This is a genomic window from Bacteroides sp. MSK.20.82 (assembly GCF_019052485.1).
Classification (GTDB): Bacteria; Bacteroidota; Bacteroidia; order Bacteroidales; family Bacteroidaceae; genus Bacteroides; species Bacteroides thetaiotaomicron.
In genome coordinates this window covers 57,672-115,342 of sequence record NZ_JAHQUN010000013.1, presented here as the reverse complement: position 1 = coordinate 115,342, position 57,671 = coordinate 57,672, and the positions used below count along the sequence as shown (strand labels likewise).

At 46.2% G+C, this 57,671-nt stretch carries 49 protein-coding genes and 1 riboswitch (2 of these 50 cut by a window edge); of the genes, 29 read left to right on the top strand and 20 right to left on the bottom strand.

The window, feature by feature from the left end:
* The 3 genes in view from KTR07_RS13950 to KTR07_RS13940 are tightly spaced (at most 19 nt apart) and all read right to left on the bottom strand, a layout consistent with a single transcriptional unit that may run on beyond the window.
* Positions 1 to 565 carry the beginning of a TolC family protein gene (locus KTR07_RS13950; RefSeq protein WP_054960338.1) on the bottom strand. Its footprint begins 803 nt before the window's first position, so only the first 565 of its 1,368 coding nucleotides appear in the window; it begins with the start codon at positions 563 to 565; its stop codon lies off the left edge, out of view.
* 6 nt (positions 566 to 571) lie between these two features.
* Entirely contained in the window at positions 572 to 3,769 is a 3,198-nt protein-coding gene (locus KTR07_RS13945; protein ID WP_217315442.1) for an efflux RND transporter permease subunit, read from the bottom strand.
* Between the two features lie 19 nt (positions 3,770 to 3,788).
* Positions 3,789 to 4,931: an efflux RND transporter periplasmic adaptor subunit gene (locus KTR07_RS13940; RefSeq protein WP_081109807.1), complete on the bottom strand. Its 1,143-nt coding sequence runs from the start codon at positions 4,929 to 4,931 to the stop codon at positions 3,789 to 3,791.
* A 154-nt stretch (positions 4,932 to 5,085) separates the two neighbouring features.
* On the opposite strand from KTR07_RS13940, the gene KTR07_RS13935 reads away from it, so the two are divergent.
* From KTR07_RS13935 to KTR07_RS13915, 5 genes are all read left to right on the top strand, one after another.
* Positions 5,086 to 5,934: a helix-turn-helix domain-containing protein gene (locus KTR07_RS13935; protein WP_008766292.1), complete on the top strand. Its 849-nt coding sequence runs from the start codon at positions 5,086 to 5,088 to the stop codon at positions 5,932 to 5,934.
* Positions 5,935 to 6,123: 189 nt separating this feature from the next.
* Entirely contained in the window at positions 6,124 to 8,415 is a 2,292-nt protein-coding gene (locus KTR07_RS13930) for an NADP-dependent malic enzyme (RefSeq protein WP_008766293.1), read from the top strand.
* Positions 8,412 to 8,588, top strand: coding sequence for a hypothetical protein (locus tag KTR07_RS13925; protein WP_008766294.1), 177 nt, complete (start codon positions 8,412 to 8,414; stop codon positions 8,586 to 8,588). The genes KTR07_RS13930 and KTR07_RS13925 overlap by 4 nt, the downstream gene beginning before the upstream one ends.
* Positions 8,589 to 8,752: 164 nt before the next feature.
* The gene (locus KTR07_RS13920) at positions 8,753 to 10,087 is read left to right on the top strand and encodes an NADP-specific glutamate dehydrogenase (RefSeq protein ID WP_008766295.1); all 1,335 of its coding nucleotides are present in this window, start codon (positions 8,753 to 8,755) and stop codon (positions 10,085 to 10,087) included.
* A gap of 404 nt (positions 10,088 to 10,491) precedes the next feature.
* Entirely contained in the window at positions 10,492 to 11,958 is a 1,467-nt protein-coding gene (locus tag KTR07_RS13915) for a catalase (protein ID WP_117981407.1), read from the top strand.
* A gap of 274 nt (positions 11,959 to 12,232) precedes the next feature.
* Here the strand turns inward: KTR07_RS13915 and KTR07_RS13910 are convergent, their stop codons facing one another.
* A complete protein-coding gene (locus KTR07_RS13910) occupies positions 12,233 to 15,205 on the bottom strand; it encodes a PEP/pyruvate-binding domain-containing protein (RefSeq protein ID WP_113748210.1) in 2,973 nt (990 codons plus the stop codon).
* A 330-nt stretch (positions 15,206 to 15,535) separates the two neighbouring features.
* On the opposite strand from KTR07_RS13910, the gene gdhA reads away from it, so the two are divergent.
* Entirely contained in the window at positions 15,536 to 16,873 is a 1,338-nt protein-coding gene (gene gdhA / locus KTR07_RS13905; RefSeq protein WP_113748882.1) for an NADP-specific glutamate dehydrogenase, read from the top strand.
* 152 nt (positions 16,874 to 17,025) lie between these two features.
* Positions 17,026 to 18,189 (top strand): Xaa-Pro peptidase family protein, encoded by a 1,164-nt coding sequence (locus KTR07_RS13900; protein WP_008766347.1) that lies wholly within the window; start codon positions 17,026 to 17,028, stop codon positions 18,187 to 18,189.
* Between the two features lie 223 nt (positions 18,190 to 18,412).
* On the opposite strand, the gene KTR07_RS13895 is transcribed toward KTR07_RS13900, so the two are convergent.
* Positions 18,413 to 19,846: a CCA tRNA nucleotidyltransferase gene (locus KTR07_RS13895; protein WP_162303110.1), complete on the bottom strand. Its 1,434-nt coding sequence runs from the start codon at positions 19,844 to 19,846 to the stop codon at positions 18,413 to 18,415.
* Positions 19,847 to 20,146: 300 nt separating this feature from the next.
* Here KTR07_RS13895 and KTR07_RS13890 point away from each other — a divergent pair, with 300 nt between their 5' ends.
* The gene (locus KTR07_RS13890; protein WP_008761132.1) at positions 20,147 to 20,986 is read left to right on the top strand and encodes a hypothetical protein; all 840 of its coding nucleotides are present in this window, start codon (positions 20,147 to 20,149) and stop codon (positions 20,984 to 20,986) included.
* A gap of 369 nt (positions 20,987 to 21,355) precedes the next feature.
* Here KTR07_RS13890 and KTR07_RS13885 read toward each other — a convergent pair whose 3' ends face one another.
* From KTR07_RS13885 to ruvA, 3 genes are all read right to left on the bottom strand, one after another.
* Positions 21,356 to 21,493 (bottom strand): hypothetical protein, encoded by a 138-nt coding sequence (locus KTR07_RS13885; protein WP_008766350.1) that lies wholly within the window; start codon positions 21,491 to 21,493, stop codon positions 21,356 to 21,358.
* 14 nt (positions 21,494 to 21,507) lie between these two features.
* Positions 21,508 to 22,497, bottom strand: a complete 990-nt coding sequence (locus KTR07_RS13880; RefSeq protein ID WP_008761131.1) for a DUF3843 family protein — start codon at positions 22,495 to 22,497, stop codon at positions 21,508 to 21,510.
* Between the two features lie 61 nt (positions 22,498 to 22,558).
* Positions 22,559 to 23,164: a Holliday junction branch migration protein RuvA gene (gene ruvA / locus KTR07_RS13875; RefSeq protein WP_008766351.1), complete on the bottom strand. Its 606-nt coding sequence runs from the start codon at positions 23,162 to 23,164 to the stop codon at positions 22,559 to 22,561.
* A 178-nt stretch (positions 23,165 to 23,342) separates the two neighbouring features.
* On the opposite strand from ruvA, the gene KTR07_RS13870 reads away from it, so the two are divergent.
* The 4 genes from KTR07_RS13870 to KTR07_RS13855 all read left to right on the top strand — a co-directional run bounded on the left by KTR07_RS13870 (position 23,343) and on the right by KTR07_RS13855 (position 25,661).
* On the top strand, positions 23,343 to 24,242 hold the full coding sequence (locus tag KTR07_RS13870; RefSeq protein WP_008761129.1) for a diaminopimelate dehydrogenase: 900 nt from the start codon (positions 23,343 to 23,345) through the stop codon (positions 24,240 to 24,242).
* Positions 24,243 to 24,337: 95 nt separating this feature from the next.
* On the top strand, positions 24,338 to 24,643 hold the full coding sequence (locus KTR07_RS13865) for a hypothetical protein (protein WP_008766352.1): 306 nt from the start codon (positions 24,338 to 24,340) through the stop codon (positions 24,641 to 24,643).
* The gene (locus KTR07_RS13860) at positions 24,640 to 24,969 is read left to right on the top strand and encodes a hypothetical protein (protein WP_070750105.1); all 330 of its coding nucleotides are present in this window, start codon (positions 24,640 to 24,642) and stop codon (positions 24,967 to 24,969) included. The genes KTR07_RS13865 and KTR07_RS13860 overlap by 4 nt, the downstream gene beginning before the upstream one ends.
* A gap of 41 nt (positions 24,970 to 25,010) precedes the next feature.
* Positions 25,011 to 25,661, top strand: coding sequence for a hemolysin III family protein (locus KTR07_RS13855; protein ID WP_070750109.1), 651 nt, complete (start codon positions 25,011 to 25,013; stop codon positions 25,659 to 25,661).
* Between the two features lie 33 nt (positions 25,662 to 25,694).
* Here KTR07_RS13855 and KTR07_RS13850 read toward each other — a convergent pair whose 3' ends face one another.
* Together KTR07_RS13850 and KTR07_RS13845 are read right to left on the bottom strand one after the other, a co-directional pair.
* Complete coding sequence (locus KTR07_RS13850; protein ID WP_008766354.1) at positions 25,695 to 25,916, bottom strand: helix-turn-helix transcriptional regulator; 222 nt, start codon at positions 25,914 to 25,916, stop codon at positions 25,695 to 25,697.
* A complete protein-coding gene (locus tag KTR07_RS13845) occupies positions 25,906 to 26,364 on the bottom strand; it encodes a hypothetical protein (protein ID WP_008766355.1) in 459 nt (152 codons plus the stop codon). The genes KTR07_RS13850 and KTR07_RS13845 overlap by 11 nt, the downstream gene beginning before the upstream one ends.
* A gap of 200 nt (positions 26,365 to 26,564) precedes the next feature.
* Here KTR07_RS13845 and rpiA point away from each other — a divergent pair, with 200 nt between their 5' ends.
* Both rpiA and KTR07_RS13835 read left to right on the top strand, forming a co-directional pair.
* Complete coding sequence (rpiA, locus tag KTR07_RS13840) at positions 26,565 to 27,266, top strand: ribose 5-phosphate isomerase A (protein WP_008761124.1); 702 nt, start codon at positions 26,565 to 26,567, stop codon at positions 27,264 to 27,266.
* 180 nt (positions 27,267 to 27,446) lie between these two features.
* Positions 27,447 to 29,888: a DUF3987 domain-containing protein gene (locus tag KTR07_RS13835; RefSeq protein WP_217315441.1), complete on the top strand. Its 2,442-nt coding sequence runs from the start codon at positions 27,447 to 27,449 to the stop codon at positions 29,886 to 29,888.
* A gap of 325 nt (positions 29,889 to 30,213) precedes the next feature.
* Here KTR07_RS13835 and KTR07_RS13830 read toward each other — a convergent pair whose 3' ends face one another.
* Positions 30,214 to 30,450, bottom strand: coding sequence for a DUF4248 domain-containing protein (locus KTR07_RS13830; protein WP_008761123.1), 237 nt, complete (start codon positions 30,448 to 30,450; stop codon positions 30,214 to 30,216).
* A gap of 225 nt (positions 30,451 to 30,675) precedes the next feature.
* On the opposite strand from KTR07_RS13830, the gene KTR07_RS13825 reads away from it, so the two are divergent.
* From KTR07_RS13825 to KTR07_RS13790, 8 genes are all read left to right on the top strand, one after another.
* Positions 30,676 to 31,758, top strand: coding sequence for a YhcG family protein (locus KTR07_RS13825; RefSeq protein WP_055298659.1), 1,083 nt, complete (start codon positions 30,676 to 30,678; stop codon positions 31,756 to 31,758).
* A 301-nt stretch (positions 31,759 to 32,059) separates the two neighbouring features.
* Entirely contained in the window at positions 32,060 to 32,545 is a 486-nt protein-coding gene (locus KTR07_RS13820; RefSeq protein WP_008766358.1) for an HU family DNA-binding protein, read from the top strand.
* A 39-nt stretch (positions 32,546 to 32,584) separates the two neighbouring features.
* On the top strand, positions 32,585 to 33,025 hold the full coding sequence (locus KTR07_RS13815) for an N-acetylmuramoyl-L-alanine amidase (RefSeq protein ID WP_048692391.1): 441 nt from the start codon (positions 32,585 to 32,587) through the stop codon (positions 33,023 to 33,025).
* A 90-nt stretch (positions 33,026 to 33,115) separates the two neighbouring features.
* Positions 33,116 to 33,211, top strand: coding sequence for a smalltalk protein (locus KTR07_RS13810; protein ID WP_008766360.1), 96 nt, complete (start codon positions 33,116 to 33,118; stop codon positions 33,209 to 33,211).
* 112 nt (positions 33,212 to 33,323) lie between these two features.
* Positions 33,324 to 36,455: a hypothetical protein gene (locus tag KTR07_RS13805; protein ID WP_211479129.1), complete on the top strand. Its 3,132-nt coding sequence runs from the start codon at positions 33,324 to 33,326 to the stop codon at positions 36,453 to 36,455.
* Between the two features lie 12 nt (positions 36,456 to 36,467).
* On the top strand, positions 36,468 to 40,418 hold the full coding sequence (locus KTR07_RS13800; protein ID WP_011108080.1) for a DUF6443 domain-containing protein: 3,951 nt from the start codon (positions 36,468 to 36,470) through the stop codon (positions 40,416 to 40,418).
* Positions 40,375 to 40,707 carry a hypothetical protein gene (locus KTR07_RS13795; RefSeq protein ID WP_008766363.1) on the top strand — a complete coding sequence of 111 codons (333 nt, stop codon included), beginning with the start codon at positions 40,375 to 40,377 and terminating at the stop codon, positions 40,705 to 40,707. Before KTR07_RS13800 ends, KTR07_RS13795 begins: the two co-directional genes overlap by 44 nt.
* A gap of 69 nt (positions 40,708 to 40,776) precedes the next feature.
* The gene (locus KTR07_RS13790; protein WP_008766364.1) at positions 40,777 to 41,418 is read left to right on the top strand and encodes a hypothetical protein; all 642 of its coding nucleotides are present in this window, start codon (positions 40,777 to 40,779) and stop codon (positions 41,416 to 41,418) included.
* 206 nt (positions 41,419 to 41,624) lie between these two features.
* Here the strand turns inward: KTR07_RS13790 and KTR07_RS13785 are convergent, their stop codons facing one another.
* A complete protein-coding gene (locus KTR07_RS13785; RefSeq protein ID WP_008766365.1) occupies positions 41,625 to 42,029 on the bottom strand; it encodes a hypothetical protein in 405 nt (134 codons plus the stop codon).
* Positions 42,030 to 42,270: 241 nt separating this feature from the next.
* Positions 42,271 to 42,456, top strand: a riboswitch (cobalamin riboswitch).
* A gap of 27 nt (positions 42,457 to 42,483) precedes the next feature.
* On the opposite strand from KTR07_RS13785, the gene KTR07_RS13780 reads away from it, so the two are divergent.
* From KTR07_RS13780 to KTR07_RS13770, 3 genes are all read left to right on the top strand, one after another.
* A complete protein-coding gene (locus tag KTR07_RS13780; protein ID WP_217315440.1) occupies positions 42,484 to 44,877 on the top strand; it encodes an anaerobic ribonucleoside triphosphate reductase in 2,394 nt (797 codons plus the stop codon).
* A gap of 112 nt (positions 44,878 to 44,989) precedes the next feature.
* Complete coding sequence (gene nrdG / locus KTR07_RS13775) at positions 44,990 to 45,484, top strand: anaerobic ribonucleoside-triphosphate reductase activating protein (RefSeq protein ID WP_008766367.1); 495 nt, start codon at positions 44,990 to 44,992, stop codon at positions 45,482 to 45,484.
* A gap of 213 nt (positions 45,485 to 45,697) precedes the next feature.
* Entirely contained in the window at positions 45,698 to 47,110 is a 1,413-nt protein-coding gene (locus KTR07_RS13770; RefSeq protein ID WP_008766368.1) for an MFS transporter, read from the top strand.
* 712 nt (positions 47,111 to 47,822) lie between these two features.
* On the opposite strand, the gene rseP is transcribed toward KTR07_RS13770, so the two are convergent.
* The 7 genes from rseP to tsaB form a co-directional block, all read right to left on the bottom strand.
* Positions 47,823 to 49,178 (bottom strand): RIP metalloprotease RseP, encoded by a 1,356-nt coding sequence (gene rseP, locus KTR07_RS13765; RefSeq protein WP_008766369.1) that lies wholly within the window; start codon positions 49,176 to 49,178, stop codon positions 47,823 to 47,825.
* A gap of 124 nt (positions 49,179 to 49,302) precedes the next feature.
* Positions 49,303 to 50,475, bottom strand: coding sequence for a 1-deoxy-D-xylulose-5-phosphate reductoisomerase (locus KTR07_RS13760; protein ID WP_008766370.1), 1,173 nt, complete (start codon positions 50,473 to 50,475; stop codon positions 49,303 to 49,305).
* 63 nt (positions 50,476 to 50,538) lie between these two features.
* Positions 50,539 to 51,396 carry a M23 family metallopeptidase gene (locus KTR07_RS13755; RefSeq protein ID WP_008766371.1) on the bottom strand — a complete coding sequence of 286 codons (858 nt, stop codon included), beginning with the start codon at positions 51,394 to 51,396 and terminating at the stop codon, positions 50,539 to 50,541.
* 12 nt (positions 51,397 to 51,408) lie between these two features.
* Entirely contained in the window at positions 51,409 to 51,948 is a 540-nt protein-coding gene (gene rimM / locus KTR07_RS13750) for a ribosome maturation factor RimM (protein ID WP_048695840.1), read from the bottom strand.
* On the bottom strand, positions 51,945 to 53,249 hold the full coding sequence (murA, locus tag KTR07_RS13745; RefSeq protein ID WP_055229676.1) for a UDP-N-acetylglucosamine 1-carboxyvinyltransferase: 1,305 nt from the start codon (positions 53,247 to 53,249) through the stop codon (positions 51,945 to 51,947). Before murA ends, rimM begins: the two co-directional genes overlap by 4 nt.
* 149 nt (positions 53,250 to 53,398) lie before the next feature.
* A complete protein-coding gene (locus KTR07_RS13740; RefSeq protein WP_117981392.1) occupies positions 53,399 to 54,013 on the bottom strand; it encodes a DUF4290 domain-containing protein in 615 nt (204 codons plus the stop codon).
* A gap of 121 nt (positions 54,014 to 54,134) precedes the next feature.
* Positions 54,135 to 54,830: a tRNA (adenosine(37)-N6)-threonylcarbamoyltransferase complex dimerization subunit type 1 TsaB gene (gene tsaB, locus KTR07_RS13735; RefSeq protein ID WP_008766373.1), complete on the bottom strand. Its 696-nt coding sequence runs from the start codon at positions 54,828 to 54,830 to the stop codon at positions 54,135 to 54,137.
* An 89-nt stretch (positions 54,831 to 54,919) separates the two neighbouring features.
* Between tsaB and KTR07_RS13730 the strand changes: the two genes are divergently transcribed.
* The 4 genes from KTR07_RS13730 (at position 54,920) to nadD (ending at position 57,415) form a co-directional block, all read left to right on the top strand.
* Complete coding sequence (locus tag KTR07_RS13730) at positions 54,920 to 55,801, top strand: YicC/YloC family endoribonuclease (protein WP_117981391.1); 882 nt, start codon at positions 54,920 to 54,922, stop codon at positions 55,799 to 55,801.
* 89 nt (positions 55,802 to 55,890) lie between these two features.
* Entirely contained in the window at positions 55,891 to 56,460 is a 570-nt protein-coding gene (gene gmk, locus KTR07_RS13725) for a guanylate kinase (RefSeq protein ID WP_117981390.1), read from the top strand.
* Positions 56,457 to 56,711 (top strand): hypothetical protein, encoded by a 255-nt coding sequence (locus tag KTR07_RS13720; protein WP_117981389.1) that lies wholly within the window; start codon positions 56,457 to 56,459, stop codon positions 56,709 to 56,711. The genes gmk and KTR07_RS13720 overlap by 4 nt, the downstream gene beginning before the upstream one ends.
* A gap of 95 nt (positions 56,712 to 56,806) precedes the next feature.
* Positions 56,807 to 57,415, top strand: coding sequence for a nicotinate (nicotinamide) nucleotide adenylyltransferase (nadD, locus tag KTR07_RS13715; RefSeq protein ID WP_117981388.1), 609 nt, complete (start codon positions 56,807 to 56,809; stop codon positions 57,413 to 57,415).
* On the opposite strand, the gene KTR07_RS13710 is transcribed toward nadD, so the two are convergent.
* Positions 57,378 to 57,671 carry the final stretch of an ATP-binding protein gene (locus KTR07_RS13710; protein ID WP_011108087.1) on the bottom strand. 996 nt of this gene lie beyond the right edge of the window, so the window shows 294 of its 1,290 coding nt (coding positions 997-1,290); the start codon falls outside the window, past its right edge — the gene reads right to left on this strand; its stop codon occupies positions 57,378 to 57,380. The two genes, nadD and KTR07_RS13710, sit on opposite strands and share 38 nt — an antisense overlap.

Sequence of the window (57,671 nt, the reverse complement as noted above, 5' to 3'; positions counted from 1 at the left end):
ATGCCGCTTCGGTGGACACGGAAATCTCATATTGAGCGTCGAGCATCAACAAGGTATAATAAGTATTTGCCACGGCAGACACCAATTGCGTCTTCACCGCCTGTTCATACTCCTTGCTCTGCTCATAGGCCGCTTTTGCCCGACGTTTGGCCGTGGTCACCTTTCCGAAGATATCCAGTTCCCACGAGGCAGTCACCGGCAATGAGTAGGTCTGAGTCGCTTTGCCACGGTCGAAGCTGCTCACAGCTCCTTCCGGTGCGAGAAACAAAGAGGGCAGATAAGAAAGCTTGGACGTCAGCAACGAAGCCTCCGCTTCTTTCACACGGAGATGCGCTGTCTGCATATCCGTATTCCGTACCAAAGCCGAATCGATCAAATTCTGCAAATACGAGTCAGTAAAGACCTCTCTCCACGAGAGATTACCGAAGTTCGCCGTATCGGCGGAAGCGACGGTTTCGCTTCCATAAAGTCCTTCGGGGACCTCCGATACAGGTTTGTATTTATTGTAGATACCGCAACTGCTCAACACGAGCGTTGCTGCGGATAAGATTAATATTTTCTTCATCATCAATTATTTTTTTCCTGCTTTAGATTTTTCTTCTTCACTCACCTTGATTTCTTCCTCGATCTGCCAGTCTTCCGTAGGTCTGCTCTGCACCGGGCGTAAGCGTTCCTGCAACCACTGGAAAGCGATAAACAAAGTAGGCACGATGAAAAGTAATGCCAGCGTACCGATCGTCATACCACCGACTACACCCGTACCCAGCGAACGGTTACCATTGGCTCCTACACCACTGGACAACATCAATGGGAACAGACCGAAGATCATCGTCAATGCTGTCATCAGAATCGGACGCAGACGGGCTTTGGCTGCACTTACCGCAGAAGCGATCAGTCCCATGCCTGCCTTACGGCGTTCGGCAGCGTATTCGGTCAACAGGATGGCTGTCTTTGCCAACAGACCGATCAACATAATCAAACCTGTCTGCAAGTAAATGTTATTCTCCAGTCCGAACATCCATGCGAAGAGGAAACTTCCCATCAATCCGCAAGGCACACTCAGAAGCACGGCGAACGGAATGATAAAGCTCTCGTACAATGCACTCAGAATCAGATAAATCATCAGGAAGCAGATACCAAAGATGATCATAGTCGTACCGCTTTGCTGATTTTCCTCACGGGTGATGCCTCCGTAATCATAGCCATATCCCTTGGGAAGAGCCTGTACGGCTGTTTCCTGTACGGCCTTGATAGCATCTCCCGTACTATATCCGTCTGCCGGCATCGCATTCACGGCGATGGAATTGTACATATTGAAACGGCTCAGCGACTCTGCGCCGTAGCTGCGTGTCAACGTTACGAACTGGCTCAGCGGAGCCATCTCTCCGTTCGACATACGTACGAAAGCATTGTCCAGTGAAGTTTCGTCCAGACGGAATTTCGGGTCTGCCTGAATCATGACTCTGTATACTTTAGAGAAACGGTTGAAGTTGGACACATACTGACCGCCATAATAACCGGACAGTGTGCTCAATACCGCATCCGGTGTAATGCCTGCGCGTTTACACTTGGCTGCATCCACCTCTACCGTCCACTGCGGATAGCGCACGTCGAACGTAGAATATGCCATCGCAATTTCCGGACGCTGGTTCAATGCTCCCAGATATTGCTGGGTAGTGGTAAAGAATTCGTTGATATCACCGCCCATCTTATCCTGCATATGGAGTTCCAGCGCATTACCCATACCGTAACCCGGAATCATACCCGGCGAAATAGCGAAGACACTGGCATCCTTGATATCGGCCGTACGACCGTACACCTGACCGATGACTGCCTGTACATTATCTTCGTCATTCGGACGTTCGTCCCACGGTTTCAGCTTCAGAATCAACATACCGAACGAGCTTCCCTGTCCTGCCAGCAATCCGTAGCCGGCCACTTTCTGCACGTGCTTAATCTGCGGAATATCCATCAGACGCTTTTCGATGCGTTCCATCACTTCGTCGGTCGTAGTCAGCGAACTACCGGCCGCCGTACTTACATTGACGAATACCACACCCTGGTCTTCGTCCGGCACCAGACTGGTCTTTGTCGTATTCATCAGGAATACAAGCAACACTACGGAGCAAACGAGCAGCGACCATGCCAGCCATCTGCGTTTGATAAAGATCAGCACCACATTCTTGTATTTCTCTATCAGAATATCGAAAGCCAAATTGAATGCTTTACGGAAACGTGCCGCAAAGTTATTCTTCTGCGTACCGTCTTCATTGATATAGGGTTTCAGCAGCAAGGCACACAATGCCGGACTCAGTGTCAACGCATTAATAGCGGAAATACCAACGGCAACCGCCATCGTCAGACCAAACTGGGTATAGAACGTACCGGAAGTACCGCCCATGAAGGATACCGGAATAAATACTGCCATAAACACCAGCGAAGAGGTGATAACAGCATTACTGATACCTTTCATTGCATCGATACTTGCCATATAGGACGACCTGTATCCCACGTCGAAGCGTGCCTGCACCGCCTCGACGACAATAATGGCGTCGTCCACCACCGTACCGATGACGAGCACGAGCGCAAACAGCGTGAGCAGATTGATACTGAATCCTGCCACCGCCATGAAAGCAAACGTACCGATGAGCGAAACAATGACTCCCACCAAAGGAATCAGCGTAGAACGAAAGTCCTGCAAGAACACATATACCACCAGAATCACCAGGATAATCGCCTCGATCAACGTCTTCACCACCTCATGGATAGAAGCGAACAGAAAGTCGTTCGAGCTCATCATCTGTGTCAGTTCCACTCCTTTCGGGAGGTCTTTACGGGCTTCTTCAAGGAATTTATCAATGTTCTGGTTTACTTCGGTCGCATTGGAGCCCGCCGTCTGAAACACCATGCACGAAACGCCCGGATGACCGTCCATTCCACCGTGATAAGCATAGCTATCCTGTCCCAACTGTATCTCGGCGATGTCTTTCAACTTCAGGACCTCACCATTGTCCGTAGAACGAATGACAATATCTCCAAATTCTTCCGGAGTGATCAGACGTCCTTTATATTTCATTGTATACTGATAGGTTTCGTTCGAGTTTTCACCGAATGAACCGGTGGCCGATTCGATATTCTGTTCGGCAAGCACACCGGTGATATCCGATGGAATCAGTTTGTACTGGGCCATCACGTCCGGCTTCATCCATACACGCATGCTATATTCACCTCCCATAATCATCAGGTCGCCTACACCCGAGATACGCAGAATCTCCGGTTTCAGATTGATACTGATATAGTTGGAAAGGAAGTTTTCATCGTAGCTATCGTCCGGACTGGAAAGCGAGAACATCTGCAGGATACTTGTCTGACGTTTGGAAGTAGTCACACCGACCTGCGTTACTTCTGCCGGAAGCTGTCCCGTCGCTCTCGACACGCGGTTCTGTACGTTGACCGCTGCCATGTCCGGGTCTGTTCCCTGCTTGAAGTACACGGTGATACTCACTGTACCGGCATTGGTGGCGCTGGAAGTCATGTAAGTCATGTCTTCCACACCATTGATCGCTTCTTCCAAAGGAGCAATCACACTCTTCTGCAAAGTTTCCGCACTGGCGCCATAATAGGTGGTACTCACCATAATGGTCGGCGGAGCAATATCGGGATATTGTTCGACGGGCAGACTGAACAGCCCGATGATACCCACAACGACAATCGTAATAGAGATGACTGCCGATAATACGGGGCGTTCAATAAAGGTTCTTAAATTCATGGATCGATTCCTCCTTTGTTTAATTTTCAGTAGTTGTCGTAGATGCCTGAGCAGTCTTTGCCTTAATCGGAGTACCTTCACGAAGCAATCCTACGCCTTCCGCCACAATCACATCGCCCGGAGCCAGTCCTTCATCCACGATAAATTCGCGGCCGCCGTTCACACGGGTCACCTGCACCAAGGCAGATTGCGCTTTACCGTCTACTACCTTATATACATATCTCTTATCCTGTATTTCGAACGTAGCTCCCTGCGGAATCACCAAAGCTCCCGTTTTCTGTACCGGAATCACTACGTTACCCGCACCGCCGCTGTGCAGCAGTCCGTCCTTATTAGGGAAAACGGCACGCAGGCTGACAGTACCCGTCGAACGGTCAATGACTCCGCTGATAGACTCGATCTGTCCCTGTTCGGGATAAGCCGATTTATCGTTCAGCTGCAAGTCGATGGCGGGCATACTTTTCAGCGCCTCGTCTTTAGAGCCATACTGGCGAATCAGCCCCAGCAACTGGTTTTCCGTCATTGAGAAGTAGACGTACATGTCCGAATTGTCGGAAACGGTGGTCAGCGGTTCGGGAATGCTGGAACTCACCAACGCACCTACGCGATAAGGCAATGTACCTACCACTCCGTCTGCCGGACTCTTCACTACCGTATAAGAAAGGTTATTACGGGCGCTCACTTCTTGTGCCTTGGCCTGTGCCAGTTGGGCTTTGGCAGCCAGAAGAGAATTTTTTGCCGTACTCAGATCGAAAGCGGAAACTACATTCTCCTTATACAGTTCCTCTTTGCTGTCGTAAGTCAGCTGTGCCGTTGCCAGAGACGCTTTGGCTGACTCTACATTCGCCACTGCCGTCTGCAGGGCTGCCTCATACGGCACTTGGTCGATGATGAACAGCGTCTGTCCGCTCTTCACCCGCTGTCCTTCGGTGACACTGACTTTTGTCAGCGTACCGCCTACCTGTGGATAAATATCGATGTCCTGACGTCCGCGGATGGTCGCCGAATAGGCACTCGAAATCATCCGGTCGGTCGGAGAAACGGTCATTACTTCATATCCTGTTTCCATTTGTGTGGGTGGAGCTTGCTTACAACCTACAGCAGCAACCAGACAACCGAGCAACAATAGCCCTTGCTTCATTTTACATACCTTTTTACTCATTGTGTTACCTATTAAAATTTTTGATCGCGGCAAAGGTAGACTCTTTTCACCACAGAAAACTGGTCATAGTGTTTAGAGTTTTGTTCATTTTCGGAACAATATGAGCGATATTTAGTGAAAAAGTCCTATTTTTGCCCACTAAATAAGAATAGTTATGATACAGAGAAACTCTACCCTTGCCGTTCTCCGGGAATCATTTGTTGCCGGAAGCGATGAGAATTTGTCACCTATCATGCATCACCTCTGGAAAATGGAAGGGGGTGCCATCTATTTCTGCCGCAGTGGATGGGCACACGTCACCATCGATCTGAAAGAGTACGAAATCGTCAAAAACACTCAGGTGGTACTGCTGCCGGGAAGCATTATCCGTATCAATGGCAGCAGCAGTGACTTCACAGCCTCCTTTTTCGGATTTCCCAAAGATATGTTTCGGGAAGCCTGCCTGCGGTTAGAACCGACCTTTTTCCGCTTTATGAAGGAAAGACCGTGCTATGTGCTTCCCGATAAGGATACCGGAGCAATCAACGGATTGATACAGGCGGCAACTGCTATTTATAATGACCGCGAGAACCGCTTCCGCAACCAGATAGCCAAGAATCATCTCCAATCCTTCATGCTGGATATTTACGATAAATGCTACCGCTACTTCGACAAACAGGAAATAGAAGGGGGAAGCCGGCAGGACGAAATCTTCAAGAAGTTTGTCGCATTGGTGCACGAAAACTGCATTTCACAACGGGAAGTTAACTTCTACGCCAACGAGCTTTGTATTTCGACCAAATACCTGACAGGCATCTGCCGCAGTGTGACCGGAGATTCTGCCAAAAAGATCATTGATGATTTCGCCATTCTAGAGATCAAAGTACTGCTCCAGTCTACGGAGCTGACAATGCAGGATATAGCCGACCGGCTCGGTTTCCCGGACCAGTCGTATTTAGGAAGATATTTCAAACGGCATGAAGGAATGTCGCCTAGAGAATATCAAAACAGATATGTTATATAGCAATCAGAAAAAAGAAATAACCATTATACATTAAGGAGTACAGAGACCCGGATAGCAACCATAAGTTTGTGCAAAATCAGTCATTTTGCTATAAAATTAATAGAAATTATCATCTAAAGACAACAATGTATAACTTTTATTCCTACATTTGCAGCCAAATGATAACTTATTAATAAAAATACCAATACCATGGCTAAAATAACCAAAGAAGCCGCTTTGCTCTACCATTCACAGGGCAAACCCGGTAAGATCGAGGTAGTTCCTACCAAACCTTACAGTACACAAACTGATTTATCACTTGCATACTCTCCCGGCGTGGCAGAGCCTTGCCTCGAAATAGAGAAGAATCCGCAGGACGCTTACAAATACACAGCCAAAGGCAACCTGGTAGCTGTTATTTCTAACGGTACAGCCGTACTCGGACTGGGTGACATAGGCGCACTGAGCGGCAAACCGGTGATGGAAGGCAAAGGTCTGCTTTTCAAAATCTACGCAGGAATCGACGTGTTCGATATCGAAGTGGACGAAAAAGACCCGGAGAAATTCATCGCTGCCGTAAAAGCAATCGCTCCTACTTTCGGCGGTATCAATCTGGAAGACATCAAAGCTCCCGAATGTTTCGAAATCGAACGCCGTCTGAAAGAAGAACTTGACATCCCTGTGATGCACGACGACCAGCACGGAACCGCTATCATCTCCAGCGCCGGACTGGTAAATGCCCTGCAAGTGGCCGGAAAGAAAATAGAGGATGTGAAAATCGTCGTAAACGGTGCCGGAGCATCTGCCGTATCCTGTACCAAATTATATGTATCACTGGGGGCACGCCTCGAAAATATCGTCATGCTGGACAGCAAAGGCGTTATCAGCAAGACACGTACCGACCTCAACGAACAGAAGAGATATTTTGCCACCGACCGCACGGATATCCACACACTGGAAGAAGCGATCAAAGGCGCCGATGTATTCCTCGGCTTGTCCAAAGGTAACGTACTGAGTCAGGACATGGTGCGCAGCATGGCTCCCATGCCGATCGTATTCGCACTGGCAAACCCGACACCGGAAATCTCTTACGAAGATGCAATGAGCGCCCGCCCCGACGTACTGATGGCAACCGGACGTTCCGACTATCCGAACCAGATCAACAACGTAATCGGCTTCCCGTACATCTTCCGCGGCGCACTCGATACACAGGCCAAAGCGATCAACGAAGAAATGAAAATCGCAGCAGTACACGCTATCGCCAATCTGGCAAAACAGCCTGTACCTGATGTAGTGAACACAGCATACCACGTCAACAACCTCTCTTTCGGTCCGGAATACTTCATCCCGAAACCGGTAGACCCGCGCCTCATCACCGAAGTTTCCTGTGCCGTAGCCAAAGCAGCCATGGAAAGCGGAGTGGCACGCACGGAAATCAAAGACTGGGACGCTTACTGCGTGCATCTGCGCGAACTGATGGGATACGAATCCAAACTGACCCGCCAGCTTTATGACACCGCCCGCCGCAACCCGCAACGTGTCGTATTTGCCGAAGGCATCCATCCCAACATGCTGAAAGCCGCCGTCGAAGCAAAAGCCGAAGGCATCTGCCATCCTATCTTATTAGGAAACGACGAAGCAATCGGCAAACTGGCCGAAGAACTCGACCTGAGCCTGGAAGGCATCGAAATCGTCAATCTCCGCCATCCGGACGAGTCGGAACGCCGCGAACGCTACTCACGCATCCTTGCCGAAAAACGTGCCCGCGAAGGCTTTACATACGAAGAAGCCAACGACAAGATGTTCGAACGCAACTACTTCGGTATGATGATGGTAGAAACCGGAGATGCAGACGCATTTATCACCGGACTCTATACCAGATACAGCAACACCATCAAAGTTGCCAAAGAAGTGATCGGCATCCAGCCCGGATTCAACCATTTCGGAACAATGCACATTCTTAATTCGAAGAAGGGTACTTACTTCCTGGCAGATACGCTGATCAACCGTCATCCGGATACGGAAACTCTGATTGACATCGCCAAACTGGCTGACAAGACAGTCCGTTTCTTCAACCATACACCGGTCATCTCGATGCTGTCGTACTCCAACTTCGGTGCCGATACCTCCGGCAGCCCTGTCAAAGTGCACGGAGCAGTGAACTATATGCAGAAGGAATATCCGGAACTCGCCATCGATGGTGAAATGCAGGTGAACTTTGCCATGAACCGCGAACTGCGTGACGCCAAGTATCCGTTCACCCGCCTGAAAGGTAAAGACGTGAATACGCTGATCTTCCCGAACCTGAGCTCCGCCAACGCAGGATACAAACTGCTGCAGGCAATGGACCCCGATACGGAATTCATCGGCCCTATCCAGATGGGACTGAACAAGCCTATCCATTTCACTGACTTTGAAAGTTCTGTCCGCGACATCGTGAACATCACAGCCGTAGCCGTGATCGACGCCATCGTAGTGAAGAAGAAAAACGAAAGCCGATGAGAAGACCGTTATCAAAATCACAAATAGTTTGCGTCAGCCTGCTTTGGCTGGCGCTTTGCTATTTAGTTCTCACAAAAGCCGAACGTATTGACGGTATGACGATAGTAATGCTTATCATTTCGGCAGCGTTAGTCTTTATTCCTGTCTATAAGTCGATGAAAAAGAATAAATAAATATCTTTTTTCTGAGTTTTAATGCAATAAAATATCAAATTTGATGTTTTATTGCATTTTTCTTTATAAAATGTTTGCTAGTTCAATTTTTATCTTTACTTTTGCAACCGCATAAAAGAAATAGGTAATCGAAATTTAATCAACCAATAAAAGAAAAAAAGATTATGAATGCAGCAAAGGTATTAGACGATCTGAAAAGACGGTTCCCCAACGAACCGGAGTATCATCAGGCAGTAGAAGAAGTACTTTCTACTATTGAAGAAGAATACAACAAACACCCGGAGTTTGACAAAGCAAACTTAATCGAACGCTTGTGTATTCCTGATAGAGTATTTCAGTTCCGTGTAACTTGGATGGACGACAAAGGTAATATTCAGACAAACATGGGTTACCGTGTTCAGCACAACAACGCTATCGGCCCGTACAAAGGCGGTATCCGTTTCCACGCATCTGTAAACCTTTCCATCCTGAAATTCCTTGCCTTTGAGCAGACATTCAAAAACTCACTGACTACGCTGCCTATGGGTGGTGGTAAGGGTGGTTCCGACTTCTCTCCACGTGGTAAGTCAAACGCTGAAGTAATGCGTTTCGTACAGGCATTCATGCTGGAACTGTGGCGTCACATCGGTCCCGAAACTGACGTACCTGCAGGTGATATCGGTGTAGGTGGCCGCGAAGTAGGTTTCATGTTCGGTATGTACAAGAAGCTGGCTCACGAATTTACCGGCACATTCACTGGTAAAGGCCGCGAATTCGGTGGTTCACTGATTCGTCCGGAAGCTACCGGTTACGGTAACATCTACTTCCTGATGGAAATGCTGAAAACCAAAGGTACTGACCTGAAAGGTAAAGTTTGTCTTGTTTCCGGTTCGGGTAACGTAGCTCAATATACAATCGAAAAAGTAATCGAACTGGGTGGTAAAGTAGTTACTTGCTCCGACTCTGACGGTTACATCTACGATCCGGACGGTATCGACCGCGAAAAGCTGGATTACATCATGGAACTGAAGAACCTGTACCGTGGTCGTATCCGCGAATACGCAGAGAAATATGGTTGCAAATATGTAGAAGGAGCTAAGCCTTGGGGTGAAAAATGCGATATCGCACTGCCTTCTGCCACTCAGAACGAATTGAACGGCGACCACGCCCGTCAGTTGGTAGCAAACGGCTGTATAGCTGTATCTGAGGGAGCAAACATGCCTTCTACTCCGGAAGCTATCAAAGTATTCCAGGACGCTAAGATTCTGTACGCTCCGGGTAAAGCAGCTAATGCGGGTGGTGTATCAGTATCAGGTCTTGAAATGACTCAGAACTCCATCAAGTTGAGTTGGAGCGCTGAAGAAGTAGACGAAAAGCTGAAGAGCATCATGAAGAATATCCACGAAGCCTGCGTTCAGTATGGTACTGAAGCCGACGGATATGTAAACTATGTGAAAGGTGCTAACGTAGCCGGATTCATGAAGGTTGCCAAAGCTATGATGGCTCAGGGTATCGTATAATCAGCAAGATATAAGAAAGCTATAGTCATTTTTAAGATAAAGGCTCCCGCCTTCCGAAAGGAAGGACGGGAGTTTTTTTTATATTGTACCGCAGTGGTGAAAAACAAGTAAAAGAGTGCAGGCAAACATGTAAAAGAGTGAGTGACAGGAAGTACTTCATTCTGGCAAATGATGTAGAAGAAAAAGGTAAAAGAAGTACATGACTTGGATGAAAGATGTACTTGAAATAAAAAATATCGGAGGTTTTAAAGATTGTTCATAGTTATTCTCTATCTTTAGATAGAAATTATCAGTTTGACAAGCAAGCAAAATCGGTCTATCTTTGTTACATATTATAAACCCGGACAGAAGAATAAAAAAGACTTCGGTTTATTTAAACTTTGCCTCCGACTAACATCTATTTTATGGAAGAAAAAAAACTAACTGCCGCGAACGGTCGTCCCATTGCCGACAATCAGAATTCGCAAACCGCAGGTCAACGCGGACCTGTCATGTTACAAGACCCATGGCTTATTGAAAAGCTTGCTCATTTTGATCGTGAAGTGATTCCGGAAAGACGTATGCACGCCAAAGGTTCGGGAGCTTTCGGTACATTTACCGTCACTCATGACATTACGAAGTACACCCGTGCAGCTATTTTCAGCGAAGTCGGAAAGCAAACTGAATGTTTCGTCCGTTTCTCTACCGTAGCCGGAGAGCGTGGGGCGGCAGATGCCGAACGTGATATCCGCGGTTTTGCCATGAAATTCTACACCGAAGAGGGCAACTGGGATTTAGTCGGAAACAACACTCCTGTCTTTTTCTTACGTGATCCGCTTAAATTTCCGGATTTGAATCATGCCATCAAGCGCGACCCGAAAACGAACATGCGCAGCCCTAACAGCAACTGGGACTTCTGGACACTTCTGCCCGAAGCGCTTCATCAGGTGACAATCACTATGAGCCCTCGCGGCATCCCCTACTCCTATCGCCACATGCACGGATTCGGAAGCCACACCTATAGTTTTATCAATGCGGACAACCAGCGTATCTGGGTGAAATTCCACCTGCGCACCTTGCAGGGAATCAAAAACCTGACAGATCAGGAAGCGGAAGCGATCATCGCCAAAGACCGCGAATCTCATCAACGCGACCTTTTTGAAAGCATCGAAAAGGGAGATTACCCAAAATGGTTATTCCAGATTCAGTTAATGACGGAAGAGGAAGCAGACCATTACCGCATCAATCCGTTCGACCTGACCAAAGTATGGCCGCACAAAGACTTCCCGCTACAAGACGTCGGAATCCTTGAACTGAACCGTAATCCGGAAAACTATTTCGCAGAAGTAGAACAAGCAGCTTTCAACCCGATCAATACCGTAGACGGCATCGGATTCTCACCGGATAAGATGTTACAGGGACGTCTGTTCTCTTACGGCGATGCACAGCGTTATCGTCTCGGAGTGAACTCCGAACAGATTCCGGTGAATAAACCCCGTTGCCCGTTCCATGCTTACCACCGTGACGGAGCCATGCGTGTAGACGGCAACTATGGTGCAACCAAAGGCTACGAACCCAACAGCTACGGAGAATGGAAAGACTCTCCTCACCTGAAAGAACCGCCTCTCAAAGCATCCGACAACGGAGAGATATACAATTATAATGAACGCGAATATGATGATGATTACTACAGCCAGCCGGGCGATCTGTTCCGACTGATGCCGGCGGACGAGCAGCAACTTCTGTTTGAAAACACGGCACGTGCTATGGGAGACTCCGAATTATTCATCAAACAGCGTCACACCCGCAACTGCTACAAAGCAGACCCCGCATACGGTGCCGGAGTCGCCAAAGCATTGGGCATTGATCTGCAAGAAGCATTGAAAGAATAAAAGAACAACCAACCATTTGTAAAAGAAAGAGCATATTTCCCGACGGATTTATGCTTTTTTTTCGGCAGAATAGTAACCAACTGTATATCAGCAGAATAAAATTCCTTTTTTATTCCTTTAAAAGGAACGCCCCGTTGGTTTTAAAGAAACAGGCCGTTGGTTTTAAACCAAGACCCCGTTCCTTTAAAACCAACGGGACTATTTTAAAAAAAGTTCTGCTTTCATTGGAAAAACAGAACTTTTTTGTTTCATTTATTTATCAACCGGAAAGAGATCAGTCAATCCCCGGCATCAGAACAACGCCGAGCTTCTTCTTACCATCCATCTTGACTACCATCGGCTTTTCAAAGCGGACATGACGCAGGAATTTCGTTTCTTCCACCGCAGGTTGGGCATTGAGGAAATCCTGATTGTAGACTCCGTCATTCATAAAGGCATTGATCGTAAAATAGCCTACGCCGAACGAAGTGAGGTTCTGGAAGAAGTGAGTTCCCTGACTCGGGTCTACACGATAATTGGTCAGACCGGCCTCCACTATCACACGGGCAGCGGAGATATGCGGCCACTTCACCGGAATGCCCAGCCATGTGTCACTGCTGCCCCAACGTCCCGGACCTACAAGCACATAATTTCTTCCTGCATTGAGGAATTGCAGGTTCATCTTCTCTATTTCCCAGGCAATGGCCTGATTGTTCGAAGCACTGTATCCATCCGTCTTGACGTAGACGATATCATAAATATCGTTCATGACGCCATGCCCCAATGAATTATTAGAACGGAGCACCACGTCTTCATCCGGTATCAGCGTCAAGTCTTCGTCCAGCATTTCTTTGCTGTCCACAATCGGGCGGATTTGCAACAGGTAGAATGTACCCGTCTTATCTTGTTCACGGCTCAAGGTCGCGGCAAACTCAATCTCCACCGGGCGCCGCATTTCCTGTTCACCATATTTCAAAACCAGCTGCAGGATGCGTGCCAACGGGAATACATCATGTTGCAGGATATTGGCAAACGTGATCACCTTGCGTCCACCGGGATACAAACCGTCACGGATCACCTGGTCATACGGATCGTAAGTAGAAGCGATATAGCGTAACGAACCGTCACTTTCGGCTTCCTTCACATGAAGTTTCAACAGGTTAAAGCCGTCGTCGATAGAGAAATCATGCCCTGCGTTTTTCAAGTCCAATGCATAGAAACGGGTCTGTGTTTCTTTCAGGGCTATTTCCATTTCACTGGTTTGCAACACTTGATTCGGGTGATAAGGAGAGAAACGAAGTGTCATACCTCCGTCTACAATATATTTTCCCAATCCAAGAGCCAAGTTCACTGTGCCTTCTTCGGCTTTTTCATCTCCCAAGGGATAATAATTGAGCGAACGTGCCACACCGGACATAGACGGGTAGTAACGGTCTCCGTATTGATTTCCCACAACTTCCTGCAAGATGACTGCCATCTTTTCCTGGTCGATCACGTTCGATGTAGCCTGCATATAGGCTTTACTGTCTCTGAAGTAAACCGACGCATAGACTCCTTTGATCGCATCGGAAAGCATACGGAGCATTTCGTAACGGTCGTCCAGATAAGGAATCATATACGTATTGTATATTCCGGCAAACGGCTGATAATGAGAATCTTCCAACAAGGAAGAAGAACGGATGGCAATCGGGGACTTCACCACATCGAAGAAGGTGAAAAAGTCCTCTACCAACCGGTCGGGCAGTTTCGCCTTCAGGAAATATCGTAGAATCGTATCATCGTCGGCATCCGAAAGAGCGATTTGATAGAGATTATTGGTCTCCATAAACTCGTCGAAGACATCGGTACACAGCACCACTGTCTTAGGAATTGCCACCCGCGCATTTTCGAACTCTTCAAATTCGGGATAACGCTTCACCATATTATCAATGAAGGCAAGGCCACGTCCTTTTCCTCCCAGCGAACCGTCGCCGATACGGGCAAAGTTGGAGTAACGGTCGAAACGGTCACGTTTGAAGACGGCAACCACTCCCTGATTTTTCATCTTCCGGTACTTCACGATCGCCTCGAAGATAATCCGGCGGTGTGCATCTACGTCCTGAAGACTTGTCCACGTGATCGGCTTCAGAAACTCGGCTACCGGAAACATGGCACGCGAATAGAGCCAGCGCGAAACGTGATTCCGGCTGATATGGTACAAGAAAGACTCGGCAGGCACGGCAAACAGGATATTCTGCAACTCTTTCAGGTTCCGCACACGGGCAATCTCCTCTCCTGTCTCCGGATTGCGGAACACAAAGTCACCGAACCCGAAGTTATCGGAAACGATGCGCCGCAGGTCAACGTCCATCTTTTTAGAATTTTTATCGATAAAGCTGGCACCGTATTTGGCGGCATACGAAGAGTTTTCCGATTCGGAGGACTGGATAATCAACGGTACAAACGGATCGTTCTTGCGTATGGCGGCACAAAGCTTGATACCTGCCAGACCGTCTTTCTCGCCCCGTTCCACTTTCGGAAAACGGACGTCGGTAATGACTCCTAATATATTATTCTGGTATTTGCGATAGATTTCCATCGCTTCCTGATACGTACGCGCCAAAACGATTTTAGGACGCCCACGCATACGAAGCGTGCGCTGGTGCGCATTCAGAGCTTCGGTAGAAAATTCCTGGCTCTGCTTCAACACGAATTTATACAGGTTGGGAAGAATGGAAGAATAGAACCGGATGCCGTCTTCCACCAAAAGTATCATCTGCACGCCTACTTCCTGCACATCGTGTTCGAGGTTCATCTTATCTTCCATCAATTTGATAATAGAAACCAACAGGTCGGTATTGCCCAGCCAGCAGAATACGTATTCAAATGCGCTCAGGTCTTCGTTGATAATCCGCTTCGTAATACCGTGACTGAAAGGAGTCAGGATAACGATCGGAATATGTTCGTATTTCTCTTTAATATGCCGCCCGATATCAAAACTGTCATTGTCTCCCGTACTCGGCATACAGATCACCAGATCGAATGACATATTCTCCAACTGCGTCAATGCCTCCTCTTCCGTAGAAACCTGTGAGAAACGAGGCGGATAACGAAGTGACAAGGATGTATATTCATTAAATATCTTTTCGTCAATGCGTCCGTCATCTTCCAGCATGAAGGCGTCATACGGGTTGGCAATCAACAGAACATTGAAAATCCGCCGTGTCATCAAATTGGCGAATTGCGTATCTTTGAAGTAAAGCTGGTTTAATTTATACTTGCTGAGCATAGTCTCTTTCTATTTTTTATTCCATAATGAAATGATTCATAGTACAGTCTACTTGACGTTTACTCTGCAAAGTTAATTTTTTAAATCTCATTTGCTATCATCTTCTTTATAAAGTTGTAATAAGTATTAAGTATTAGGTATTAAGTATTAACCTGACGGTTCACAGCGCAGCCTAATACCTAATACTTAATACCTAATACTTACCACTATCATTTTATCATTATTTAATCAAAATATCACCATAAAATCAATCGCATTTGAAAAATTTTCCTATATTTGCAGTGTGAGCAGTTTACATTTTATCAGAACAACCTTTTAAAATATGATATCATGAACATCCAGAAAATCATGTCCTCTTTGGAGGCAAAGCACCCCGGTGAATTAGAGTATCTTCAAGCAGTAAAAGAAGTTCTTCTTTCGATCGAAGATATATACAATCAGCATCCCGAATTTGAAAAGGCCAAGATCATAGAAAGACTGGTAGAACCTGATCGTATCTTCACTTTCCGTGTCACTTGGGTAGACGATAAAGGGGAAGTTCAGACCAATCTCGGTTATCGTGTACAGTTCAACAATGCAATCGGCCCGTACAAAGGCGGTATCCGTTTCCATGCTTCCGTCAACCTCTCCATTTTGAAATTCCTCGGCTTCGAGCAGACATTCAAGAATGCGCTGACTACCCTTCCGATGGGTGGCGGCAAAGGCGGTTCGGACTTCTCACCCCGTGGCAAGAGCGATGCTGAAATCATGCGTTTCTGTCAGGCGTTTATGCTTGAATTGTGGCGCCATCTGGGACCGGACATGGATGTACCAGCCGGTGATATCGGTGTAGGCGGACGCGAAGTAGGTTATATGTTCGGTATGTACAAGAAGCTGACCCGCGAATTTACGGGAACCTTTACCGGAAAAGGACTGGAGTTCGGCGGTTCGCTGATTCGTCCGGAAGCTACCGGATTCGGCGGTTTGTACTTCGTTCATCAGATGTTGCAGGCAAAAAATATAGATATCAAAGGCAAGACAGTCGCTATCTCCGGCTTCGGTAACGTAGCTTGGGGCGCTGCCACCAAGGCGACCGAATTGGGTGCCAAAGTAATTACGATCTCCGGACCGGACGGATATATCTACGATCCGGACGGCATCAGCGGAGAAAAGATAGATTATATGCTCGAACTTCGGGCTTCGGGCAATGACATCGTTGCTCCTTACGCCGAGAAATATCCGGGTGCAACCTTCGTAGAGGGCAAGCGTCCGTGGGAAGTAAAAGCAGATATTGCACTTCCTTGCGCTACTCAGAACGAATTAAATGGAGAAGATGCACAAAATCTCATAAAAAATAACGTTCTTTGCATTGGAGAAATTTCCAACATGGGATGTACGCCGGAAGCAATCGACTTATTTATCGAAAAGAAAATAATGTATGCTCCGGGTAAGGCAGTCAACGCCGGTGGTGTTGCCACTTCCGGACTGGAAATGTCTCAGAACGCCATGCACCTGAGCTGGAGCGCTGCTGAAGTGGACGAAAAACTCCACGCCATCATGCACGGTATCCATGCACAATGCGTGAAATACGGCACAGAACCCGACGGATATATCAATTATGTGAAGGGAGCTAACATTGCCGGATTCATGAAAGTAGCTCACGCTATGATGGGACAAGGCGTTATTTAAAAGAGACTTTGTTTAGTTGTATTTGTATTTGTGGTTTGCGCTGCTCGCCTCCTGTGACAGGACGCGGGTAGCGCTATTTTTTTGAGATTAACATTATTTTCTTCAATGGAATTAATTATCTTTGTAGCATTATACAGTAATAACAATAAAAAATGCTACAACCCGAATTAAAACTCCGCCGCGACAAGATTCGCAGTCTGATGGTGTCACAGGGCATTGATGCCGCCCTCATTACTTGTAATGCAAATTTAATCTACACCTATGGCTGTGTAGTCAGCGGCTATCTTTATCTCCCTCTTCATTCACCGGCACTGCTGTTTTTCAAGCGGCCCAACAATATCACAGGCGAACACTCGTTCCCCATCCGCAAGCCGGAACAGATCGTCGATATTCTGAAAGAAAAAGGTCTGCCTTTGCCCACTAAACTGATGCTGGAAGGCGACGAACTTCCTTACACCGAATATGTTCGTCTGGCAGGTTTGTTCCCGGACGCTGAAGTCGTAAACGGGACACCGCTGATCCGTCAGGCACGCAGCGTGAAGACAGCTATCGAAATCGAAATGTTCCGTCGTTCGGGCATGGCACATGCCAAGGCATACGAACAGATTCCGTTCGCATATTACCCCGGAATGACAGATATCGAGTTCTCGATAGAAATCGAACGTCTGATGCGCCTTCAAGGTTGCCTCGGCATCTTCCGCGTGTTTGGACGCAGCATGGAAATCTTCATGGGAAGTGTGCTGACCGGAGATAATGCCGGTTATCCTTCTCCCTACGATTTTGCTTTAGGGGGTCGCGGACTCGATCCTGCCCTGCCCGGAGGCGCTGACAAGACTCCGCTGAAAGAAGGACAAAGTGTTATGGTCGATCTGGGAGGCAACTTCAACGGATATATGGGCGATATGAGCCGTGTGTTCTCTATCGGCAAATTGTCGGAAGAAGCATATACCGCTCACCAAGTTTGTCTGGATATCCAGGAAAAGATCGCTTCGATAGCCAGACCCGGCATTCCCTGCGAAATGCTGTATAACACTGCAATCGAAATGGTTACCCAAGCAGGTTTTGCCGATAAGTTTATGGGAACGGGACAACAAGCCAAGTTCATTGGTCACGGCATCGGACTTGAAATCAACGAAGCGCCTGTACTTGCTCCGCGCATCAAGCAGGAGCTGGAACCGGGCATGGTCTTTGCTCTCGAACCGAAAATCGTTCTTCCCGGTGTAGGCCCCGTAGGTATCGAAAACTCTTGGGTAGTGACAAACGAAGGAGTTGAGAAACTGACTAACTGCAACGAAGAAATTATAGAATTGTCATAAGGGACTGACTAAAAAGTCAATAGTATCTTAAATCTCCTCCTTCGGGAAGGAGGAGTACCCGTAGGGGGAGGTGGTAGGTGAATACATAACCCTATCATTTACAAAGTAATAGGAACAAACATTATTTCTCCTACCACCTCGGTCTGCGACCACTCCTCCTTCCCGAAGGAGGAGATTTGAGATAGAATCGACTTGTTAGTCACCCCAATTTGAACAAGAAAAGCTATTTTACAGGCTTCAGTCCCATCTTCGCCGCCCGTTCCAGCATAAAAGCATGGGCTGCCTCATACTCATTGGGGATAACTCCATCCAGAATAGCATCCTTTATCGCACTTTTCAAAGCACCGACTTCACGACAGGGCTGTAAGCCGAAAGTTTCCATGATCTCTTCTCCACTCACCGGAGGCTGGAAATTACGGACACGGTCCTTTTCTTCAAGGTCTTTCAACTTTTGGCGAACCAGCTGGAAGTTATTCAGAAAACGCTGCTTGCGCTCCATGTTTTTCGAAGTGATATCCGCTTCGCAAAGTGTCATCAAGTCGTCGATATCATCCCCCGCCTCAAAAAGCAGACGGCGTACGGCAGAATCCGTCACTACATCATCCGCTATCACAATGGGACGCATGTGCAAGCTGACCATTTTCTGCACATACTTCATCTTTTCATTCATCGGCAACTTCATCTTCCGGAAAATATTCGGAATCATCTTCTCACCGATAAAATTATGATTATGGAACGTCCAGCCCGCTTTAGGCTCCCAACGTTTCGTTGCAGGCTTGGCGATATCGTGCAGCAAAGCTGCCCAACGCAACCAAAGATTATCCGTCTTTTTGCTGATATTGTCCAGCACTTCCAGCGTATGGTAAAAGTTATCCTTGTGCGACCGTCCGTTTCGTGTTTCTACTCCCTGCAAGGCAGCCAGTTCCGGAAAAATTAACGGAAGCAGTCCGCTTCGTTCCAGTTCTACAAAGCCTTTTGAAGGGATAGGCGAAAGAATGATCTTGTTCAGCTCATCCGCAATCCGTTCACGGGATATGATTTCAATCCGGTCTTTGTTACGGCAGAGCGATTCGAACGTATCGTCATCGATATAAAAATTCAGTTGCGTGGCAAAGCGAATGCAACGCATCATGCGCAGCGGGTCGTCACTGAACGTGATATCCGGATCGAGGGGTGTGCGGATGGTCTTTTCCTTCATGTCCGCCATGCCGCCAAACGGGTCAACCAGTTCGCCAAAGCGTGCTTTGTTCAGGCAGACAGCCATCGCGTTAATAGTAAAGTCACGGCGGTTCTGATCGTCCTCCAGTGTTCCGTCTTCCACGATGGGCTTCCGTGAATCCCGTTGATAGGATTCTTTGCGGGCACCTACAAATTCGACTTCCGTACCTTTATATTTCACTTGTGCCGTACCGAAATTCTTGAAAACAGAGACGTACGCACCACGCCCCAAGCGTTTTCCAAGTGCTTCCGCCATTGCGATCCCGCTGCCTACTACTACTACATCTATATCTTTGGAGGGACGTTGCAGAAAAATATCACGAACGTAACCGCCTACCACGTAACACTCCAGTCCGAGTGCGTCAGCGGTTTCGGCAATGTGTCCGAAGATCGGTTCGCTAAAATACTGTTTCAGTTCCTCTTGAGTCAACTCTATCATCTTTTTAATGCTTAACGACTGGCAACAGACAGTTAAATAGTTGATGAAAACACCGGTCGGGCGGTCCATAATCATCAAACACTTATTGCCAATACAAGTTTTGAGGGGGCAAAATTACAAAAATAAGGGATATATTTGTATTTTTGTCGCTATAAAGTAAACGATGAACGGGCGAGGAACGGTAAACGGCAAGTAACACGAACGGCAAACCGCAAGTAACGAACAGTTGGCGGTAAGTCGTGAACACTGCACGTCCCATCTCCATCGCAAATCGTCTAATAGTAAAATGTAAATGGTATGATGAAAAAACTGATTATCTTCTTTTGCGGCACGCTGGCACTGACAGCCTGCGGAAACGGCATCGAGAAAAAAGCCAATGAAAAACTGACGATTGCCCGTGCTGCCTACGAACGTGGCGACTACGAAGAAGCAAAGACACAAATCGACAGTATCAAGATTTTGTATCCCAAAGCATTCGAGGCCCGCAAAGCCGGTCAGGAATTGATGCTGGATGTGGAACTCAAGGCTCAACAAGAGATTCTGGCCTTTCTGGACAGTGCTCTCCAGGCAAAGCAAGCAGCGTTTGACGCCATCAAAGGCAAGTACACCCTGGAGAAAGATGCCGAATATCAGCAAGTGGGTAACTACATATGGCCTACACAAGCCATCGAGAAGAATCTCCATCGTTCCTTCCTTCGCTTCCAAGTGAGCGAGCAGGGAATTATGAGCATGACTTCCATTTATTGCGGAGCCGGCAATATCCATCATGTAGGCGTCAAAGTGATGACTCCCGACGGCAGTTTTGCCGAAACTCCGACTTCGAAGGACAGCTACGAAACATCGGATATGAACGAGAAAATAGAAAAAGCCGATTACAAATTGGGAGAAGACGGTAACGTGATCGAATTTCTGAACCTCAACAAGGACAAGAATATCCGTGTGGAATTTATCGGCGACCGTAGATACACAACGACGATGAGTCCGACCGACCGACAGGCAGTAGCAGGCGTTTACGAACTGTCGAAAATCCTTTCCGCCATGCAGCAAATCAAGAAAGAACAGGAAGACGCCAATCTGAAAATCGGATTTATCAATAAGAAAAAAGAACGGAAAGCGATGGAAGAAGCTGCCGAAGAATAAAGGTTCTTTCGGAGTAACGGCTTTCCGGAAAAGTGATAAAAGCGCTATCGGAGAAGAATAAATCAAGCAGTCCGAAAAGGATAAGTAAAAAACGGTAAGCGATGAAAATTTGTGTTTATCAGAGATAGCACATTTATTTTTTCATCGCTTACCGATTTTTATTTCAATTCAAGAGACTGTTCTCCGACTTATCATTAGGCACAAATAGTAATGATATTTCATTCCAACTTTAAAGAGACGCAGCATTGTTTTCTTGCTCGCACCCTTTTACCTTGGAGAAACGGCGTAAACCAGCATCCTAAAACGGCGTAGCCTGCCTACATAAAACGGCGTAGCCTGACAGGTAGAAAGGGCGCAGTCTCCAAAGGCTTATTTCACTCTCCTATTCAACTGATTATTAGCCTTCTCCACCTTTGACTTACCTATCCGTTTCCCCGTCCCTTTCTTTTTTCCGGCAGCAGGCTTCGCCTTTCCGGCGAACGGATTGTTACTTTTTTTGATTGGCATAACTTAACAAAGTATCATTCTCCTTCGTAATACTCGCCCAAAAACCAGCGGGCAATAAAGTCCCAGTTTTCGTGCAGCAGCTCTTTCCCGTTCTCGAAAGGGAATTGCGCTTCCGGCAGCAGGTCATGTTCCATGCCGTACTTCAGCAGATCGAACGGGCACAGCCCTTCCTCGCAGAAAAGTTCGTACGCTTCTTCCTCAGCCATTTCCGCATTATACAGCGGATTCCGTTTGTCGGCAAAGTAGCGGGCTACGTCCGGACCTATCAGCAAACCTTTCGGATTAGCGTACATCACGAAATCCGAAAACTCCTTCAAGTCGGGCAACAGAGCATCTTCCTCGTCCTCCCATTGCAGGGCCTGCACAAAGAACAGTTTCAAAGCCTCATACGAATCGAAGAACATCAACGGCTCGCCACCACTCGCTTTCAGAAAGCGTTCCACATTCACGGGCAACTGATCGCCCGGCGAGGCAACAGGCAAAGCAGTCCGCTGCTTCTCCATCAGCTCCGATTCCATCAGCCAGTCTCCGGCAAGTCCGTCGCTGATAGGCGCTTTCTCGAAAACATCCTCCAACTGCGCATAGATCACATCGGCAAACTCCAGCAAGTCCGCATCCAAGGGATTCTCCACACCGTCAAAGTCATCGCCTACCGGCGAATTAATTCCCCACAGCAAGAAAGCGATATCCTCTTTATTGATCTCGTCGGTGAGATAACCTTCCGACAATTCATAAAACGGCAGGTAACGTCCGTAATTCCTTTTATGCCAACGGATGAACTGGCGCCAGTTGCCTCCGTCCGTCACACAGTCTTCCAGATAAAGAGTCAGCATCAGAGTCACCTGATTCTGGCTTTCCTGTGTCTCCGACTTATATAAATAAGATTCGCTGACGACAGGCAATAAAAGATTGGCAAATTCAAGATACCAGTGATCCGTCGCCAACACCTTTGCACGGCCATGAAGATCCAGCCATGCTTTCATATAAATTTTCCCTTGTTTCATTATTATTCTGTTGCTTGTTTTAGTTTCTCCACGCCCTATTACCTATTACCTATTACCTATTCTACAGTCTTTTCAAAGCCAGTTTTATTACTTTCTCCACGGGAGCATCCGGTTCTTCCTTCAAGATAGCCAGTACCACTTTCTGCGAAGGCGCGGCGGCAAAGCCAAGCATGGTCAGAGCGGCTACCGCTTCCTCCTGCACTTCTACGCTGGCAGATTGCAGCAGCATTCCGGCAGAAGCGCTTCCTCCTGCCACGGTGGCTCCCATCGTCTTTATCTTGTCTTTCAGGTCGACAATGACACGCTGCGCTGTTTTCAGTCCGATCCCCTTCACCGTTTTCAGCAAGTTCGCATTTTCGGTGCTGATCACATTCACCAGTTCGGCAGGCGAAAGGGCGGAGAGAATCATACGCGCCGTATTGCCTCCGATGCCCGACACGGAAATGAGTAGCAGGAAAATCTCCCGCTCCTGCTTGTCGGCAAATCCGTAGAGCACATACGCGTCCTCCCGAATAGCTTCATAGATATATAACTTACAGTTTTTCTTCCCCTGAATAGCCGAATAAGTATTCAGGGATATATTGGCGGCATAGCCTACCCCGTTACAGTCGATTACTGCGGTTGCCGGACTAAGTTCGGCAAGTTCGCCTCTTACATATTCTATCATAGTGTGAGCAAAGATAAGACAAATTCACCACAGATGAAAAGACTTTCGCAACATTTCCGCCTCGCAGTCAGAGGTGAAAAAATTAAAAATAATGCAGGCAGTAAACAAAACTTCCTAGTAATTTGTTTACTTTTGTGGCAGAATTAAAGAAAAATGTTCATATAAAACCAATAAAAGAATGAAAAAAGTAAGAGCAGCTATTGTCGGTTACGGCAATATCGGACACTATGTACTTGAAGCGCTACAGGCAGCGCCTGATTTCGAAATAGCCGGAGTAGTTCGTCGTGCAGGAGCAGAGAACAAGCCGGAAGAGTTGGCAAACTATGCAGTAGTCAAAGATATCAAAGAGCTGGAAGGAGTGGAAGTGGCCATCCTCTGCACACCGACCCGCAGCGTTGAGAAATACGCGAAAGAATATTTGGCAATGGGAATCAACACGGTGGACAGCTTCGACATCCACACAGGCATCGTTGACCTGCGCCGCACGCTGGATGCCACCGCCAAAGAGCACAAAGCCGTATCCATCATCTCCGCAGGATGGGATCCGGGAAGCGACTCGATCGTACGCACCATGCTCGAAGCAATCGCTCCGAAAGGCATCACTTACACCAACTTCGGTCCCGGCATGAGTATGGGACACACCGTAGCCGTAAAAGCGATCGACGGAGTGAAAGCCGCCCTCTCCATGACGATCCCTACCGGAACGGGAATCCACCGCCGCATGGTATATATCGAACTGAAAGACGGATACAAGTTTGAAGAAGTAGCCGCAGCCATCAAGGCAGACCCTTACTTCGTGAACGACGAGACACATGTAAAACTTGTGCCCAGCGTAGACGCACTGCTCGATATGGGACACGGTGTAAATCTGACTCGCAAGGGAGTTTCCGGTAAAACGCAGAATCAGCTGTTCGAGTTCAATATGCGCATCAACAATCCGGCACTGACCGCACAGGTACTTGTGTGCGTGGCACGCGCTTCCATGAAGCAGCAACCGGGGTGCTACACCATGGTAGAAGTCCCCGTCATCGACCTCCTTCCGGGCGACCGCGAAGAGTGGATCGGACACCTGGTATAATCTTTTATCCGCATAACTGAAATAAAAATAGAGAAAGGAGACACACCTTTCTCTATTTTTTTTATCTTTGTCGGAGAAGACAAAACACACCCGATATGAAAAGACTATTCATATTCTCAACATTTCTGTTATGCTTGCTATCGACTACCTTTTCACAGCAGTCCGGTAACACGATCAAACCGAATCTGAAGTACGGAAAACCCTCCAAGGAAGAGCTCACCATGACCAGCTTTGCTCCCGACACCACCGCAACGGCGTATGCCGACATCCAGATACCTTATTACTCCAACGGACGCAATCCGACACTGAAAGAAAACGTCAGCCAGCTTGCGTTATTCCTTGATTTCCGAAAACAAGTAGCAAAACAATTTAATAACAAAATTATAATAAAGAGAATATGAAGATATACAAAAAGAAAGAACTTCCCAGACATGAGGAAGAAGAGTTTTCAGTCATAGTACTGACTTGTGACGAACACGGAGAAACCAATCTTGGGTTTTATAACTTTGACACGGAAGATTGGAGTTTTCTTTCGGAAGCTGACCAAAGTTATAGAGACTCTGAATTTGTATGGATATACCCACCAGCCGATCAGATGAAAGAGTTTTTGATAAAATCAATCAAAGCTGAACGCGAATCAGCTCCACCTTCATCGAAGGAAAACTGGTTTAGAAAGAAAACCCAACCTATTAAAAAGAAAATCACTCTGGCTTTCAAGAAAAAATAAAAGTGTACCTTTGCGGCTCTAACCAAAGCCGAAAGGAAACATTGGAAAATAAAAGATACAATAACGTCGAAGAATGGGCAAACACGCTCAGTCACGGAGCAGGTATACTGCTTGGAGTCATAGCCGGCTATTTCCTGCTCGCGAAAGCGGCAGCGGGTGCCGAACCGAAGTGGGCGGTAGCTTGTGTAACCGTCTACCTGTTTGGCATGCTGTCTTCTTATGTCAGTTCCACCTGGTATCACGGCAGCCGTCCGGGTAAGCTGAAGGAATTGCTTCGCAAATTCGATCACGGGGCTATCTATCTGCACATTGCGGGGACGTACACTCCGTTTACACTGCTCGTCATGAGGCACGCAGGCGGTTGGGGATGGGGAATTTTCTCTTTTGTCTGGCTGTCGGCTATCGTCGGTTTTATACTGAGTTTCAAGAAACTGAAAGAACACAGTAACCTGGAAACCATTTGTTATATAGCTATGGGAGCCTGCATTCTCGTGGCTATGAAGCCTTTGATGGATAATTTAGCAGAGATGGGAGCCGGTCCGGCTTTTTGGTGGCTGATAGGCGGGGGAGCTTCGTATATCATCGGGGCAGTGTTCTATTCGCTGCGCAAGCCATATATGCACGCTACGTTCCATCTGTTCTGTTTGGGAGGAAGCATAGGGCATATCATAGCGATCTGGCTGATATTGTAAGTAAAAGAAAGCCGTCAGGCAGAGTTCATCATTTCAATACGATGCTTCATCATTCAACACAAAAATTTCTTCCACCGGAACCCCGAAATAACGTGCTATCCTCAGCGCAAGGACAGTAGAGGGAATAAACTTTCCGGTCTCTACCGTATTGATTGTCTTTCGGGTTACTCCAATGGCTATAGCCAGTTCTTCCTGGCTGATATTCTTCATCGCCCTGTAGACCTTTATTTTATTGAGTAGTTCTTTATTTTCCATCTTTATAAGGGTTATACAGGAGCAATCTTCTTATTTCTGAGAAAAGCATAGCTACCACCACTATAACCAGAGCACCCATACGTACCGAGAGATTAAAAAAATCTCCAAAGCAATAAACTAATAATCCCATTTGCATAGCCGCATAAAAGCCTGCTGTCAAAGCCTTAGAATTATAGTCCGAATATATTTCACTATCTAATGCTCCCATTAATTTCTTATCTTTCTTTATTCTCTCCAAAATATCGGAAGCTCTTATCGCTACAACGACATACAGCAAAACTGCAAATGCAAATATATACCATGTCTCTCCCAAAAATCCCTTTCTACCAGTATCAAGACAAAATGTCTCCCACATTAATACTCCCATAAACAACATACCGACAATCGTCCGCATCAAAAGAGCATTAAACCTTTTAATCTCCATTTTCTCAATCGTAATATTTTCCATAACCATAGAATTTAATCCATATTCTTATCTTTAAGTTTCACCCATAGGTTCCAAAAAGAAACCTTTAGGTTACAAATATAGATATTAAAAACTATATTCCAACCAATCATCCATCTATTTTTTTAATTCTTCCGTTTTTGTTGAACCAAACACTCCCTTTCATTCGTTATATAAATAGAGACTCTAAAACTGCAAGAACCATGAACTGGGAAAATCACCTGATCAAAGACCTCCAATGGTCCAATGAGATTATCAACAGAGAAGCGAAAGAACGTGTAGCACGTGAGATCGCCGCCACAGCCAAAACAGGCGATGTGATAGGGGCCGGCTCCGGTTCCACCGTCTACCTCACTTTGTTTGAGCTGGCAAAGCGGATTCACGAAGAGCACCTATATCTGGAAGTGATTCCCGCCTCTCAGGAAATCTCCATGACTTGCATACAACTAGGCATCCCGCAGACCACCCTTTGGGACAAACGCCCCGACTGGACATTCGACGGAGCGGATGAGGTAGACCCCGACCGCAACCTGATAAAAGGACGTGGCGGAGCCATGTTCAAAGAAAAGCTGCTGATCAGAAGCAGCGGAAAAACCTTCATTATCGTCGATCCCAGCAAACTTGTCAATATCTTGGGAAGCAAATTCCCCATACCGGTAGAGGTGTTCCCGCATGCACTGTCATACGTCGAAAAAGAACTGCGCCGACTGGGTGCCTCCGAAATATCACTACGCCCCGCCCACGGAAAAGACGGTCCTATTTTGACAGAAAACGGAAACTTTATCCTTGATACCCGTTTCCATTATATTGACGCTTCGCTGGAAGAACAGCTGAAAACAATCACGGGCGTTATTGAAAGCGGACTTTTCATCAATTACGACATTGAAGTAGTTGTAACCAGATAAAAACCAAGCATAGCACATAGGAAAATCACCTTTTTAACATTTCACCCTTCCTTACACCCGGTCTATCTTTGCAGCCGACTTAAGGAACCGACTATTCTGCACTCAATAAAATAGTGAAAGCACTATTCTCCCTTCTTTATCTCATACTATCATTTATCAATAAAAACAAAAAAACATAGTATGGAAAAGCAAAGCTTACCACAAACCGAAAATTTACAATTTCAATTTTCTTTTTTTAGAAATACTTGGAGCAAGGAGTCTACCATAATCACCCTGCACAACCTTTATCTGCAAACCATCGGAACACTTTGGAAAGCACAGACCGAATGCTACCGCAAACTACAAGACCGTCCCGACCGCAGCAATGAAGCCAAAATGGTAAAAGACGCCATGCCTGTCGTCATCATCGAGGGCATCTGCCGCCCGCATTGCAGCCATGCCGCAGCCAATCTGGAAAAGATGAGCCGACTAGCCATGTACGACCTCGACCACCTGAACGAACGGACATCTGCCGTCAAAGCCCTTTTCCGTGCTCTCCCCTACGTGGCCTACACGCAGACCAGTATCTCCGACAGAGGCCTCAAAGTCGTCGTATTTCTCGATGCCCGCACCCCGGAAGAGTATCCTCTCGCCTACGCCATCTGCCAGCAGACACTGGAACGCATCGCCGGGCATCCGTGCGACGAACAATGCGCCCGCATCACCCAGCCCTGTTCTTGCGTATGGGATGCCGATGCCTACTACAATCCCACTCCCGAACCTTATCCGTGGAGGGAAGAACTCGACACCGACCCTTCGTTGACCAACCTGATCAAGGATAAAAGAAACCTTCCGGGCAGCAACGGCAACCCTTATGCCACCAGTAACGGCTCCTCCTCCCCCTTCCCTCCCGCTACCGAAGCCTGCGGATACATCGAAACCTTCGCCAGTAACTTCACCCATTACCACCCCTGGCAGAAAGGCAACCGCCACGAGTCTATGCTAGCAATGGGAAGAAGCGCACGACGTAAGGGATTTTCAAAAGAAGACCTTGAAAAATTAACATCTGTTATGTCAGTAGAGATCGTGAGAAACGGCTACACGCTGCAAGAACTCAGAAAAGACTTATCAGCTGGATATCAATACGTTGATCTATCTTATGCACCCCAAGAGACCCACAATTCACTGCCAACACTGACAACTGACACCTTTAGGCCTGTTTCTGTGGGAAATGAATCGGGGAAAGAAGAAGAGTTGTCCATAAAAAATGAAGAATTACGAGGATCTACTCCCTGCATTCCTAACCAAGTATACGACCATCTTCCCGACTTTCTGAAAAGAGCCATGAAACCGGCACGCAGCAAACGCGAACGCGATATACTGCTTCTAGGACTGATCGCCAACCTGAGCGGATGCCTGCCACAAGTCCGCATCAGTTTCGACCAGCGTCCTTACAGTCCGCAGCTCTACACCCTGATCATTGCTCCCCCCGCCACCGGTAAAGGACTTCTCACACTGGCAAACATGCTCCCACGAGAAATCGAGAATTATCTGAAAGGAGAAAACAAACGGAAAAAGGATGCCTACGACCGTGAACTCACGGAATGGGAACGAACCAACCAACAAATCAAAAAAGGGACGAAATCTACAGCAGCCTCCCCTGCTCCCATGCCCGAACCACCGGAATATTACCACCTCTGCGGTGCCCCCAGCACTTCCAGAAACCAAATTATCCGCCGGCTGAAAATCAACGGAGACCTCGGACTCATTATCTGTGCTACCGAATTGGACATGATCTCCGGCGCCATCAAGCAGGATTACGGCAAGCACGACGATGTGTTCCGTGCCGCCTACCATCATGAACCGGTAGCCACGGACTATAAGGTAGACGGCGAACTCATCTGCGCAGAAGTACCGCGCCTGGCACTCTGCCTGTCCGGCACCCCCAGCCAACTGGCCAACTTTATCCGCTCTTTGGAAAACGGACTTTACTGCCGTTTCGGTATCTACACCTGCGGAGCACGATGGAAATACCGTTCGGCGGCCCCCATCAAAGGACAGGAAGATTATATCACACTCTACAAGGGATTCGGCAAGGAAGTATTGGAGATGTACTTCTTCTTCCAACAATCTCCTACGGAAGTCACGCTGAGCGACAGACAATGGGAGGAACATACCGCCTACTTCGACTGTCTGCTCAACGAAGTGGCCAGCGAACAAGCGGACGCGCCGGGCTCTATCGTACTCCGTGGCGCACTGATGGTGGCACGCATAGCTTCCATCTTCACCGCCCTGCGCAAGTATGAAGGTGCCATGCAGATGAAGGAATACATCTGTACAGACGAGGATTTTCATGCCTCCATGCAGATCGTACAAACCATCCTCAACCACAGTCTGCTGGTCGCCTCCTCACTGCCGGGAGAGAAAATGAAACCTCAGCCTATGCAGTCATACTTCCGAATCCGGTCGGTCGTAGAGAGCCTACCTAGGATTTTTACTTACAAACAGATTAAAGAGAAAGCACTGACAGAAGGTATCAGCGAACGAAGTACCTGTAGATATCTAAAAAGCCTCATCGAGCTAAAATACATTGAGAAACAAACAGATAAATATATCAGAATAAAAGAATTCACTGACAAATAAGCGCTAAGTGGCAGTTGGCAGTGGCAGTAACGGAAAACGCCCGATAAATTGGTATAGAAAACGTACATCGAAGTAACGACAGAGTTCAGAAACGTACCGGAAACAAGTACAAGAAAGAAGCAAAGGTTGTACAAGAACCGAGAAGTACAAGTACTTGAATCAGGGAAAAGAAGTACTGAAACTGCCTCCATCAAGTACTGGAAAGAAGAAAGACATATACATGAAGAGAGAAAGAGAAGTACAACAATCTGCTGAATGATATACTGGAAACCGGAAGTAGACGTATGAACAGCAGCAGAGATAAAGAACTTCATTCTCTCTTTTTTCAAGGCTCGCCCAAATGACGGACAATCTGTTCCACCTCCTGACGCAGGAAACGATGCCGCCGCACATTATATCCGATGCCGCCCAACGCCTGCATCAACGGCTGGCATTGCTTGATCCATCTCATCAGTGTTTTAAGAGCTGACTCTGCCGAACGTCCCGGACAATAAAGCAGAGCCAGCTCTACTTTGTCATAGGCTCTCATTTCAAACTTTTTCTCTTCAATTAATTCTTTCATAATCTCATTTTATTAGCATTTTATAATGGTATAAAGGTACTAATAAAAGTTCGTTTTGTAAAATAATCAGTGCTATTTATTGAAGTAAATACGGACTTTTGGGGATAAAAAAGGACATCGGCGGACACCTGCGGACAAATACAGACAAGCAAAGAAAATAATTAGAACAGGGGGAGCGATTAACCAATAATAAGTAGTATCTTTAGCGGAACAAACGAAATCAAAATGGAAAATCAAAACCATGCATTCAACTATGCATATCTACTCAAACAAGTAAAAGCAAGAGTACTACTAGCACAAAAAAAGGCGATTTACACAGCCAATGAAGAAATGCTTTCAATGTATTGGGATATTGGCAAACTACTGTCCGAGAGTCAAAAACAAATAGGTTGGGGAAACAATGCCCTGGAGAAGCTCGCCAATGACTTGAAGAATGATTATCCGGAGATGAAAGGATTCTCTGTCAGGAACTGCCAGTTCATGATACAGTTCTATAATGAATATAATCAGCAACTTACAAATACGAAACGGGCCGTTTCGTATTTGAACAATAATGAAATAGTCCTACCTGTCAGCAAATTAGGTTGGTCACATAATATAACCTTAATGCAACGCACTAAAGACATAAAAGCCCGCTACTGGTACATGATCCAATGCCTGAAAAACGGTTGGAGCCGGGATTTCCTTATCGAGGCAATCAAGCAAGACTATTACCATTCTCACGGAGCATTGGCTAGTAACTTCGACACCACTCTTCCCGAAATACAAGCCAAGCAAGTAAAAGAGACATTAAAAGACCCCTATATTTTTGATATGCTTACGTTCACCGAAGAGTACGACAAAAGAGATATTGAACTGGGCCTTATAAAACATATCGAGAAGTTTCTCGTCGAAATGGGTGCAGGCTTCGCCTTTATGGGCAGGCAATACCATATCGAAGTATCAGAAAAAGATTTCTACATTGACATTCTTATGTACAATGCCTTCATGCATAGATATCTGGTCGTAGAACTTAAGAGAGGAGAATTTCAACCCGAATATATCGGCAAACTCAATTTCTATTGCTCGGCTGTAGACGATATCCTTTGCCGGGAGGGAGACAATCCGACCATCGGACTGCTACTCTGTCAAAACAAAGACCAGATTATGGCGGAATACGCCTTACGGGATGTACATAAACCTATAGGAATCTCCGATTATGAACTTGGTCAAGCCCTGCCGAAAGATATCAAATCCGGACTTCCCAGTATCGAAGAGTTGGAAAACAAACTTAGCCGGGACCTACAAGACATAGACAATAAAGAATAAGACATAGCATAACATAGTCCTAAACCCCAATCAGGAACGAATCGTTCCATTCCCTGATGTGAACTGAACAGTATTATTCAGCTTGCATCAGGGAATTTCTTTTTAATCCCGGCCTCAAACCACCACAAGAACAGACATCCGCAGACATTTACGGATAAAAAAAGACATCGGCGGACACCTGCGGACAAATACAGACATCGCCCATCCCCACCGCCGTACTTTTGTCATGTCACAAGCAAGGAACCACCTGTGACGCAACACTTTATTATCATTTATTCAAGAACTTAAAACCAGTAAAGAAATGGCAAAAGTATTTTCATTCACCAGCGTGCTCCGCAAGAACATGATGGAAAAAGACAAGCCGGACCTGTATTACGCTCTCGCCAAATCGAGCGGAGAGATCGATATAGATGAAATGGCAGAACGCATCCAGCGTTCGAGTACCGTGAACTGGGCAGACGTAGTGTGCGTGCTGCGTGCCCTGCAGACGGAAATGATCGACAGTTTCAAGAAAGGAGAGATCGTCCGCCTGGGGAATATCGGTTCGTTCTATGTCACCTTGCGCAGCAATGGCGTACTCGTCCAAAAGGACGTGAAAGAAGGATTGATCAAAGGTGCCCGTGTCCGCTTCCGCCCCGGAAAGGAGATTAAAGACGCACTGAAAACGCTGGACTTCAGCAAGTACAAACCGGAAAACAGCGAAGGAGACAAGACCGATCCGGAAAACCCCAAACCCAAACCGGATCCCGATGACGGTGACGAAGAAGCTCCGGACCCAACCGTATAAGGCAATCATAAACCGGGGATTTACCAAATCTGACGAATCATGAGAAAGATCGATTTAATCGTGATCCACTGTTCCGCAACACGGGTGGACCGGACACTGACGGCCTTTGATCTGGAGACGCTGCACCGACGACGGGGATTCAACGGAACAGGTTATCACTACTATATCCGCAAAGACGGGACAACACTCCTCACTCGTCCCATCGAACGCATCGGGGCACATGCAAAAGGATTCAATGCGTCGAGTATCGGAATCTGCTATGAAGGCGGTCTGGACTGCCGGGGACGCCCGGCAGATACACGGACGCCGGAACAACGTGCCGCCCTCCGCCTGCTGGTGCATCAATTGGAGCAACGTTTCCCCGGCTGCCGGGTGTGCGGACACCGGGATCTCAGTCCGGATCTGAACGGAGATGGGGAGATCGAACCGGAAGAGTGGATCAAGGCGTGTCCTTGCTTTGAGGTAAAGGAAAGCCTGTGAGGACAATATAAATGAGCAAAGGTATAAAGACGTTTTCAGGAAGTAATTAATCTTTTAAAGTATCGGAAAGGAGGTGTGTAAATTATGGCAATGAAGAAATCCCTTTGGGATATGATTCTGAAAGTAGTCATCGCGGTGGCTTCGGCAGTAGCAGGCGTGTTGGGCGCTAATGCGATGAGTCTGTAAGAAAGTCAAAAATGAGGTCCGCCACCAAGATATCTGTTTCAGCTGCCACAGCAGTATACAGAAATATTTGTGGCGGACTTAGTATACAAAAATCAATAAACTAATAATGAAAATGAAATATATATTATTCACCATAGCTTTTCTATTGGCAAGTAATTGCCTGAAAGCGCAAGGGCAATTTGAGAAAGTAATTGGGTTGACAGGGGCACAAGGCTTTCCACAACCGGGTGTCAGTAATGCCAACACTCAAGGTAAAATACCTGTCGGACTATATACCGGAACTCCGAATATCTCTATCCCATTGTACGAATTTAAGTTAAGAGATAATATCCAACTTCCAATCAACCTCAATTATCATATTTATAATGTAAAACCCAACAACCTACCCAGTGAAGTGGGATTGGGATGGAGCCTTGAATGCGGAGGATGTATTACCCGGATAATTAAAAATGAGCCAGATATTTCTTATGAAAGTTCTAGCAATGAATACAAGCCTATAACCACCGAAGCTGATTTATTAACCACAGCAGACATTCTAGTAAGAGTATCCGGCAACTATATTAATACCCAAGACGAGTATCAATTTAACTTTCTCGGTTACACCGGAAGCTTTATGTATAGTCAAGAAAAGAGCAAGTGGATGGTTCAATCAGATTCTGACATCAAAATTGAATTTACCTCGAATACTTACAATAATACCCGTTCTCAACTTACCAGTCCACTTTCTCAATTTTACAACTATTGCAGATCAGAAGGAACCGGATTTAAGAACCCTTTATCATGTTGGTTGATTGATTCGTTTACACTGACCACGCCAGACGGTTATAAATACATATTTGGAGGAACCGATAAAACAGATTACAATCTACCTTTCAAGGGATTCTTAAACCTTCCTGCTCCCATCACCTGGCATCTCTCCAAAATCATAACTCCTGCAGGACATGAAATAGAATTCACCTACGAAATTATGCCGTTTCAAATAAATGGAAATATGTCTTTCTGTATAAGCTTGGATGCTCTATTCTGGCAAACAGCAATGAGTTATGATTATGAATTACTAGCCCCTGTACAACTTGCAACAGTCAAAGATGTAACAGACAATAAAATACTTGCCCGGTTTCATTACTCCCCAAGTACACAATTACCCTATGACTCACAGTATGCATGGGAAACCTGTATGGACCATGGGCCAGCTACATTTTTTACAAAAGAAAAGAATTTCACGTTAAACAAGCTAAACTCCGTGGTAATATTGGATAAGATAAACTATCAGTTTACTTACACTAATAGCTCCACTGAGCGATTAAAACTGAAAACACTGACTAAAACGACTCCATCAGGAACCCAATCGACCTATTCACTAAATTATTTCCCCAATCACCTACCCGGATATAATACAGGACACTATGACAACCTCGGATTCAATAACGGTGAAAATTTCTCATACTATTTCAGCAAAGAGTTCTTTGAAAATGCAATTTTTGCTGACAAGCAGATAGCCGAAGGCAAAGAGTATACCAACAAAAGAATGGGAGACAAGGGAGGATTTCGTGTGACTGCAGAAATGCTAAAATCCATCACATACCCCACACATGGAAGAACAGAATTCATTTATGAACCCAACGTCATATCCAGTATGGTGTCAGCAGACCGGAAAACAGTACAAAGTGCCCATTTACCTTATCCAGGCACTCCAGATTATACATATCCGGGAGGTCTCCGTATCAAAGAAATCAACAACTACGATAGCAATGATGAACTACTGACAAGAAAGCACTATTACTACACAAAAGAATTCACACCGACAACAAAGGGAGGTGTCTCTTCCGGTATTCTATCTTTCACTCCACAATACCTTTGGGGTTGGCAGCTATACAATCTCCTCAAATCACAAAACGGAGGACCCGAATATTATACCTTGAATGCCATCATGTCTCAAGCATCCAATCCGCTCTGGTACAACAGTCGGGGAGAGTATATCGGATATTCTAAAGTCATAGAGTGCAATGAAGACAAAAATGGGAAACTGATAGACGGATATACTGTCCATACATTCAGCAATTTCGGACCAGGTTATATGGACGAAGATCCCATAGCTATGTTGAATAATAAGTTCTCCCGTGAATACCCTCCTCATGTCGGTACCCCTTATAGTCCATACACTCCATGTTCATCAAACGCACTAAAGCGCGGAATGCTCTTAAGTAAAGAACAATTCGACTGTGCCGGTCATGTGAAACAAAAAGAACTATTCGAATATACTCCTATACAGAAAGATTCCATACTCATCACGGAGATAACCACTACTAATGTCATGGACTATAATTCAGACGACCCTACACTGGGATTCCTGAGGTTTGCTTTCGGAGGTACCTACTATCAAAAATTCTACAGCAACCTACTTTCGGAAAAACGGACTATCACTTACGATGACAATGGAAACACTATTGAGTATAAAGATAAATACGAATATAACTCCGTCAACAAACAGATAAAGCTGAAAACCAGTGAAGACGGAGCCGGAAATGTATACGAAGAAAAGACGCGATACGTGCCGGACATGCTGATATTTCCATTTGTACCTCCCTATAGTTCTTTCTACCAGATGAATCAGCTACACTTCACCGACTATCCATTGGAAGTGACAAAGATAAAAAACGGAAAAGTAACTGAGAATGAGACATATTTCTATAAGTTACTGACTGCAGACAGCAAAAGCTTAGTGAAAGACAAAGTATCCATACTGGGAAAACATGCTGATGCTGCAACATACCAAGGACTCCATAATGTGGGCAACGAGTTAGTAGCCGATGTTTCTAATATTCCCGCAACCACATACCTGGCATACGACTCTTACAGCAACCCGACTCATATCCGTAACGAAAAAGACAAAACAGAAACTGTCTACCTGTACGGATACAAAGGCAAATATGCAATTGCGGAAATCAAGAACAGCGATTACGAATCAGTTACAGGACTGTTGGGGAATGATTTTATCAAAAGACTGGCAGACGCAACGAAGCCCAGCTATTCAGACATGCAGAAAGTTGAAGATTTGAGAACGCAATTACCGGCATCATTTATCACTACTTATGAATATATCCCATACATAGGTATCAGTAAAATTAGAGATCCCAAGAATGTTTCTACCTATTTTAAATACGATGATTCTGGGCGCCTGATAAAAAAGACCGACCATAAGGGTGAACTGATTAGTTCATATAAATATTCAAACAACCTCTAAAGAGATAAATTTATGAAAATTATTATTTATATTACAGCTTTAATATGCAGCTTACTCGCCAGTCCTGCATTGGCGACAGAAACCGGGCAAATATCCATGACCAACATGGGGCTAAAAGTCACATCTTCTCCTGAAAGCACTCTCTACGAAGGAGATACTTGGATGATAACAGCAAGGAACAACTTTAGCTTGAACGAAGCAGAAATCAAAAACTTCGTTCCTTCACGCATATCAGAAGAATTGCGTCCGTACGTGAGACTTTCCAAAGTTGAGTTTACTTCTAATTCAGACGGTATATGCAACCTTTACTTTCACATAACGGCCGATCCGACAGATACGATACGGTTCGTTATCAAAGAATCCCCTCAGGATTTTCCGATAGAAATAACGCCAGCTGAAAGTAGACATGGAGAGATATCTTTATCCGATCTGGGATTGAGAGTAACGACTTCTATAGATTCACATCTCGAATACGGAGGTCAGTGGATAGTAACGATGGAAAACAAAAATCACTTATTCACTGCAGAAATCGAAAGGCTCGTGCCTTCAAGAATAACGGAAGATTTAAGAAGATGTTTAAGGCTCACAGGGGTAGGAATTTCAGACATATCATCCGAGTTCGTCGTACTCTTTTTTGATGTAACATTCGAAACAACATTTCCAGTACACTTCATTATCAAACAGTCACCTCAAAACATTCCAATAGAAATATTACCTATTGGAAGAGACAACTATATTTCCACAACGAATTATCTGGATAACACAAGAAGTGGGGGAAGAAAAGAAATTACTTACTACAACGGTCTGGGATATCCATCGCAGAAAATAGAAGTGGGTACTTCCAATAAGAACAAGAGTATATACCATCCGATCGTTTATGATAACTTGTTAAGAGATGATGCCAAATCGTATTTGCCATACGCACAAGGTTCGAACACAGAAATGATAGACTGGAAGTTTACCGAAAGTCTGCAAGATTTCTATGCTTTTAACTATAAGGAATATACTTATCACTTTTCAGAAAAAGTCTACGAAGATTCACCTTTGGGAAGAGTACGGGAAGTATATGGTCCCGGAAGCGACTGGCGTTCGCAAAAAGCAAGTACCAAATTCAGCTACCTGAGTAACTTCGCCGGAAATGATACGCTCAACTGCCTTCGGTTTGAAATGACAGAAAAAGATAACCAAAACATGGAGCTGAAAGTAGCCGGCAATTGCAAATCTTCCGAGCTATCCGTCACCCGGACCGAAAACGAAGATCGTCAAGTGACATTGGAATTCAAGAATAAATTCGACCAAGTAGTACTTAGCCGGCAAATTGAGCACAACAACGGCAGTAAGACGAATAACGACACTTATTATCTTTATGATGAGTTCGATAATTTAAAAGCGGTGCTTCCACCTATGGTATCCGCCCAACTTGTAAGCGGTAGCAGTTATTCGAGTCAAACTTCCGCATCCTTAGCTCAATACGCCTATCTCTATAAATATGATATGCGTAACCGGTGCATAGGCACCAAGTTACCGGGCTGCAGTTGGGAGTACAAAGTCTATGACTTGGCAGACCGCCTTATCTTCTCCCAAACAGGAGAACAACGAAAAAGAGGTGAATGGCAATTCGCATTGCCCGACGCAATGGGGCGCGAATGTATCACGGGGATTTGTAAAAACGCCATAGACCCATTCAACAACCCGATACTGAATACATGCGTCAAATGTGAACGTACGAACAACGCTTCTCTTCTCGGTTATTCCGTAACCGGAGTCGCACTGAATTCAGCCACAGTGCTTACCGCCAAATATTATGACGACTATCAGTTTAAGATGCAGAACGGCACCCTGATTTCCAACAGCAGTTTGAATTATGAAGCAAACAGCGAGTTCGGAGAAAGATATACGACTAGTTCGCAAGGCTTGCAGACCGGAAACGCGACAGCTCGACTGGACAAAAACGGATCTGTGACAGGATACGACTATACCGTTACTTACTATGATTATAACGGCCGTGCCATTCAGATAAAATCGACCAATCATCTGGGAGGATACGAAAAGACATACACTGCTTACAACTTTACGGGACAGCCTGTGCACACCAAGCATATCCACTCCAAAAGTAACTCCGAGCTGATCGAAGAAACCAAACACAGCTACAATCACGCAGGACGTTTGTCTGAAACTGTACAAATCGTAAATGAAAAGGACTCTACGAAAATGAGCTATCTCTACGATGACTTAGGCAATATTAAAAGCTTAACCCGAATAGACGGCACTTCCACACTGACAACGACCAATACGTATAATATCCGTAACTGGCTAACGTCTATCGAAAGCCCTCTCTTCTCTCAAACGCTACATTATACTGATGGTCCCGGCACTCCCCAGTATGGCGGAAATATCAGTAGCATGACGTGGAAAGCAAACAAAGAGTCAATCACCCGTAATTACCAATATTCATACGATAAACTCAACAGGCTGACCAGTGCCAATTATAGTGAAGGAAGCAATTCGATGACGAATACAAATCACTTCAATGAACAAGTGACCGGTTATGACAAACATGGCAACATCACAGGACTGAAGCGTTATGGGCAAACCGGACAAAGCAGTTACGGATTAATTGACGACCTATCTCTTACTTACACAGGCAATCAGCTCAAGAAAGTGACAGACAGCGCCACAAGTTCAGCATACGCGAATGGTTTCGAGTTCAAGGACGGTGTGAATCTGGACACGGAATATTCCTACGACGAAGACGGTAATTTAACAAAAGATTTGAATAAAAACATTTCTGATATCCAATACAATTTCTTAAATTTACCACGTCGGATACAGTTTAAAGACGGTAGTGAAATTTCTTACCTATATAGCGCAGACGGAACTAAACTCCAAACTACACATATAATCGCAGGAAACACCACTACAACCGACTACTGCGGCAATGTGATCTATGAAAATGGAAGCCGGGACAAGCTATTGACCGAACAGGGATATTTCTCTATAGCAGATAAAAAGTTCCACTACTACATCCAAGACCATCAAGGAAACAACAGAGTGGTTGCCAGCCAAGATGGAATGATAGAAGAAGTGAACCACTATTATCCGTTCGGAGGAATATTCGCTTCAAATTCATCTGTTCAACCTTTTAAGTATAACGGAAAGGAACTGGATACAAAGAACGGATTGAACTTGTACGACTACGGAGCAAGGCAGTATGACCCGGTATTGGGAAGATGGCATACGATGGACCTGATGACGGAAAAGTACTATAAGATTAGTCCATACACTTACTGTTTGAACAATCCTATCCTATTAGTAGATCCCAATGGAATGTGGCCCACATGGGGAGGAATAAGCAGAGGATTAAGCAACGTCTTTAAGGGTACTCTAAGTTTTACCAATGGAGCTGCACGGGCTATGGCAGATAACATACTGCTTGGACAAACGTCACTCCGTGAAACCGGAATATACAGCAACGCATCTGCCTACAACGCAGGACAGGATGTTGGTGATATCATAAGTATTTTTGCAGGAGCCGCAGAGATTGTTAATGGTTTCGAAGAAGCTGCAGGAGGAATGGCACTCAGTCCGGAAACCGCAGGAATTTCTTTGGGGGTTACCGCGAAAGGCGTGTATGATATCACTCACGGTTCATTGATGGGAACAAGTGGATTCATGAAGCTATTCTCCAAAAAAGGAAGAGTTAGCGAAGGTAGTAATAACGGAAGCGGGTATTCAAAGTCTAGCGGGAAGAATGAAAAGCATTCGAATATTGATAAAAGACAACAAGCTGCAAATGATTATAGTACAGCAAAAGAGAAATATGATAATTTAAAATCTAAAACAAATAAAACTGCGAAAGAGAAAAAAGAATTAGAAACATTGAAAAAACAAAGAGATCACTATAAAAAACAGATGGATTATGCAGGAGACCATGACCATCAAAGAGGTAGAGGAGGTAATTAAAATGAAACTATTTACATTTATTGCTGACTATAAAGGTGGGACATACATTAGTCAGTATGTAGCAAAGACATTAGAAGAAGCCTTGAACTTATGGATAAATAATGTCGATTTTTTTACAGATAAACAGTTGAAGTCATTTAAGAAGAATATCAAATATGGTGATATAGATCCTCCTACCAAATTAAATGGTCTAAGTAATGTTTGGTGTACATGTTTTATTGTATTTAGTACTCTTTTGCTTCTTAATATAGTAGAGACAGTAAAAAAAACGACTAATAAAACATCCTAGCATAGAACAATATATTCCTACATTAGGGTAGATTCAAGTCTCAGAAACAACCATGAAATAAATGAAATTATGAAAACATTTACTTTCTTAGTTAATGCCAACGATAAGCATTGCTTTGTTCATCAGTATCAATCAGAAATGCCGACTAATGATTTATTTCGTGAATTAGTTCATGACACGTCTCATATATCTTCAAAAATGAAGTCTTTACTTATTCGTGAATCTCTGGAATGCTATCATGACAATGGCCCAGTAAAATTAGACTGCGTAAAAAACGTCTGGCGTGATTTCTTTTTAATTGATGATCTAATATCTCTTTACAATGCGAATATAGCAAAAAAATACCACGAGGGATGTGGCGATAGGAAATATTACAAGTTAATGTACTTATATGATGTAAACATGATAGAAACCGACATGAGCGATACAGTGTTTCCTCTATCAGAGAAAGCAACCTTTACTTTCATTACCTATATTCGTAATTACAATGCCTCATATCAGTTTGAAGTGACAACGTTGGAAGAAGGACTTATGCTATGGGCTACAAACATAGACATTTTGAATCGCCAGCAACGGAAGGTTCTGCTGAAATACATTCAAAAGTCTAAAAACAATCCGATAGCAGTAGAAGGAGTAAAGAATGTATGGAGTACATCATATCGGATATTCCGTCCGTTACTGACATTGCATATTGTTAAAACGGTCTCTTGATAAAAGTCACCGACTGAACAATAACTATTAGATTATTACCCTGGCATGAAACTAAAACATTTACATGTCAGGGTATTTTTTCTTGGCTAATTCTAAAACAAATAAGAGCAGGCTCAGCAAACGCAAGGGACTCACAATACATACGCATTTGCCGGTCTACTCTTATTTGTTACTTCCCGGACGTTCTCAATGAAACATCCGGAAGATTAGAACTCCCTTTTCAGGTTCCGAAGCAGTTCTTCTTTCCTCGCTTTATACTTCTTGGAAAGAGGATTGTACGAGTAAAGGTTGGTATGTTTCAAACGTATCTCGTCTGTCTGTTCCTTTCGCCGCTCTTCCCGCTCTTCCACATCATCCGGATCTTCGGACTTACGTCTTGTACCTCTCCTGCTAAACAACTGAAACTTGGATGTACCCCGAAGCTGACGAATCAGCATCTTGATAATCCGGACAATAATCTCTTGTTCCTGTTCGGAATAAGGCCTATCTACTGTCTCTGTATAGGAGAGATAATAAACTTTCAGTTCTTCTTCCAGCTCTTGCAAAAAATGCATCCGCTCAACTCTGGAAAACTTCTTTCTACCAGTATGCAAATCTTTTAAAATCTTCATTTAGTCTATCTTTTTTTAAGTCTGATAAAAGCGTGAGTCCTTTAATAAGTACACTTATGGGGCATGGGACACTTAAAAGAGAGTCCGACTATTTCAATATAACAGAGAAGAAAAACTAATATTTCCTGCAAGAATCATTTCTTAAAAGTTATCCAAAACGGAAAACTTTCTGTATCAGGCAGAAAGAAAAGTTTCCCGAAATTTAATGTTAAATCCTATCCAAGCTATCACAATATCCTTTATCTTTGTATCCGGTTTCGGAACTAAAAAGAGGTTTAGTCAATGAGGGAACGCTGTGCAAATCGGCGACAGTACCCGCTGCTGTAATTCTCTGTGAATCCGCACACTATGTCACTGCATCCAGATGTGGGAAGGCGCTGCGGGGGAGGGATAAGTCAGAAGACCTGCCGGAGTCAAATAAACATATTATTAATCACTTTCGGGAGTTAAAGTTATGAACTACGCGGAAATTTGTATCATCAAACGAGATGGTAAAAGAGAAGATTTCTCTATCAGTAAGATCAAGAATGCGATCGGTAAAGCATTCAGTGCGACAGGGATTCAGGACGAGCAGCAACTGATTGCTGACGTCACGATGAGTGTAATCAGTCAGTTCACTAACCCCACGATCACCGTGGAGGAAATTCAGGACTTAGTAGAAAAGGCATTGATGAAGGTACGCCCCGAAGTAGCCAAGAAGTACATCATCTACCGCGAATGGCGGAACACGGAGCGGGACAAGAAAACCCAGATGAAGCACGTGATGGACGGCATCGTCGCCATCGACAAGAACGACGTGAACCTGAGCAACGCCAATATGAGCAGCCACACGCCTGCCGGACAAATGATGACATTCGCATCGGAAGTCACCAAAGACTATACCTATAAATATCTGTTGCCGAAACGTTTTGCCGAAGCGCACCAGTTGGGCGATATCCATATTCACGACCTCGATTACTACCCGACAAAGACGACCACCTGCATCCAATATGACATGGACGATCTCTTTGAACGTGGCTTCCGCACCAAGAACGGCAGCATCCGCACACCGCAAAGCATCCAAAGTTATGCTACGCTTGCCACCATCATCTTCCAGACCAACCAGAACGAGCAGCACGGCGGACAGGCAATCCCCGCCTTCGACTTCTTCATGGCAAAAGGAGTGGCAAAGTCTTTCCGCAAACATCTGGCTTCGTTCATCAATTTTTACGTGGCGATGGAGAACGGAACACAGGCGGACGAAAAAGCAATCCGCACCTTAATCAAGGAACATCTGCCTTCTATCAAATCGACCGAAGCAGAACGCGAGACATTGCGCATCGCCCTGATAGCCCTGCAAATCATTATAGACAAGGAACACCTGACACGCATCGCAGAAAAAGCGTACCAGCAAACAAAGAAGGATACGCATCAGGCAATGGAAGGATTTATCCACAACCTGAACACCATGCACTCCCGTGGAGGTAACCAAGTGGTATTCAGCTCCATCAACTACGGAACGGATACTTCCGCCGAAGGCCGCCTCGTGATCGAGGAACTGCTGAAAGCCACCATCGAAGGACTCGGAACACGTGGCGAAGTCCCCGTATTCCCGATCCAGATATTCAAAGTAAAGGACGGAGTTTCTTACTCCGAAAAGGACTTCGAGAAAGCGATGAAGGCGGAAAACATCGAAGACGCCATGCGGGGAACTTACGAAGCTCCGAACTTCGATCTGCTGCTAAGAGCTTGTCAGACTACATCGAAAGCGCTTTTCCCGAACTTCATGTTCCTGGACACGCCTTTCAACAAGAACGAGAAATGGAAAGCGGACGATCCGAAACGGTATATCTACGAGTTGGCTACAATGGGATGCCGCACCCGTGTATTTGAGAATGTGGCAGGAGAAAAATCATCTTTGGGACGCGGAAACCTTTCATTCACCACACTGAACATGCCGCGTCTCGCCATCGAAGCACGCATCAAGGCGGAAAATCTGATTGAGGGTGAACGCAACAAGGATGCCATCGAACAGAAAGCGAAAGAGATTTTCATGGAGTCAGTCCGCAATATGGCGACTCTTGTAGCCGATCAGCTGTACGAGCGCTACCAGTATCAACGCACCGCACTGGCACGCCAGTTCCCCTTCATGATGGGAAATGACGTATGGAAAGGCGGCGGCGCACTGAATCCGAACGAGCAAGTGGGCGATGCGTTACGCAGCGGTACGCTGGGCATCGGCTTTATCGGCGGACACAATGCAATGGTGGCACTTTACGGAGAAGGTCACGGACACAGCCAGAAGGCATGGGACACGCTGTACGAAGCTGTAATGGAAATGAACAAAGTGGTAGACGAATATAAAGAGAAATATAACCTGAATTATTCCGTACTTGCCACACCTGCCGAAGGACTTTCGGGACGTTTCACCAAGATAGACCGCCGGAAATACGGCAAAATCCCCGGCGTGACGGACCGCGATTACTACGTCAATTCCTTCCATGTGGATGTGAAGGAACCGATCAGCATCACCGAAAAGATCAGGTGCGAAGCGCCTTTCCACGCCATTACCCGCGGCGGGCACATTACGTATGTGGAATTGGACGGGGAAGCTCAGAAGAATGTACGTGCCATTGCGAAGATCGTAAAGGTCATGCACGACGAGGGCATCGGCTACGGCTCCATCAATCATCCGGTGGATACCTGCCACAACTGTGGATACAAAGGAGTAATCTTCGATAAATGCCCGGTATGCCAAAGCGAAAACATCTTACGTATGCGTCGCATCACCGGATACCTGACAGGTGACCTCAGCTCCTGGAACTCTGCCAAACGGGCGGAAGAAAAGGATCGTGTGAAGCACTTATAAAAGTTGAGAGTTGAGAAGGGAGAGTTGAGAGTTGGCTGCGCTGTGTGATGGCGGGCGGGGCTTTACTCTTCCTTCTTGTATATTATTTATACCCATTTATTTTTATTTTAAGATGAACACTCTCAATTCTCCACTTTCAGTTCTCCACTTATTATCGACTTATCCCGAAACGATTGTTGACGGTGAAGGCATCCGGTATTCGATTTATCTTGCGGGGTGTTCTCATCACTGCGTCGGCTGTCACAATCCGGAGAGCTGGAATCCGCGGGCGGGAGAACTGCTGACGGAGGAAAGGATTCAATCGATCATTCGGGAGATTAAAGCCAATCCATTGCTGGACGGGGTTACTTTTTCGGGAGGAGATCCGTTTTATAATCCGGAGGCTTTCCTGCTTTTTGTCAAAAGGGTAAAGGAGGAAACGGGGCTGAATATCTGGTGCTATACGGGATATACGTACGAAGAGATTCAGGCTAATCCGCGTTTGAAGGCTGTGCTCGACTACATAGATGTGCTGGTGGACGGGCGTTTCGAACAGGCGCTCTTTTCGCCTTATCTGGAATTTCGGGGAAGCAGCAATCAGAGGATATTGAGAATAGGTAATAAGTAATAGGTTATAGGTAATAATGGTGGGGGAGGTTTTGTATTAGTTTAGTGCGGGGGGAGCTGCTGCGAATTGTTGTGGGCGTGGTCTACTATGAACTGCTGCGGGCGTTGTCTCCTGCGCTAAAAAAACTTATATTTCAAAGAAGATTGAAACACGTACTTCTTTGTTTTGTTTACATTTACAGACAAAATAAGGTTCTACAAGAATAAGTTTTTTATGATACAAGCCAATAATACCACTTCTATAGATGAAACCGATGGACTGCCAATGCCGAGACGTATCTGGGCGGTGGTTTCCATCGGATTTGCACTTTGTATGTCGGTGCTCGACGTGAATATTATCAACATCGTACTCCCTACGCTTTCGCACGATTTCGGAACTTCGCCTGCTGTAACTACATGGATTATAAACGGTTATCAGTTGGCGATCGTTGTTTCGCTGCTGTCTTTCTCTTCTTTGGGGGAGATTATCGGTTATCGGAAAGTGTTCCTGTCGGGCATTGGGCTGTTTTGCATCACTTCGCTGATTTGCGCCTTGTCCGATTCATTCTGGACGCTGACGATTGCACGTATCTTTCAGGGATTCAGTGCGTCGGCCATCACAAGTGTGAATACGGCGCAGTTGCGCTACGTATATCCGAAAAGCCAGATTGGGCGGGGAATGGGAATCAATGCGATGGTAGTGGCGATATCGGCGGCTGCCGGTCCGTCGGTGGCAAGCGGCATACTTTCGATAGCCAGCTGGCACTGGCTGTTTGCCATCAATGTACCGCTGGGGATTACGGCACTGCTGCTGGGAATCAAGCATTTGCCGAGACAGGAAGAGCGGTCGAAGCGGAAGTTTGACTTCGTGAGTGCGATAGCCAATGCGGTCACATTCGGGTTACTGATTTATACGCTGGACGGATTTGCGCATCATGAGGAGATGGATTTCCTTGTGCTGCAATTGATCATATTGGCCATCGTAGGAACGTTTTACGTACGGAGGCAACTGACTCAGACGACTCCGTTGCTGCCACTGGACTTATTGCGGATACCGATTTTCCGGCTTTCGATTCTGACGTCTATCTGTTCGTTTATCGCTCAGATGGCGGCCATGGTATCTCTCCCGTTTTTCCTTCAGAATACGTTGGGTCACAGCGAGGTCATGACAGGATTGCTGCTGACTCCGTGGCCGTTGGCGACTCTTGTGACGGCACCGTTGGCAGGTTATCTGGTGGAACGCATTCATCCGGGGATATTGGGGAGTATCGGGATGGCCTTGTTTGCTGTCGGACTTTTTTCACTTTCGGGGCTTACTGCCGAATCGTCCGATATCAGTATAATTCTTCGTCTGATGCTTTGCGGAGCCGGTTTCGGATTGTTTCAGACACCCAATAACAGTACGATTATCTCTTCCGCCCCAACGAAACGTTCGGGCGGTGCAAGTGGAATGCTGGGGATGGCACGGTTGCTGGGACAAACGTTCGGTACTACGTTGGTAGCGTTGCTTTTCAGTTTTGTCGTGCACGACCGGAGTACGGCGGTCTGCCTCATGGTCGGAAGTGGGTTTGCTGTTGTGGCGGCGATTGTCAGCAGTCTGCGGTTGTCGCAACCGTCTACGCTGAAAAGAGAAACGAATCAGTCATGACGAACAGAAATTTCTGTCATCCGAAGCGAAAATCATGGGAGAAGAAAATGGGATCAATCCGGAAAACTGGTTGTTTCCAGTTTGTTTCTTTCCGAACGGAAAATGAATCAAACAGTAGTATCTCCATTGGGGGTGACTAAAAAGTCGATTCTATCTCGAATCTCCTCCTTCGGGAAGAGTGGTCGAAGACCGAGGTGGTAGGAAAAAGAATGTTTATTCCTATTTCTTTGTAATGATAGGGTTATGTGTTCACCTACCACCTCCCCCTACGGGTACTCCTCCTTCCCGAAGGAGGAGATTTAAGATACTATTGACTTTTTAGTCAGCCCCATTCAAGATACTATTGATTATCATTTAGCTCAAAACCGTGCGATATAGAGCCCAACCAGCTTTTTGGCTAACCCAGAGAATGTTAATGATTTAACATTCGTCTCCGGGCATCCAGAGAGCCCAAAGGAGAAAGGGCGTATCATCGTTGGCAGACTAAGGCATTTATCGTATATAGAAACGGCGCTTTAACGTAGTGTTAAAGCGCCGTTTCTATATATGATAAATAGTACGTTCTATTTTACTGTATTTCAGCAATATACATTGCTTCATCGCCGACGTCCTCCTTTTATCCGCCAGCAGTCCGCTGTCGCCGGGATTGCTGTTCTGACAACTTCCGGTCTGCACGCGGGAAGACGGATGTGTATGCCTTGCCGGTCCCTGCTTAGAAGAAAAACCTCAATATGTCATTGAAGTTTGCCCAAATCAGCAAGCCGAACAGAAGCACCATACCGGTCATCTGAGCGTACTCCATAAACTTGTCACTCGGTTTACGACGGGCTATCATCTCGTAGAAGAGGAAGAGCACGTGTCCGCCGTCCAATGCGGGGATCGGAAGAATGTTCATGAAGGCAAGGATGATGGAAAGGAAGGCGGTCATGTACCAGAACTGGTGCCAGTCCCACGTAGCAGGGAAAATGCTTCCGATAGTGCCGAAGCCGCCCAACTGTTTGGCTCCTTCTTTCGAGAAGAGATATTTCATGTTGCCGACGTATCCTTTCAATGTCTTCACACCCAAAGAGACGCCTGCGGGGAAAGATTCAAAGAATGTGTATTCCTTTTTCACCATAGGCAACAGACGATCCGTTGTCAGACTGGCAACTACGCCCATCAGATAAGCGGAATCCACGCGCAGGGAAGTCGTATCGGTCACACCGCCACGCACATACGTCAGCGTAATCAGACGAGGGTCGATGCTGTCTTTCAGAAGTGCTTCGGCGTTTTTCTTGCGTTCCGCCATCGTCTGCTTGAAATCAGAGAAGGAGATGGATTTTCCGTCCAATGCGATGATACTGTCGCCCGGCAGAATGCCTGCCTGCGCAGCGGGAGAATTAACCATCACGCTGTCAATCACATACGGGAAACGGAAAGAAGCGAAACGAACGCTGTCCGCCATCAGGCGCTGCATCATGTCTTCGGGAATGTAGACGGAGGCTTTCTTGCCGTCACGAAGCACTGATACCTCACGGGCATCGGCTATCTGACTCAGCATATCGCCGTCATAACGTACGAAAGGCACATTGTCGGCAGACAAAAGGATGTCGCCATCCTGAAAACCGACCGCTTTCGCCGTTTCGTTGAAGTCCATACCGAGGGGAGCTTCTTGAACCTTTATATACTGGTCGCCCCAAGCGAAAAGAATCATTGAATAAATAAAAAGCGCCAACAGGAAGTTGAACAGCACACCGCCCACCATGATCAGAAGGCGTTGCCAAGCCGGCTTGGAACGGAACTCCCAAGGTTGCTCAGGCTGCTTCATCTGTTCGGTGTCCATCGACTCGTCTATCATTCCGGCTATCTTGACGTAACCGCCCAGCGGCAGCCATCCTACCGCATACTCCGTATCACTTCTCTTGGGTTTGAACTTGAACAAGGTAAACCACGGGTCAAAGAACAAGCAGAATTTTTCTACACGCACCTTGAACAACCGGGCAAAAAGGAAATGCCCGCCTTCATGAATAATAACGAGCAAGGATAAGCTCATTATCAGTTGCAGGGCACGAATTAAAAATGTTTCCATATAGTCTATTTACAATTTAAAGCCTCATCCAAACCCTCTGCTCATAAGAGGAAAACCGAGGCGCTTTCTAATTTATATTACTTATTTATATTTTTCATTGTTCACGAAATCAGCTCCGGCGCTATCACGGAATCAGCTCCGCAGCTATTCTCCGCGCTTCGGCGTCGGTAGCCACATAGTCGTCGTAAGCAGGAGCGGCTACAAACGCGGCACGTTCCATTGTCTTTTCGATCACATCGCTCATACCGAGGAAGCTGATGCCGTCCCGGAGGAAAGCGGCTACCACTACTTCGTTAGCGGCATTGACAATGCAAGGCATATTTCCGCCCCGATACATCGCCTCGTAAGCCAGGGCAAGGTTGCGGAAACGCTTCGTATCCGGTTGCTCGAACGTCAGGTTCGTGCACTGGGTGAAGTCGAGCCTGTCGAAAGAAGAGCAGATACGGTCGGGATACGAGAACGCATACTGGATGGGCAGACGCATATCCGGCATGCCTAGCTGTGCCTTGACGGCACCGTCCTCAAACTGCACCATGGAATGAATGACCGACTGCGGATGCACCACCACCTCGATCTGGCTGGGCTGCACGCCGAACAGCCATTTCGCCTCGATGACCTCAAAGCCTTTGTTCATCATGGATGCGGAGTCAATGGTGATCTTGGCTCCCATCTCCCAGTTGGGATGTTTCAATGCCTGTGTCTTGGTGACGGACTTCAGCTGCTCCAGCGTGCAGGTCCGAAACGGACCACCGGAAGCGGTCAGTATCACCTTCTCAATCGGGTTCCCGACTTCTCCAGCTAAACACTGGAAGACTGCCGAGTGTTCAGAGTCCACCGGCAAAATGGGAGTGTGGTATTGCTGTGCCAGTTGGTTGATCAGTTCTCCCGCCACCACAAGCGTCTCCTTATTGGCAAGCGCAATGGCTTTCTTGGCACGAATGGCGTTGATCGTCGGCTTCAGTCCGGCATAGCCCACCATTGCCGTCAGCACCATATCTACCGGTCCGGCCTCCACGATCTGACAGACCGCGTCGATTCCGGCATATACTTTGATCGGAAGGTCGCTCAGCGCTTCCTTCAGTTGGGCGTACTTTTCTTCGTTGGCTATCACCACCACTTCCGGCTGGAACTTGCGTGCCTGTGCAATCAGCAGTTCTACCCGGTTGTTGGCCGTCAGGGCATAGGCTTCGTAGAGGTCGGGGTGTTCTTCGATCACCTGCAACGCCTGCGTCCCGATAGAGCCCGTAGAGCCTAAAATAGCTATTTGTTTCTTCTTATTCTTCTTTTCTGAATCCATTATTATCTAATTCCTCTGTCACTTGTCACTTATAATCGTATATCCCACTTCTCGTCATTGGCTTTAAAACACGATGTATTTCTCCGGATTGACAGGATGTCCCTTGTACCACAGTTCGAAGTGGAGATGCGGCCCTGTGCTGAGCGTTCCGCTGTTTCCCACCAGTGCGATGGCTTCGCCTCCTTTCACGCGGTCGCCTTCTTTTTTCAGCAGCGAGCCGCAGTGCTTGTAGATCGAGACGAAATCCTGACTGTGCTGTACGCCTATCACGTAACCGGTTTCAGCGGTGTAGGTGCTCAGAAAGACGGTGCCGTCCATAGTTGCCAGCACGCTTTCGTTGGGGTTGGCGGCAATATCCGTTCCAAAGTGTTTCTTATCGGTGTTGAAATGGTCGGAAACCATTCCACGGGTCGGACGATACAGGATCAGTCCGTTGACATCCGGCTGCGAAACGATCGTAGTCAGATTATATTTTTCATTTTCTTCGTATTGGCGGCGAAATTCCTCTTCACGTCTGGTACGTTCCATCAGGGTGTCTTCGCGGGCGGCGGTCAGCGAGTCGAGCGTCTGCACGCTGTCTATGGGCACTTTTCCGCTGAAAATATCCTGTATGTTCATGATGTAGAGGTTCTGCCTGTTGAGCAATTCCTGCAAGGAATCCACGCGGAGCGCGTTGTCCACGATCTGACTGCGGACTTCACTGTTCATATATCCGGGGAGATAGTTGCGCAAAGGGGTGAAGGCAATGATACAGGCGGCAATCAGAAAAAGCACCGCCAGCACGGACAACAGCACCGAAAGCCCGTTCAGCTTGGATACCCGAAGCCCCACGATTTCTTCAAGGGTATTCTCATTGATAATGGTGAGTTTATACTTGAACTTGAAATTGTTCCAAAATGCTTTACTCCGTTTTCTTGGCATCTTTATTAATTATTAATCTTCCTCCAAATCTTCCAAATTCAACAATCCTTCGGGAAGCTCGACTGTGATGAGCTTCTTTTCCTGATTGATTTCCACTATAAATTCTTCCTGTGCAGGAATGAGGAGTTCTTCTCCGTCCTCCTGTTCGACCACAAAAAGGGTGTTCACCGTAGCGGTATCCACTTCGACCACTTCGCCCAGCTCGCCGTGACGAACGTCTTCCATGCGGAAACCGACGAAGAAGTTCCACGACAGTTCGCCGTCTTCCGCCTCTTCCGCGTGCTTCACCGGGAAGTAGACTTCGACATTGGTGAACATACGCGCGCGTTCCGCCGTTTCTATGCCTTCAAGCTTCACCAGTGCGGTGGAGTCCGAACGGAAACGGTATTCTTCGATGAAAAACGGTACGAAAATACCGTCGAGCAGGCAGATCAGATAATCGCAGTCCACACGGTCGAAGATGTCGTCCGTGAAGGTAAACTGCAACTCGCCGTGAATGCCGTGCGGCTTGTTGAATAGTCCGATTTTATATACTTCTTCTTTCTTTATCATATTCGAGTGATTCTGGCGCCGATGGCGTTAAGTCGTCCTTCGATGTTCTGGTAGCCACGGTCTATCTGTTCGATATTGCTGATCGTGCTGGTTCCTTCGGCGCTCATGGCGGCGATGAGAAGGGCGATTCCCGCACGGATATCGGGCGAAGTCAGTCGGGCGCCGCGCAGCTTGAAGCCGTGGTTGTGTCCGATTACTACGGCACGGTGAGGGTCGCAAAGGATGATCTGAGCACCCATGTCGATGAGCTTGTCTACAAAGAACAGGCGGCTTTCGAACATCTTCTGATGGATCAGTACGCTTCCTTTGGCTTGGGTGGCCACCACGAGCATCACGCTCAGCAAGTCGGGTGTCAGTCCCGGCCAGGGGGCGTCGGCAATGGTCATGATGGAGCCGTCGATGAATGATTCTATTTCGTATGTTTCCTGTGCAGGGACGTAGATATCGTCTCCCCTCTGTTCCAGTTTGATGCCCAGCCGGCGGAAACTTTCGGGGATGATGCCGAGGTTCTCGTAGGAAACGTTTTTAATGGTAATTTCGCTTTTGGTCATGGCAGCCATGCCGATGAAACTCCCGACTTCAATCATGTCGGGCAATACGGTGTGCTGTGTGCCGTGCAGTTCTTCCACGCCCTCGATGGTGAGCAGATTGGAAGCGATGCCGCTGATCTTTGCTCCCATCCGGTTGAGCATACGGCAGAGCTGCTGCAAGTAAGGTTCGCAGGCGGCATTGTAAATGGTGGTAGTGCCTTTTGCCAGTACGGCAGCCATCAGAATGTTGGCTGTACCGGTCACGGACGCTTCATCAAGCAGCATATAGCTGCCTTGAAGCCTGTCGGCCGTTATCTCATAGATACCCCGCGACTCGTCATAACGGAAATCGGCTCCCAAATTCTGAATCCCCACAAAGTGGGTGTCCAGACGACGGCGACCGATCTTGTCTCCACCCGGCTTCGAAATCAACGCCTTCCCGAAACGTGCCACCATCGGACCGATCAGCATCACCGACCCCCGAAGACTCGAACACTTCTTCAAGAACTCATCACTCTCCAAATAAGCCAGATCAACGTTCTCCGCCTTAAAACTGTAAGTATCAATGCCTTCCTTTGCAACCGTCACTCCCATCTCCCGCATAAGCTGAATCAGATTGTTGACATCCAGAATGTCAGGTATATTGTTCACCGTCACTTCCTCAGCAGTCAGCAACGTGGCACAGATAATCTGCAAAACTTCGTTTTTGGCCCCTTGCGGATGAATCTCCCCGCTAAGCCGATGTCCTCCTTCAATTACAAATGAAGCCATTTATTTTAAGTAATAGGTAATAAATAACAAGTAATAGGTAATAGGTAAAATAGGTAATAGGTAATAAGTAATAATAAGTAAGATTCTCAATACATGCAACACGCCGAACGCAGCTATGCTATTACTTATTACCTATTACTTATTACCTTTTAATATCTTCTCCGCGGATTATTATTCCGATTATTGGTATAGTTCACCTTTGGGCGGTAGTTCTGGTTCAGGCGTTCTGCCATCAGTCGGACGATGTCGTCTGTCAGTTGGAGCTTGCCGCCGGAAAGTTCGTTGAGGTCTTCCGCAATTTTGCGGTCGTCTACGGTATCTTTGTTCCATGCCATGTAGTCTTTCTTCATGTGGTTGCAGATCATGGCTGTCAGATTTCTCTTGTCGTTTCCTTCGGGAAGTTCGCAGGCTTTCTTGATCAGCACTTCCAGCGTGTGTCCGTAGTGGCGGTAGCGCATACGGGTGGTAGAATACGGGATTGGTTCCGGCTTGGTCACCAGGTTGTCTTCGCGGATGATTTCGTAGGGATAGTCAATATCCAGCTCAAAACCGGACATGATGGCCAGGTGATCCCAGAGTTTATGCTTGAAATCGGGCACATCACGCAAATGGGGGAACATATTTCCCATAATGTTGATAATTGTGTTAGCACAACGCTGACGCTCGGCACGGTCCTGAATGGTCAACGCATAATCTACCATGTTCTGTATGCTGCGGCCGTACTCGGGAAGCGGCATTCTTTTCTGCTGGGTATTGTATTGCATCTTTTAAATTAAAAGTTTTAAAATTAAAAATTAAAAGTCGGAGGACGACGGTCACTCACTAATCACTGTTTCCCGCCAAAGGCGGTTCACTTACTGAGGCACTTTATTCTACCGAAGTGCGTTATTCAAGAAGCGACTTCTTCGGCAACGAGGCTACAAATTCTTTCAGATAGAAAGGTTCGAAGTAGGCCACGTCTTTATAGTCTTCCCTGGCAACTGCTTTTTCTGCCAGCGGATACATCATCTTCGCCAACGGATGAATGTCATCGATAAAATGCGCATTCGGATGCGTGATCTTCTCGCGGCACTTGGCGGCTCCATTTCCGTAGAAATAAACGGGCGCTTCGTTCAGAAACTCCAGATAGGAGTTCTCATCGACAATATCGGCGGCGATAGCGCGCTTCACGTTCAATGCACGGTCGTAAACGGCAGCGTACACTTCCATACGGCGGGCATCGAGCATCGGGCAGAGCAACGCATCTTCCGGCAAATCGTGATACAGCAACACGGGCACACTCAGCACTTCGAGCGTAGGAAGACCGATCAAGGGTACATTCCGTCCGTAACAAATGCCTTTTGCCATCGAAACTCCAATCCGCAATCCTGTGTATGATCCCGGACCGCAACTCACTGCAACTGCATCCAAAGGTATGGCATGACTATCAATGAACGACAACGCTTCATCAACAAATACTCCCAAAGACACGGCGTGTGAAGGGCCCTTCAAGTCTTCTTTCACAAAAATCGTCTGTCCGTCTTGACTTGCCGCTACCGAGCAAACAGTGGTAGAGGTTTCAATATTCAGTATACACGACATAAAAATCAGCTTATTAAATTGTCGCAAATTTACATGATTATTTCCAATTCTTAAAATATTCGTGTACTTTTGCACAAAACTTTAAGTATATGATACAGTCGATGACAGGATACGGCAAAGCTACGGCCGAACTTCCAGATAAAAAGATAAACGTAGAAATCAAGTCGCTCAACAGCAAAGCAATGGATCTTTCCACTCGCATCGCTCCGGCTTATCGTGAAAAAGAGATCGAAATCCGCAACGAAGTCTCCAAAGTACTGGAACGTGGAAAGGTGGACTTCAGCCTCTGGATAGAGAAAAAAGAGGGTACGGACAGCGCAACGGTCAACAAGGAGTTGATGAAAAATTATTTTTATCAACTCGACGAAATCTGCATCGAACAAGGAATACCCAAACCTGCTCCCAATGAATGGCTACAACTATTACTCCGTATGCCGGACGTCATGTCCAAGACTGAAATCCAAGAGTTGACGAAAGAAGAATGGGAAATGGTACGTGCCACCGTACTCGAAGCAATCGGTCATCTGGTGGACTTCCGCAAACAGGAAGGCGCCGCACTGGAAAAGAAGTTCCGCGAAAAGATAGCTAACATCGCACTGCTGCTCGAAAAGATAACTCCTTACGAAAAAGAACGGGTGGAGAAAGTCAAGGAACGTATCACCGATGCGCTCGAAAAGACACTCAACACGGACTATGACAAGAATCGGCTGGAACAAGAATTGATTTATTACATCGAAAAGCTGGATGTCAACGAGGAAAAACAACGCCTCACCAACCACCTGAAATATTTCATCAGCACGCTGGAAAGCGGCAACGGACAAGGCAAAAAGCTCGGTTTCATCGCTCAGGAAATGGGACGGGAAATCAATACGCTCGGCAGCAAGTCCAATCATGCCGAAATGCAGAAAATCGTTGTGCAAATGAAAGATGAGCTGGAACAGATCAAGGAACAGGTGCTGAACGTAATGTAATTATTTAATGGAAAGTTGAAAATTGAAAATGTCGACAAGTCTATGATTTTCAACTTTCAACTTTCAATTCTCAATTTTCAATTAAACAAATGACTGGCAAGTTAATTATTTTTTCTGCCCCGTCCGGTTCGGGCAAATCGACTATTATCAACTATCTGCTGACGCAGAACTTAAATCTTGCGTTCTCCATTTCTGCAACCAGCCGCCCACCGCGCGGGACGGAGAAACACGGGGTTGAATATTTCTTCCTTACTCCCGAAGAGTTCCGTTGTCGCATTGAGAACAACGAGTTTTTGGAATACGAAGAAGTGTACAAGGATCGGTATTACGGAACGCTGAAAGAACAAGTGGAAAAGCAGTTGGAGAAGGGGCAGAACGTGGTATTCGACTTGGATGTAGTGGGCGGATGTAATATCAAAAAGTATTACGGTGAGCGTGCGTTGTCCATCTTCGTACAGCCGCCCTCCATCGAAGAACTCCGTTGCCGACTGACGGGTCGGGGTACGGATGATCCCGAAGTTATCGAGTGCCGCATCGCAAAGGCGGAATACGAAATGACTTTTGCTCCCCAGTTTGATCGTGTCATCGTCAATGATGATTTGGAGGCGGCAAAGGCTGAGACGTTGGAGGTTATCAAAGAATTTCTGAATAAGGAATGAAAGAATCTCTGAAAAAACGAATAGAGAGCATAGAAAAGAAGGAGGGATCGACCGAAAAATTCATGTATCTGTGCGGCATTATCGGCATTGTAGATATAGTGTTCGGTATCCTTTCACTTTATCTGCATTTTTGGATTGCCGCCGGCATCTTTTTCTTAATTGCTGTGAGGCAGGCTATCGTTTTTCCCAAATGGAGAAAAAAGCTGAGAATGGAAAGGGAAGCCAAGAAGATGACAGAAAGTCAAAGTTGAAAAAGAAGGTCTAAAAGAGAACCCAAAAGAGCAAAAAAAGAACAAAGAATAGAAAGATAAGAAGACGTCAAGAAGAAAAAAGTAAAAACGAGAAGATGAGAATGGCAGAGAGCAATAAACTAAAAACCGGAATCTTCAGCGGGTCATTCAATCCGGTACACATCGGACATCTGGCCTTGGCCAACTATCTTTGCGAGTATGAAGGGCTGGATGAAATTTGGTTTATGGTCAGCCCGCAAAACCCGCTGAAAGCAGGAACGGAGCTATGGCCAGACGACCTGCGTCTCCGGTTAGTAGAACTTGCCACAGAAGAATATCCCCGCTTCCGCTCTTCAGACTTCGAGTTTCATCTGCCCCGCCCTTCATACAGCGTACATACGTTGGAAAAGCTACATGAAACTTATCCGGAACGGGACTTCTACTTAATTATCGGCTCGGATAACTGGGCACGCTTCGACCGCTGGTATCAATCGGGGCGCATCATCAAAGAAAACCGTATTCTTATCTATCCCCGCCCCGGATTTCCGGTAAATGAAAACGGGCTGCCCGAAACAGTCCGTCTGGTCCATTCGCCTACCTTTGAAATAAGTTCGACGTTTATCCGTCAGGCACTTGATGAGAAGAAAGATATAAGATACTTCTTGCATCCAAAGGTTTGGGAGTATATTAGAGAATATATCCGACAGAGTATAACGGATAATTAATCATCCACTCTTGCTTCCGATAATCTGACATAGAAAATCGTACTCCGTGTAATCCCGCATTTTTCTCTACGAAGAAACGCAAACTCTTCGATTGCAGATTTTCCTCAGCTTTTACTTCAACAGGGATGACGCTAACATCTTTTTGTAAAAGGAAATCCAGTTCTCCTCTGGATGTATCCGAAGACCAGTAGTAAATACTCAGTCCTTTCACTGACTTCAATTGTTGTAATACATACTGCTCTGTAATAGCTCCTTT

What these genes read in the sequence shown, in the direction of transcription:
- KTR07_RS13800 (WP_011108080.1), top strand. Translation starts at nt 36,468, where the DNA reads ATGAAAATTATTATTTATATTACAGCTTTAATATGCAGCTTACTCGCC.
- KTR07_RS13930 (WP_008766293.1), top strand. Translation starts at nt 6,124, where the DNA reads ATGGCTAAAATAACCAAAGAAGCCGCTTTGCTCTACCATTCACAGGGC.
- KTR07_RS13815 (WP_048692391.1), top strand. Translation starts at nt 32,585, where the DNA reads ATGAGAAAGATCGATTTAATCGTGATCCACTGTTCCGCAACACGGGTG.
- KTR07_RS13820 (WP_008766358.1), top strand. Translation starts at nt 32,060, where the DNA reads ATGGCAAAAGTATTTTCATTCACCAGCGTGCTCCGCAAGAACATGATG.
- gmk (WP_117981390.1), top strand. Translation starts at nt 55,891, where the DNA reads ATGACTGGCAAGTTAATTATTTTTTCTGCCCCGTCCGGTTCGGGCAAA.
- KTR07_RS13900 (WP_008766347.1), top strand. Translation starts at nt 17,026, where the DNA reads ATGCTACAACCCGAATTAAAACTCCGCCGCGACAAGATTCGCAGTCTG.
- nrdG (WP_008766367.1), top strand. Translation starts at nt 44,990, where the DNA reads ATGAACACTCTCAATTCTCCACTTTCAGTTCTCCACTTATTATCGACT.
- KTR07_RS13720 (WP_117981389.1), top strand. Translation starts at nt 56,457, where the DNA reads ATGAAAGAATCTCTGAAAAAACGAATAGAGAGCATAGAAAAGAAGGAG.
- KTR07_RS13835 (WP_217315441.1), top strand. Translation starts at nt 27,447, where the DNA reads ATGGAAAAGCAAAGCTTACCACAAACCGAAAATTTACAATTTCAATTT.
- KTR07_RS13825 (WP_055298659.1), top strand. Translation starts at nt 30,676, where the DNA reads ATGGAAAATCAAAACCATGCATTCAACTATGCATATCTACTCAAACAA.
- KTR07_RS13740 (WP_117981392.1), bottom strand. Translation starts at nt 54,013, where the DNA reads ATGCAATACAATACCCAGCAGAAAAGAATGCCGCTTCCCGAGTACGGC.
- KTR07_RS13805 (WP_211479129.1), top strand. Translation starts at nt 33,324, where the DNA reads ATGAAATATATATTATTCACCATAGCTTTTCTATTGGCAAGTAATTGC.
- KTR07_RS13780 (WP_217315440.1), top strand. Translation starts at nt 42,484, where the DNA reads ATGAACTACGCGGAAATTTGTATCATCAAACGAGATGGTAAAAGAGAA.
- tsaB (WP_008766373.1), bottom strand. Translation starts at nt 54,830, where the DNA reads ATGTCGTGTATACTGAATATTGAAACCTCTACCACTGTTTGCTCGGTA.
- KTR07_RS13830 (WP_008761123.1), bottom strand. Translation starts at nt 30,450, where the DNA reads ATGAAAGAATTAATTGAAGAGAAAAAGTTTGAAATGAGAGCCTATGAC.
- KTR07_RS13810 (WP_008766360.1), top strand. Translation starts at nt 33,116, where the DNA reads ATGAAGAAATCCCTTTGGGATATGATTCTGAAAGTAGTCATCGCGGTG.
- rimM (WP_048695840.1), bottom strand. Translation starts at nt 51,948, where the DNA reads ATGATAAAGAAAGAAGAAGTATATAAAATCGGACTATTCAACAAGCCG.
- KTR07_RS13845 (WP_008766355.1), bottom strand. Translation starts at nt 26,364, where the DNA reads ATGGAAAATATTACGATTGAGAAAATGGAGATTAAAAGGTTTAATGCT.
- KTR07_RS13730 (WP_117981391.1), top strand. Translation starts at nt 54,920, where the DNA reads ATGATACAGTCGATGACAGGATACGGCAAAGCTACGGCCGAACTTCCA.
- KTR07_RS13915 (WP_117981407.1), top strand. Translation starts at nt 10,492, where the DNA reads ATGGAAGAAAAAAAACTAACTGCCGCGAACGGTCGTCCCATTGCCGAC.
- KTR07_RS13895 (WP_162303110.1), bottom strand. Translation starts at nt 19,846, where the DNA reads ATGATAGAGTTGACTCAAGAGGAACTGAAACAGTATTTTAGCGAACCG.
- nadD (WP_117981388.1), top strand. Translation starts at nt 56,807, where the DNA reads ATGAGAATGGCAGAGAGCAATAAACTAAAAACCGGAATCTTCAGCGGG.
- KTR07_RS13760 (WP_008766370.1), bottom strand. Translation starts at nt 50,475, where the DNA reads ATGGATTCAGAAAAGAAGAATAAGAAGAAACAAATAGCTATTTTAGGC.
- KTR07_RS13925 (WP_008766294.1), top strand. Translation starts at nt 8,412, where the DNA reads ATGAGAAGACCGTTATCAAAATCACAAATAGTTTGCGTCAGCCTGCTT.
- KTR07_RS13880 (WP_008761131.1), bottom strand. Translation starts at nt 22,497, where the DNA reads ATGAAACAAGGGAAAATTTATATGAAAGCATGGCTGGATCTTCATGGC.
- KTR07_RS13890 (WP_008761132.1), top strand. Translation starts at nt 20,147, where the DNA reads ATGAAAAAACTGATTATCTTCTTTTGCGGCACGCTGGCACTGACAGCC.
- murA (WP_055229676.1), bottom strand. Translation starts at nt 53,249, where the DNA reads ATGGCTTCATTTGTAATTGAAGGAGGACATCGGCTTAGCGGGGAGATT.
- KTR07_RS13785 (WP_008766365.1), bottom strand. Translation starts at nt 42,029, where the DNA reads ATGAAGATTTTAAAAGATTTGCATACTGGTAGAAAGAAGTTTTCCAGA.
- KTR07_RS13755 (WP_008766371.1), bottom strand. Translation starts at nt 51,396, where the DNA reads ATGCCAAGAAAACGGAGTAAAGCATTTTGGAACAATTTCAAGTTCAAG.
- rpiA (WP_008761124.1), top strand. Translation starts at nt 26,565, where the DNA reads ATGAACTGGGAAAATCACCTGATCAAAGACCTCCAATGGTCCAATGAG.
- KTR07_RS13885 (WP_008766350.1), bottom strand. Translation starts at nt 21,493, where the DNA reads ATGCCAATCAAAAAAAGTAACAATCCGTTCGCCGGAAAGGCGAAGCCT.
- KTR07_RS13870 (WP_008761129.1), top strand. Translation starts at nt 23,343, where the DNA reads ATGAAAAAAGTAAGAGCAGCTATTGTCGGTTACGGCAATATCGGACAC.
- KTR07_RS13910 (WP_113748210.1), bottom strand. Translation starts at nt 15,205, where the DNA reads ATGCTCAGCAAGTATAAATTAAACCAGCTTTACTTCAAAGATACGCAA.
- KTR07_RS13790 (WP_008766364.1), top strand. Translation starts at nt 40,777, where the DNA reads ATGAAAACATTTACTTTCTTAGTTAATGCCAACGATAAGCATTGCTTT.
- KTR07_RS13770 (WP_008766368.1), top strand. Translation starts at nt 45,698, where the DNA reads ATGATACAAGCCAATAATACCACTTCTATAGATGAAACCGATGGACTG.
- ruvA (WP_008766351.1), bottom strand. Translation starts at nt 23,164, where the DNA reads ATGATAGAATATGTAAGAGGCGAACTTGCCGAACTTAGTCCGGCAACC.
- KTR07_RS13940 (WP_081109807.1), bottom strand. Translation starts at nt 4,931, where the DNA reads ATGAGTAAAAAGGTATGTAAAATGAAGCAAGGGCTATTGTTGCTCGGT.
- KTR07_RS13860 (WP_070750105.1), top strand. Translation starts at nt 24,640, where the DNA reads ATGAAGATATACAAAAAGAAAGAACTTCCCAGACATGAGGAAGAAGAG.
- KTR07_RS13865 (WP_008766352.1), top strand. Translation starts at nt 24,338, where the DNA reads ATGAAAAGACTATTCATATTCTCAACATTTCTGTTATGCTTGCTATCG.
- rseP (WP_008766369.1), bottom strand. Translation starts at nt 49,178, where the DNA reads ATGGAAACATTTTTAATTCGTGCCCTGCAACTGATAATGAGCTTATCC.
- KTR07_RS13945 (WP_217315442.1), bottom strand. Translation starts at nt 3,769, where the DNA reads ATGAATTTAAGAACCTTTATTGAACGCCCCGTATTATCGGCAGTCATC.
- KTR07_RS13920 (WP_008766295.1), top strand. Translation starts at nt 8,753, where the DNA reads ATGAATGCAGCAAAGGTATTAGACGATCTGAAAAGACGGTTCCCCAAC.
- KTR07_RS13850 (WP_008766354.1), bottom strand. Translation starts at nt 25,916, where the DNA reads ATGGAAAATAAAGAACTACTCAATAAAATAAAGGTCTACAGGGCGATG.
- KTR07_RS13935 (WP_008766292.1), top strand. Translation starts at nt 5,086, where the DNA reads ATGATACAGAGAAACTCTACCCTTGCCGTTCTCCGGGAATCATTTGTT.
- gdhA (WP_113748882.1), top strand. Translation starts at nt 15,536, where the DNA reads ATGAACATCCAGAAAATCATGTCCTCTTTGGAGGCAAAGCACCCCGGT.
- KTR07_RS13795 (WP_008766363.1), top strand. Translation starts at nt 40,375, where the DNA reads ATGCAGGAGACCATGACCATCAAAGAGGTAGAGGAGGTAATTAAAATG.